54 protein-coding genes, 1 tRNA gene and 1 pseudogene (2 of these 56 only partly in view) are annotated in these 55,806 nt (G+C 64.3%); 36 read left to right on the forward strand and 20 right to left on the reverse strand.

What is annotated here, in order from left to right; all coding sequences use genetic code 11:
* The 10 genes from queG to AC1RUK_RS28090 all read left to right on the forward strand — a co-directional run.
* A protein-coding gene (queG, locus tag AC1RUK_RS28045; RefSeq protein WP_481838043.1) for a tRNA epoxyqueuosine(34) reductase QueG crosses the window boundary here: on the forward strand, positions 1-628 show its 3' portion. 533 nt of this gene lie to the left of the window's left edge; only the last 628 of its 1,161 coding nucleotides appear in the window; the start codon falls outside the window, past its left edge; it ends in the stop codon at positions 626-628.
* Positions 625-1,527: an SDR family oxidoreductase gene (locus tag AC1RUK_RS28050; RefSeq protein WP_481838042.1), complete on the forward strand. Its 903-nt coding sequence runs from the start codon at positions 625-627 to the stop codon at positions 1,525-1,527. Before queG ends, AC1RUK_RS28050 begins: the two co-directional genes overlap by 4 nt.
* A 64-nt stretch (positions 1,528-1,591) precedes the next feature.
* Positions 1,592-2,683, forward strand: coding sequence for a penicillin-insensitive murein endopeptidase (mepA, locus tag AC1RUK_RS28055; protein ID WP_481838041.1), 1,092 nt, complete (start codon positions 1,592-1,594; stop codon positions 2,681-2,683).
* A gap of 85 nt (positions 2,684-2,768) precedes the next feature.
* Positions 2,769-3,788 (forward strand): glucokinase, encoded by a 1,020-nt coding sequence (locus AC1RUK_RS28060; RefSeq protein WP_481838040.1) that lies wholly within the window; start codon positions 2,769-2,771, stop codon positions 3,786-3,788.
* Positions 3,789-3,958: 170 nt separating this feature from the next.
* Positions 3,959-5,770, forward strand: coding sequence for an ABC transporter ATP-binding protein (locus tag AC1RUK_RS28065; RefSeq protein ID WP_481838039.1), 1,812 nt, complete (start codon positions 3,959-3,961; stop codon positions 5,768-5,770).
* On the forward strand, positions 5,767-6,579 hold the full coding sequence (gene dapB / locus AC1RUK_RS28070; protein ID WP_481838038.1) for a 4-hydroxy-tetrahydrodipicolinate reductase: 813 nt from the start codon (positions 5,767-5,769) through the stop codon (positions 6,577-6,579). The genes AC1RUK_RS28065 and dapB overlap by 4 nt, the downstream gene beginning before the upstream one ends.
* A 48-nt stretch (positions 6,580-6,627) precedes the next feature.
* Positions 6,628-7,248 (forward strand): 2,3-bisphosphoglycerate-dependent phosphoglycerate mutase, encoded by a 621-nt coding sequence (locus AC1RUK_RS28075; protein ID WP_481838037.1) that lies wholly within the window; start codon positions 6,628-6,630, stop codon positions 7,246-7,248.
* 75 nt (positions 7,249-7,323) lie between these two features.
* Positions 7,324-7,408, forward strand: a tRNA-Leu gene (locus tag AC1RUK_RS28080).
* A 153-nt stretch (positions 7,409-7,561) separates the two neighbouring features.
* The gene (locus AC1RUK_RS28085; protein ID WP_481838036.1) at positions 7,562-9,241 is read left to right on the forward strand and encodes an FAD-dependent oxidoreductase; all 1,680 of its coding nucleotides are present in this window, start codon (positions 7,562-7,564) and stop codon (positions 9,239-9,241) included.
* On the forward strand, positions 9,241-9,549 hold the full coding sequence (locus AC1RUK_RS28090) for a UBP-type zinc finger domain-containing protein (protein WP_481838035.1): 309 nt from the start codon (positions 9,241-9,243) through the stop codon (positions 9,547-9,549). The genes AC1RUK_RS28085 and AC1RUK_RS28090 overlap by 1 nt, the downstream gene beginning before the upstream one ends.
* A 51-nt stretch (positions 9,550-9,600) precedes the next feature.
* On the opposite strand, the gene AC1RUK_RS28095 is transcribed toward AC1RUK_RS28090, so the two are convergent.
* The 7 genes from AC1RUK_RS28095 to AC1RUK_RS28125 all read right to left on the reverse strand — a co-directional run bounded on the left by AC1RUK_RS28095 (position 9,601) and on the right by AC1RUK_RS28125 (position 16,813).
* Positions 9,601-9,780, reverse strand: coding sequence for a hypothetical protein (locus AC1RUK_RS28095; RefSeq protein ID WP_481838034.1), 180 nt, complete (start codon positions 9,778-9,780; stop codon positions 9,601-9,603).
* 108 nt (positions 9,781-9,888) lie between these two features.
* The gene (locus tag AC1RUK_RS28100) at positions 9,889-10,695 is read right to left on the reverse strand and encodes a maleate cis-trans isomerase family protein (RefSeq protein ID WP_481838033.1); all 807 of its coding nucleotides are present in this window, start codon (positions 10,693-10,695) and stop codon (positions 9,889-9,891) included.
* A gap of 54 nt (positions 10,696-10,749) precedes the next feature.
* Positions 10,750-11,991 carry a D-amino acid dehydrogenase gene (locus AC1RUK_RS28105; RefSeq protein WP_481838032.1) on the reverse strand — a complete coding sequence of 414 codons (1,242 nt, stop codon included), beginning with the start codon at positions 11,989-11,991 and terminating at the stop codon, positions 10,750-10,752.
* Positions 11,992-12,081: 90 nt separating this feature from the next.
* Entirely contained in the window at positions 12,082-13,263 is a 1,182-nt protein-coding gene (locus tag AC1RUK_RS28110) for a cystathionine gamma-synthase (RefSeq protein WP_481838031.1), read from the reverse strand.
* Complete coding sequence (locus tag AC1RUK_RS28115; protein WP_481838030.1) at positions 13,260-14,699, reverse strand: pyridoxal-phosphate dependent enzyme; 1,440 nt, start codon at positions 14,697-14,699, stop codon at positions 13,260-13,262. The genes AC1RUK_RS28110 and AC1RUK_RS28115 overlap by 4 nt, the downstream gene beginning before the upstream one ends.
* Positions 14,700-14,967: 268 nt before the next feature.
* Positions 14,968-16,311 (reverse strand): FAD/NAD(P)-binding protein, encoded by a 1,344-nt coding sequence (locus AC1RUK_RS28120; RefSeq protein ID WP_481838029.1) that lies wholly within the window; start codon positions 16,309-16,311, stop codon positions 14,968-14,970.
* Between the two features lie 25 nt (positions 16,312-16,336).
* Positions 16,337-16,813, reverse strand: coding sequence for an RrF2 family transcriptional regulator (locus AC1RUK_RS28125; protein ID WP_481838028.1), 477 nt, complete (start codon positions 16,811-16,813; stop codon positions 16,337-16,339).
* Positions 16,814-17,495: 682 nt separating this feature from the next.
* Here AC1RUK_RS28125 and tauA point away from each other — a divergent pair.
* The 5 genes from tauA to AC1RUK_RS28150 all read left to right on the forward strand — a co-directional run bounded on the left by tauA (position 17,496) and on the right by AC1RUK_RS28150 (position 21,405).
* The gene (tauA, locus tag AC1RUK_RS28130; RefSeq protein ID WP_481838027.1) at positions 17,496-18,509 is read left to right on the forward strand and encodes a taurine ABC transporter substrate-binding protein; all 1,014 of its coding nucleotides are present in this window, start codon (positions 17,496-17,498) and stop codon (positions 18,507-18,509) included.
* Between the two features lie 83 nt (positions 18,510-18,592).
* A complete protein-coding gene (locus AC1RUK_RS28135; RefSeq protein ID WP_481838026.1) occupies positions 18,593-19,366 on the forward strand; it encodes a taurine ABC transporter ATP-binding protein in 774 nt (257 codons plus the stop codon).
* A complete protein-coding gene (locus AC1RUK_RS28140) occupies positions 19,363-20,223 on the forward strand; it encodes an ABC transporter permease subunit (RefSeq protein ID WP_481838025.1) in 861 nt (286 codons plus the stop codon). Before AC1RUK_RS28135 ends, AC1RUK_RS28140 begins: the two co-directional genes overlap by 4 nt.
* A gap of 15 nt (positions 20,224-20,238) precedes the next feature.
* Positions 20,239-20,424 carry a hypothetical protein gene (locus AC1RUK_RS28145; RefSeq protein WP_481838024.1) on the forward strand — a complete coding sequence of 62 codons (186 nt, stop codon included), beginning with the start codon at positions 20,239-20,241 and terminating at the stop codon, positions 20,422-20,424.
* A 51-nt stretch (positions 20,425-20,475) separates the two neighbouring features.
* Complete coding sequence (locus AC1RUK_RS28150; RefSeq protein ID WP_481838023.1) at positions 20,476-21,405, forward strand: TauD/TfdA dioxygenase family protein; 930 nt, start codon at positions 20,476-20,478, stop codon at positions 21,403-21,405.
* A gap of 185 nt (positions 21,406-21,590) precedes the next feature.
* On the opposite strand, the gene AC1RUK_RS28155 is transcribed toward AC1RUK_RS28150, so the two are convergent.
* Positions 21,591-21,776: a hypothetical protein gene (locus tag AC1RUK_RS28155; RefSeq protein WP_481838022.1), complete on the reverse strand. Its 186-nt coding sequence runs from the start codon at positions 21,774-21,776 to the stop codon at positions 21,591-21,593.
* Between the two features lie 307 nt (positions 21,777-22,083).
* Between AC1RUK_RS28155 and AC1RUK_RS28160 the strand changes: the two genes are divergently transcribed.
* The 4 genes and pseudogenes from AC1RUK_RS28160 (at position 22,084) to AC1RUK_RS28175 (ending at position 25,417) form a co-directional block, all read left to right on the forward strand.
* Positions 22,084-22,443 (forward strand): septal ring lytic transglycosylase RlpA family protein, encoded by a 360-nt coding sequence (locus tag AC1RUK_RS28160; protein ID WP_481838021.1) that lies wholly within the window; start codon positions 22,084-22,086, stop codon positions 22,441-22,443.
* 278 nt (positions 22,444-22,721) lie between these two features.
* The gene (locus AC1RUK_RS28165; protein ID WP_481838020.1) at positions 22,722-23,999 is read left to right on the forward strand and encodes a polyhydroxyalkanoate depolymerase; all 1,278 of its coding nucleotides are present in this window, start codon (positions 22,722-22,724) and stop codon (positions 23,997-23,999) included.
* 191 nt (positions 24,000-24,190) lie between these two features.
* Positions 24,191-24,807, forward strand: a pseudogene (locus AC1RUK_RS28170) (transglutaminase-like cysteine peptidase).
* A 370-nt stretch (positions 24,808-25,177) separates the two neighbouring features.
* A complete protein-coding gene (locus AC1RUK_RS28175) occupies positions 25,178-25,417 on the forward strand; it encodes a hypothetical protein (RefSeq protein ID WP_481838018.1) in 240 nt (79 codons plus the stop codon).
* A gap of 108 nt (positions 25,418-25,525) precedes the next feature.
* Here the strand turns inward: AC1RUK_RS28175 and AC1RUK_RS28180 are convergent, their stop codons facing one another.
* From AC1RUK_RS28180 to AC1RUK_RS28195, 4 genes are read right to left on the reverse strand one after another with little or no spacing between them, the layout of a single operon-like run.
* Entirely contained in the window at positions 25,526-25,894 is a 369-nt protein-coding gene (locus AC1RUK_RS28180; RefSeq protein ID WP_481838017.1) for a helix-turn-helix domain-containing protein, read from the reverse strand.
* 10 nt (positions 25,895-25,904) lie between these two features.
* Entirely contained in the window at positions 25,905-26,426 is a 522-nt protein-coding gene (locus tag AC1RUK_RS28185) for a Smr/MutS family protein (RefSeq protein ID WP_481838016.1), read from the reverse strand.
* Positions 26,423-27,529: a murein transglycosylase A gene (mltA, locus tag AC1RUK_RS28190; RefSeq protein ID WP_481838015.1), complete on the reverse strand. Its 1,107-nt coding sequence runs from the start codon at positions 27,527-27,529 to the stop codon at positions 26,423-26,425. The genes AC1RUK_RS28185 and mltA overlap by 4 nt, the downstream gene beginning before the upstream one ends.
* Positions 27,530-27,554: 25 nt before the next feature.
* Positions 27,555-28,259: a Tim44/TimA family putative adaptor protein gene (locus AC1RUK_RS28195; protein WP_481838014.1), complete on the reverse strand. Its 705-nt coding sequence runs from the start codon at positions 28,257-28,259 to the stop codon at positions 27,555-27,557.
* Between the two features lie 199 nt (positions 28,260-28,458).
* On the opposite strand from AC1RUK_RS28195, the gene AC1RUK_RS28200 reads away from it, so the two are divergent.
* Both AC1RUK_RS28200 and secB read left to right on the forward strand, forming a co-directional pair.
* The gene (locus AC1RUK_RS28200) at positions 28,459-28,959 is read left to right on the forward strand and encodes an FxsA family protein (protein ID WP_481839372.1); all 501 of its coding nucleotides are present in this window, start codon (positions 28,459-28,461) and stop codon (positions 28,957-28,959) included.
* 128 nt (positions 28,960-29,087) lie between these two features.
* The gene (gene secB / locus AC1RUK_RS28205) at positions 29,088-29,588 is read left to right on the forward strand and encodes a protein-export chaperone SecB (RefSeq protein ID WP_436169985.1); all 501 of its coding nucleotides are present in this window, start codon (positions 29,088-29,090) and stop codon (positions 29,586-29,588) included.
* A 96-nt stretch (positions 29,589-29,684) separates the two neighbouring features.
* Here the strand turns inward: secB and dnaQ are convergent, their stop codons facing one another.
* The 5 genes from dnaQ to AC1RUK_RS28230 form a co-directional block, all read right to left on the reverse strand.
* Positions 29,685-30,389, reverse strand: a complete 705-nt coding sequence (gene dnaQ, locus AC1RUK_RS28210) for a DNA polymerase III subunit epsilon (protein ID WP_481838013.1) — start codon at positions 30,387-30,389, stop codon at positions 29,685-29,687.
* Between the two features lie 178 nt (positions 30,390-30,567).
* Positions 30,568-31,173: a dephospho-CoA kinase gene (gene coaE / locus AC1RUK_RS28215; RefSeq protein ID WP_481839371.1), complete on the reverse strand. Its 606-nt coding sequence runs from the start codon at positions 31,171-31,173 to the stop codon at positions 30,568-30,570.
* Positions 31,173-32,015 (reverse strand): shikimate dehydrogenase, encoded by an 843-nt coding sequence (locus AC1RUK_RS28220; protein WP_481838012.1) that lies wholly within the window; start codon positions 32,013-32,015, stop codon positions 31,173-31,175. Before AC1RUK_RS28220 ends, coaE begins: the two co-directional genes overlap by 1 nt.
* Positions 32,008-32,607 (reverse strand): Maf-like protein, encoded by a 600-nt coding sequence (locus AC1RUK_RS28225; protein WP_481838011.1) that lies wholly within the window; start codon positions 32,605-32,607, stop codon positions 32,008-32,010. Before AC1RUK_RS28225 ends, AC1RUK_RS28220 begins: the two co-directional genes overlap by 8 nt.
* Positions 32,608-32,890: 283 nt before the next feature.
* Complete coding sequence (locus AC1RUK_RS28230; RefSeq protein WP_481838010.1) at positions 32,891-33,712, reverse strand: pyruvate, water dikinase regulatory protein; 822 nt, start codon at positions 33,710-33,712, stop codon at positions 32,891-32,893.
* 404 nt (positions 33,713-34,116) lie between these two features.
* Between AC1RUK_RS28230 and hemE the strand changes: the two genes are divergently transcribed.
* The 4 genes from hemE (at position 34,117) to yddG (ending at position 38,212) form a co-directional block, all read left to right on the forward strand.
* A complete protein-coding gene (hemE, locus tag AC1RUK_RS28235; protein ID WP_481838009.1) occupies positions 34,117-35,148 on the forward strand; it encodes a uroporphyrinogen decarboxylase in 1,032 nt (343 codons plus the stop codon).
* Complete coding sequence (hemJ, locus tag AC1RUK_RS28240; protein ID WP_481838008.1) at positions 35,148-35,678, forward strand: protoporphyrinogen oxidase HemJ; 531 nt, start codon at positions 35,148-35,150, stop codon at positions 35,676-35,678. Before hemE ends, hemJ begins: the two co-directional genes overlap by 1 nt.
* A gap of 163 nt (positions 35,679-35,841) precedes the next feature.
* A complete protein-coding gene (gene rho, locus AC1RUK_RS28245) occupies positions 35,842-37,107 on the forward strand; it encodes a transcription termination factor Rho (protein WP_436169978.1) in 1,266 nt (421 codons plus the stop codon).
* 172 nt (positions 37,108-37,279) lie between these two features.
* Positions 37,280-38,212: an aromatic amino acid exporter YddG gene (yddG, locus tag AC1RUK_RS28250; RefSeq protein WP_481838007.1), complete on the forward strand. Its 933-nt coding sequence runs from the start codon at positions 37,280-37,282 to the stop codon at positions 38,210-38,212.
* Here yddG and AC1RUK_RS28255 read toward each other — a convergent pair.
* The gene (locus AC1RUK_RS28255; RefSeq protein ID WP_481838006.1) at positions 38,209-40,233 is read right to left on the reverse strand and encodes a thioredoxin domain-containing protein; all 2,025 of its coding nucleotides are present in this window, start codon (positions 40,231-40,233) and stop codon (positions 38,209-38,211) included. The two genes, yddG and AC1RUK_RS28255, sit on opposite strands and share 4 nt — an antisense overlap.
* A gap of 71 nt (positions 40,234-40,304) precedes the next feature.
* Between AC1RUK_RS28255 and mnmE the strand changes: the two genes are divergently transcribed.
* The 5 genes from mnmE to AC1RUK_RS28280 all read left to right on the forward strand — a co-directional run bounded on the left by mnmE (position 40,305) and on the right by AC1RUK_RS28280 (position 46,059).
* Positions 40,305-41,630, forward strand: a complete 1,326-nt coding sequence (gene mnmE, locus AC1RUK_RS28260; RefSeq protein WP_481838005.1) for a tRNA uridine-5-carboxymethylaminomethyl(34) synthesis GTPase MnmE — start codon at positions 40,305-40,307, stop codon at positions 41,628-41,630.
* Positions 41,631-41,794: 164 nt separating this feature from the next.
* The gene (mnmG, locus tag AC1RUK_RS28265; RefSeq protein WP_481838004.1) at positions 41,795-43,669 is read left to right on the forward strand and encodes a tRNA uridine-5-carboxymethylaminomethyl(34) synthesis enzyme MnmG; all 1,875 of its coding nucleotides are present in this window, start codon (positions 41,795-41,797) and stop codon (positions 43,667-43,669) included.
* The gene (rsmG, locus tag AC1RUK_RS28270; protein ID WP_481838003.1) at positions 43,666-44,319 is read left to right on the forward strand and encodes a 16S rRNA (guanine(527)-N(7))-methyltransferase RsmG; all 654 of its coding nucleotides are present in this window, start codon (positions 43,666-43,668) and stop codon (positions 44,317-44,319) included. Before mnmG ends, rsmG begins: the two co-directional genes overlap by 4 nt.
* A gap of 4 nt (positions 44,320-44,323) precedes the next feature.
* Positions 44,324-45,121, forward strand: a complete 798-nt coding sequence (locus tag AC1RUK_RS28275) for a ParA family protein (protein ID WP_481840147.1) — start codon at positions 44,324-44,326, stop codon at positions 45,119-45,121.
* Between the two features lie 50 nt (positions 45,122-45,171).
* Entirely contained in the window at positions 45,172-46,059 is an 888-nt protein-coding gene (locus AC1RUK_RS28280; RefSeq protein WP_436169972.1) for a ParB/RepB/Spo0J family partition protein, read from the forward strand.
* A gap of 200 nt (positions 46,060-46,259) precedes the next feature.
* Here the strand turns inward: AC1RUK_RS28280 and holA are convergent, their stop codons facing one another.
* A complete protein-coding gene (holA, locus tag AC1RUK_RS28285) occupies positions 46,260-47,303 on the reverse strand; it encodes a DNA polymerase III subunit delta (protein WP_481838002.1) in 1,044 nt (347 codons plus the stop codon).
* Between the two features lie 498 nt (positions 47,304-47,801).
* Here holA and AC1RUK_RS28290 point away from each other — a divergent pair, with 498 nt between their 5' ends.
* The 5 genes from AC1RUK_RS28290 to AC1RUK_RS28310 all read left to right on the forward strand — a co-directional run bounded on the left by AC1RUK_RS28290 (position 47,802) and on the right by AC1RUK_RS28310 (position 54,188).
* Positions 47,802-49,034: a 3-methyl-2-oxobutanoate dehydrogenase (2-methylpropanoyl-transferring) subunit alpha gene (locus AC1RUK_RS28290; protein WP_481838001.1), complete on the forward strand. Its 1,233-nt coding sequence runs from the start codon at positions 47,802-47,804 to the stop codon at positions 49,032-49,034.
* 2 nt (positions 49,035-49,036) lie between these two features.
* On the forward strand, positions 49,037-50,050 hold the full coding sequence (locus AC1RUK_RS28295) for an alpha-ketoacid dehydrogenase subunit beta (protein WP_481838000.1): 1,014 nt from the start codon (positions 49,037-49,039) through the stop codon (positions 50,048-50,050).
* Between the two features lie 13 nt (positions 50,051-50,063).
* Positions 50,064-51,392 carry a dihydrolipoamide acetyltransferase family protein gene (locus AC1RUK_RS28300; RefSeq protein ID WP_481837999.1) on the forward strand — a complete coding sequence of 443 codons (1,329 nt, stop codon included), beginning with the start codon at positions 50,064-50,066 and terminating at the stop codon, positions 51,390-51,392.
* A gap of 342 nt (positions 51,393-51,734) precedes the next feature.
* The gene (gene lpdA / locus AC1RUK_RS28305; protein ID WP_481837998.1) at positions 51,735-53,132 is read left to right on the forward strand and encodes a dihydrolipoyl dehydrogenase; all 1,398 of its coding nucleotides are present in this window, start codon (positions 51,735-51,737) and stop codon (positions 53,130-53,132) included.
* 183 nt (positions 53,133-53,315) lie between these two features.
* Positions 53,316-54,188, forward strand: a complete 873-nt coding sequence (locus tag AC1RUK_RS28310; protein ID WP_481837997.1) for a glycosyltransferase — start codon at positions 53,316-53,318, stop codon at positions 54,186-54,188.
* 51 nt (positions 54,189-54,239) lie between these two features.
* On the opposite strand, the gene AC1RUK_RS28315 is transcribed toward AC1RUK_RS28310, so the two are convergent.
* Entirely contained in the window at positions 54,240-55,343 is a 1,104-nt protein-coding gene (locus AC1RUK_RS28315; RefSeq protein ID WP_481837996.1) for a saccharopine dehydrogenase family protein, read from the reverse strand.
* Between the two features lie 126 nt (positions 55,344-55,469).
* Between AC1RUK_RS28315 and AC1RUK_RS28320 the strand changes: the two genes are divergently transcribed.
* Positions 55,470-55,806, forward strand: partial view of an Lrp/AsnC family transcriptional regulator gene (locus tag AC1RUK_RS28320; protein WP_481837995.1) — the 5' portion only. 92 nt of this gene lie beyond the right edge of the window; only the first 337 of its 429 coding nucleotides appear in the window; its start codon is at positions 55,470-55,472; its stop codon lies off the right edge, out of view.

Raw genomic sequence — 55,806 nt, forward strand, 5'->3', positions numbered from 1 at the left:
CACGACGGCCGCGCTTGCGCCCGACAAGGCGGAGGACGACCATTGCGGTTCCTGCCGCGCCTGCCTCGACGCCTGCCCGACCGATGCCTTCCCGGCGCCCTACCGGCTCGATGCGCGGCGCTGCATTTCTTATCTCACCATCGAGAACAAGGGGCCGATCCCGCACGAGTTCCGCGAAAAGATCGGCAACCGCATCTATGGCTGCGACGATTGTCTCGCCGCCTGTCCGTGGAACAAGTTCGCGCAAGCAGCGTCAGAGGCGAAGCTTGTCGCCCGCGCGGATCTGCGCGAGCCGCCGCTTGCGGAGCTCTTGCTGCTCGACGACGCTGCTTTTCGCTCGTTCTTTACCGGTTCGCCCATAAAACGCATCGGCCGCGACCGCTTTGTCCGCAACGTGCTGATCGCCGCCGGCAATTCCGGCGATCCTTCGCTGGCCGGTTCGGTGCGCGAATTGCTCGGCGATGCCTCGCCGCTGGTGCGCGGCGCGGCAGTGTGGGCGCTGTCGCGGCTTGTGCCCGAGACCGAGTTCGCCGAACGTGCCGCAGCCGCGGCACAAACCGAACGCGACGAGGCTGTGCGCCGCGAATGGCTTCTGGCGCAGTCAAATCCAATCGAGATGCATGCATGACCGAAAAGCATATCCTCATCTTCGGCGCCGGCTACTCCGGCAAGGCTTTTGCGCGGGCCAACAGCGATGCGGCGCTGATTTTCGGCACCACTCGCTCGCCGGAGAAGTTTGAAGCACTCCGGCAGGCCGGCGTCACGCCGTTGCGCTTCGACGGCGCGCTGACCCCAGAGATCGGCGAGGCCTTGAGGACAACCACCCACCTCATCGTCTCGGTGGCGCCGGAAGAGGTCGGCGATCCCGTGCTGAATGCCGCGCGCCAGGCAATCATGACCATGCCGGCGCTCGAATGGATCGGCTATCTCTCCACCGTCGGCGTCTATGGCGACCATGGCGGCGGCTGGGTGGACGAGACCGCCGAATGCCGGCCCGTGTCCAAACGTTCGGTGATGCGGGTGGCCGCCGAAAAGGATTGGCTGAAACTGGGCGAGGAGACCGGACGGCTGGTGGCGATCCTGCGGCTCTCCGGAATCTACGGTCCGGGCCGCAACGCGCTGGTCAACCTGGACGACGGCACCGCGCGGCGGCTGGTCAAGCCGGGCCAGGTGTTCAATCGCATCCATTGCGACGATATTGCCGGCGCGCTCTGGCATCTCATCGACCACAATCTGGGTGGCATCTTCAACGTCACCGACGACCTGCCGGCGCCGCCGCAGGACGTCGTCGCCTATGCCGCCTCGCTGATGGGTATCGAACCGCCGCCGGAAATTCCGTTTGAGACCGCCCAACTTTCGCCCATGGCGCGCTCCTTCTATGGCGAGAACAAGCGTGTCGCCAACACGGCGATCAAGGCGGCGGGCTACAGCTTCCGCTTTCCCGACTACCGGGTGGCGTTCGACCACATGTGGGCCGATGGCAACTGGCGCGAGGGCGAAGCGCGCAGCCCGATGAAGCGCTCGTGATCGAAGCGCCGGTCATGGTATGATTCGCCATGGTTCGCGGCCTGTTGCGGAGGGGATCGGTTTCATGACGATTTCGATGCGATCATTGCCCGGCAGAAGGCCGTTCCTGACGGCGATGATGTCCATCCTTGCCCTCATTGGGCTTGTCGCGGGCGCGCTGACGGCCGAGCCGCGGGCAAAAGACCTGTTCGGCGCCAAGAAGCTGCCGGCGGTGGCGGCGGCGCAGTCCTTCGGCTTCTATTCCAAGGGCTGCTTTGCCGGCGGCGTCGCCATCCCCATGGACGGGCCGACCTGGGAAGTGATGCGGCCGTCGCGCAACCGGCGCTGGGGCCATCCGGCGATGATCGCGCTGGTCGAGAAATTGTCGCGTGACGCTCACGCCGACGGCTGGCCGGGGCTGTTGATCGGCGACATCTCGCAACCGCGCGGCGGCCCGATGCTGACCGGTCATGCCTCGCACCAGATCGGCCTCGACGCCGACATCTGGCTGACGCCGATGCCCAGTCGCCCGCTTTCGACCCGCCAGCGCGAAGAGATGAGCGCCACCTTGATGGTCGATGAGAAGACCCATCTGGTGAAGGACGCGCTGTGGAAGCCGATGCATACGCGGCTCCTCAGGCGCGCCGCCAGCTACCCGGAGGTCGAGCGCATCCTGGTCAATCCCGGCATCAAGAAGAAGCTCTGCGACACCGTCACCGGTGACCGCTCCTGGCTGCGCAAGATCCGGCCGTTCTGGGGCCACGACTACCACTTCCACATGCGTATCGGCTGCCAGCCGGGTTCGCCCAATTGCAAGGGGCAGGAAACGACCCCGGCTGACGACGGCTGCGGCAAGCCGCTGGCCTGGTGGTTCACCGAGGAGCCGTGGCGGCCCAACAAGAACCCGGATGCGCCAAAGGCGCGCGACATCATGACGATGGCGAACCTGCCCAGGCAATGCCAAACCGTGCTCGACGCGCCGGCTCCGGCCTCGGCGGAAGCCGCCACCTATCACGGCGGCAGCGTGCCGATCGCTGTCGCCGCCGAGCCTGCGGAAGCGCTGCCGACGGCAACGACAGTGCCAAGCGACGCGGCGGCGCTGCCCGCCTCGGCAAGCGCGTTCGCGCCGACACCCGAGATCGGCATCCCACTGCCGCGACCGCGGCCGGGAAACTAACGCGGAAGCGGCTTTCCCTTTCCGAAGTCATGCGCTAGTCACGAGAAACAGCGGCAGACTGTCGGAATAGGGACGACCAAGAGCCATGCAAGGTGACGACGAGACAGCGCTGCGGTTTCCGGTCCTGATCGGTGACATCGGCGGCACCAATGCGCGCTTTTCGATCGTGCTCGACGCGAATTCGGAAGCGACCGAGCCGCAGATCGTCCAGACGGCCAATTTCAACACGATCGACGAGGCGATCCAGGCGGCGGTGCTCGACCGCTCCTCGATCCGGCCCAATTCGGCGGTGCTGGCGGTGGCCGGTCCGGTCGACGGCGACGAGATCGAACTGACCAACTGCCCTTGGGTGGTCAAGCCAAGGAAAATGTTCGCCAATCTTGGCCTCAGCGACATCGTCGTGCTCAACGATTTCGAGGCGCAGGCGCTGGCCGTGGTCGCGCTCGGCGAAGAGCATATGGAAAAGATCGGCGGCGGCACGCCGGAACCGAATGCCTGCCGCGTCGTGCTCGGTCCCGGCACCGGGCTTGGCGTCGCCGGGCTGATCCATGCCCTCAGCCACTGGATTCCGGTGCCCGGCGAAGGCGGCCACATGGACATCGGACCGCGCTCGCCGCGCGATTTCCAGGTTTTCCCGCATATCGAAAGGCTGGAAGGCCGCATCTCCGGCGAACAGATCCTGTGCGGGCGCGGCCTGGTCAATCTCTATCGCGCCGTGGCCAAGGCCGACGGTAAGCCGGCGCCCTTCACAACGCCGGCGGAAATCACCGCCGCGGCATTGGCGAAAACGGATCCGGTGGCCGAAGAGGCGCTGTCGATGTTCGTCACTTGCCTCGGTCGCACCGCCGGGGATCTGGCGCTGGTGTTCATGAGCCGCGGCGGCGTTTTCCTGACCGGCGGCATCGCGCAAAAGATCGTGCCGGCACTGAAAGCCGGCAATTTCCGCGCTGCCTTCGAGGACAAGGCGCCGCACAGCGAGCTGATGCGCGCCATGCCGGTCTATGTCATTACGCACCCGCTGGCGGCGCTTCTCGGGCTGGCCGCCTACGCCCGAAACCCGTCGCTGTTCGGCGTCCAGACGGCTGGACGGCGCTGGCGCGCATAAGGATCGCGCCGCCCCGTGACGAAGTTTCGCCATAGGCAAGCCGCAGACAGGGCGCTAAGAGGGGTGCCGAATTCCAGCCCTTGCGGCATGACCAGACGACGGACTCACGGAACGCCAGCGACTTGAACCAATCAACCCAACACCATGCGAGAGCCCGGCCGGGCGAGGTCGTGGCGGTCATTCGCCGCATTCTCGAAGAGAACGGCCGCGACTATCGGTGGTCGTACGTCCTCACGATACTCTGCCTGCTGACCGTGTCGGCGACGACGGCCCTCTCCGCCTGGATCATGAGCCCGGTCGTCAATCAGATCTTCTATGAACGGCGCGGCGATCTGATCCCATGGATCTGCGCCGCACTGCTGGCGGCTTTCATCCTGCGCGGGCTTGCCGGCTACGGCCAGGCGGTGACGATGGCCAGGATCGGCAACAATCTGGTGGCGCGCTACCAGCAGCGCATCTTCAACCATCTGATGAAGCTCGGCGTCAGCTTCTTCAACGACACCCGTTCCGGTCGGCTGGCGGCGCAGGTCAACGAGAACGTCAACGGCATTCGCGATCTGCTGTCGATGACGATAACCTCGACCGCGCGCGACGCCGTCTCGCTGGTCGCTCTGGTCGGCGTCATGATCTACCAGGACCCGGTGCTTTCGCTCAGCTCCCTGCTGATCGGACCGCCGCTGATCTACACCGTGACCTATCTGATGCGACGGGTTCGGCGCATCACCCGTGAATCGGTGCAGATCAATTCGCGGCTGATCGGCGCCATGCAGGAAGCCACGCAAGGCATCGCCATCGTCAAGGCCTTCACCATGGAGGACGAGCTGTCGCGTCGCATCAGCAAGCTCGCCGACGATGCGCAACAGCGGTCAAACAAGATCGCCCGCGTCTCCGAACGGCTCACGCCGATCTCCGAACTGCTGGCAGGTTTGGCCTTCGCCAGCGTCATCGCCTATTCCGGCTACCGGGCGACCGTTCTCGGCCAGCCGCCGGGCGCGGTGTTTTCCTTCATCACGGCGCTGACGCTCGCCTATGATCCGGCGCGGCGGCTGGCGCGCATGCAGGTCGGCATGGAACGCGCTCTGGTCAATGCGCGCATGATTTATGAGCTTCTCGACATCCAGCCGCAGCAGGGCGATACGTCGGGCGCGGTCGAAGCCAGGATCACCACCGGCGAGGTGCACTTCAACAACGTCTCGTTCGGCTATGTGCCGGAAACGCCGGTGCTGCAGGAGCTGAGCTTCATCGCCCAGGCCGGCAAGATGACGGCCATCGTCGGCGCCTCGGGTGCCGGCAAATCGACGCTGGTGGCGCTGCTGCAGCGCTTCTACGATGTCGGCCAAGGCAGCATCACGATCGACGGCCAGGACATCTCAAAGGTGACCAAGAAATCGCTGCGCGGCTCGATCGCCTATGTCTCGCAGGCGCCCTATCTGTTCGAGGGCACCATCCGCGATAACATCCGCTATGGGCGGCCCTCCGCCAGCGATCCCGAGATCGAGCAGGCGGCAATGCAGGCCGCGGCCGACGAATTCATCCGCCAGCAGCCGCAGGGCTATGACACCCCCGTCGGCGAAAACGGCGTGACGCTGTCCGGCGGCCAGCGCCAGCGCGTGTCGATCGCCCGCGCCATCGTGCGGAATGCGCCGATCCTGCTGCTCGACGAGGCGACCTCAGCGCTCGACAACGAGGCGGAAGCGCGCGTCCAGGAAGCGCTGACCCATGTCATGGAAGGGCGCACCACCATCGTCATTGCGCACCGGCTGTCGACGGTCGTCAATGCCGACCACATCATTGTGCTGGAAGAGGGCAGGCTGGTCGAGGAAGGCACGCATGCCGCGCTGATGGCCGACCCGCACAGCGTCTATGCCCGCTTCCACAGGGTGCAGGGCAAGAAGGGGCTGGGGCTTGTCGACGACGCCAAGCCAATCCAAACTCCGCTGCCGCGCAGCCGCGCGAAAAAGGCGGTCGGGAGGACAGCATGAGCGATATGGGCCTGGTGGTGGTGGGCGCGGCCGGCCGCATGGGCCAGACGCTGATCCGCGCCATCCATACGATGCCGGGCGCGCGCGTCGCCGGCGCGGTCGAGCGGTCGGGTTCGCCCTATCTCGGCAAGGATGCCGGAGAGCTCGCCGGCATCGGCATCATCAACGTGCCGATCGTCGACGATCCGCTGCCGGCCTTCGCCAAGGCCGACGGCGTGCTCGACTTCACCGCGCCGGCCGCGACGGTCGAATTCGCCGGCTACGCGGCGCAGGCACGCATTGCCCATGTCATCGGCACCACCGGCTGCTCGGCCGACGACAATGCCGCGATCGCGGCGGCGGCGCGCCATGCGACGATCGTCAAATCCGGCAATATGAGCCTCGGCGTCAACCTGCTGGCGGTGCTGGTGGAACAGGCGGCGAAGGCGCTCGACGCCGACGATTTCGACATCGAGATCCTGGAAATGCACCATCGGCACAAGGTCGACGCGCCGTCGGGAACGGCGTTGCTACTCGGCGAAGCGGCGGCGCAAGGTCGCGGCATTCCGCTCGCCGGCAACGATGTTCGCGTGCGCGACGGCCATACCGGCGTGCGCAAGACGGGCTCGATCGGCTTCGCGACGCTGCGCGGCGGCTCGGTGGTCGGCGATCATTCGGTGGTGCTGGCCGGCACCGGCGAGCGCATCACGCTTGCGCACCATGCCGAGGACCGGGCGATCTTTGCCCGCGGCGCGGTCAAGGCCGCACTTTGGGCGCGCGGCAAGAAGCCCGGACTGTATTCGATGCGGGACGTGCTCGGGCTCGCCTGAGGCGTTTCAATCCTCTCAAACTCGCCTCTTAAACTCGAAGGAGCAAACATGTCGGGAACTCTCGTGCTCGTGCGCCATGGCCAGAGCGAATGGAACCTGAAGAACCTGTTCACCGGCTGGCGCGACGTCGACCTGACCGAGCAGGGCCACAAGGAGGCCAAGGAAGCAGGTGCGAAGCTTGAGGCGCGCGGCCTGAAATTCGACATCGCCTTCACCTCGGCGCTGATCAGGGCGCAGAAGACCTGCCAGCACATTCTCGACGCGGTTGGCCAGAGCGAGCTGAAGACGATCCGCGACCAGGCGCTGAACGAGCGCGACTATGGCGACCTCTCCGGCCTCAACAAGGACGATGCGCGCAAGAAGTGGGGCGAGGAGCAGGTGCATATCTGGCGCCGTTCCTACGACGTCTCGCCGCCCGGAGGCGAAAGCCTGAAGGACACCGGGGCGCGGGTCTGGCCTTACTATTTGCACGATCTGCAACCGCATGTGCTGCGCGGCGAAACCGTGCTGGTCGCGGCACACGGCAATTCGCTGCGCGCGCTGATCATGGCGCTGGACGGCAAGAGCGGCGAGGAGATCGTCAAGCTGGAACTCGGCACCGGCGTGCCGGTGATCTACAAGCTCAACGCCGATTCCACCGTGGCGTCGAAGGAAGTGCTGGAAGGCTGAGCCGGCAACAGGTTGGGCCGCTTGAAAAAAGCGCGTTGACACTCATCGCTTGCCCGCTTACATGAGCCCGCACCAGCCCAGATGGCGGAATTGGTAGACGCGCACGGTTCAGGTCCGTGTTCCGCAAGGAGTGGAGGTTCGAGTCCTCTTCTGGGCACCAAATTCCCGTTTCGAGCCATTCGATATGGTTCTGAGACCCAAAGAAAAAAGCCCGGTTCGTCCGGGCTTTTTTGTTGGCGCCAAACCTGCCCTCCTGGTCAGGCATCGAACAAACCGCTTCAAACCCGACGACCTCGGCGGTACGGTCGAAGCCATGGCTCAAACCGCCCAGCCGATCACTATCACCCGTCGTGACCAGATGTTCCCCGTCCTGGCCGAGGCGGACATCGAGCGCATGCGCCGGTTCGGCGAGGCCAGCGTCTATGCCGCCGGCGAACACATCGTGACGGCCGGCGAGGTGGCGCCCGGCCTGATCGTCGTCCTGTCGGGGACGGTTGATATCACCCAGGATGCCGGGCTCGGCCGGCGCGAGACGATCGTCACCCACGGCCCGGGCAACTTCATCGGCGAATTGGTGCAGCTTTCGAGCCGCCCGTCGCTGGTCAATGCCGAGGCCACCCAGCCGGTCGAGGCCTTCGTGATCCCCTCGCAGCGGCTGCGCGACCTGATGGTGCAGGAGGCCAATCTCGGGGAGCGCATCATGCGGGCGCTGATCCTGCGCCGTGTCGGGTTGCTGGAAAGCGGCATCAGCGGGCCGATCGTCATCGGCCCGCTCGACAATGGCGACGTGCTGCGGCTGCAGGGTTTTCTGGCCCGCAGCGGCCAGCCGCACCGCGCGCTTGATTCCAGCACCGACCCTTGCGCCAAGACGCTGATCGAGCGTTTTCATGTCGACCCGCACCACCTGCCGATCGTGCTCTGTCCGAACGGCAAGCTGCTGCACAATCCCGGCGAAAACGAACTCGCCCGCTGCATCGGCCTGCTGCGGCCGATCGACACCACCAGAGTATACGACGTGGCCATTGTCGGCGCGGGACCGGCGGGGCTGGCGGCCGCGGTCTATGCGGCGTCCGAAGGCCTGTCGACGATCGTGCTCGACTGCCGCGCCTTCGGCGGACAAGCGGGCGCCTCCGCGCGCATCGAGAACTATCTCGGCTTCCCGACCGGCATTACCGGAATGGCGCTGATGGCGCGCGCCTACAACCAGGCGCAGAAGTTCGGCGTCGAAATGGTCATCCCCGACGAAGCCAGGCTGCTCAGCGCAGCTGCCGGCGGCTACACCCTCGATGTCGGCGATGGCGAGACGGTGCGGGCGCGCACGGTGGTGATCGCCAGCGGCGCACGCTACCGCCGCCTCGATGTCGCGAACCTGGCGCAATTCGAGGGAACGTCGGTGCATTACTGGGCTTCGCCGATCGAAGCGCGGCTGTGCAGCGGCCAGGAGGTGGCGCTGGTCGGGGCCGGCAATTCGGCCGGTCAAGCGGCAGTCTACCTGGCCAGCCAAGTGTGCAAGGTCGCGCTGCTGGCGCGCCGCGGCGGTCTCGATGCGACCATGTCGCGCTACCTGGTCGAGCGCATCAAGGCGCAGCCGAACATCGAGGTGCTGACCGAGACGGAGATCGAGGCGCTGGAAGGCCATGAGGGCAGTCTTGATCAGGTACGCTGGCGCAACCGGGCCACCGGCGAAGAAACGACGCGCCCCATCCGCCATCTCTTCCTGTTCATCGGCGCCGACCCGAACACGGACTGGCTGGCGCAATGCGATGTGGCGCTGGACGCCAGGGGCTTCGTGCGCACCGGACCGGACCTTGCACCGGCGCATGGCCTGATGGAGACGAGCCGCAGCGGGGTGTTCGCCATCGGCGACGTGCGCTCCGGCTCGGTCAAGCGGGTGGCCGCCGCCGTCGGCGAAGGCGCCCAGGTGGTGGCGGCATTGCACGCCTATCTCGCGCGCGGCGACACTGTGACGCCTCAAGCGGCCAGGAGACAGTGATGGCGGACGAATGCAGACATGCGAGCGACATCCAGGACGTGACGCCGAGCGCGCTCGGCTGCGAGGAATGCCTGAAGAGCGGCTCGTGGTGGGTGCATCTGCGGCTCTGCCGGACCTGCGGCCATGTCGGTTGCTGCGACGACTCGCCCAATCGCCACGCCACCAAGCATTTTCACGCCACCAGCCATCCGGTCATCGAAGGCTACGACCCGCCGGAAGGCTGGGCCTGGTGCTATGTCGACGAGGTTTTTCTCGATCTCGGCGATCGCGTCACACCGCAGAACGGCCCGATCCCAAGATTCTATTGAGTTTGCACCGCCCGGGGGCCGACAGGCGCCCAGCGCCGGCCGTTGCGCCGTTTATCGCACGGAGCCGGTGACGGTACGGTCGATGGCATCGGGAACGGATTTGCGTTCGTTTCCGGCAAGTGCCGCTAAGATCAGCAGGCTGGCGACGACCGGCACGAACAGGATGGCGACACGGGCCTGCACATAGAAAATGGCGCGCCATTCGCTGCGCTTGTCGCGGCTGTCGCTCATCGTACTCACTCTGTCATGCCCCCCCGAGGCGGGACATAGAGGCGAACGGTTAAGCAACCCCTTCCGATTTCGTTAACGCGCGGATTTCGACCCCCGCCAAGCCTTCGCTCAGCTGGCCGGCAACCCGAACAGCCTGCCGCCTGCGGGCACGACGTCGTCAATCCCCGCAAGCCGCAAACAATGCCAGGCCATGGCATGGTTGCTGGAGGTGACGGGGATGCCGATACGCTGCTCGAGGCCGGCCACCGCTTCGGCGACGCGCAGGCTGGTGCAGGAGATGAAGATCGCCTCCACCCCCGGTGCTGCCGCCATTTTTTCCGCCGCGGCCTCGATCGAGGCGAGCGAGATACGGGCGGCCTCGCGGTCGTCCTGCCGGTCGAAGGTGGCGACGGCCGCAATGTCGAGGCCACGGCCGGTGAAATAGGCGACGAGGCCTTCGTTGATGCGGGGTGAATAGGGCGTCAGCAGGCCGATGCCCTTGACGCCAAGCGCCTTGAAGGCGGCAAGTGCGCCGGTGACCGGCGTGGTGCAGGCGACACCGGGCCGCGCCTTCCGGATCTCGGCGAACACCGCCTCCTCGCCGAGCGTCATCGTCGCCGAGGTGCAGCCGAAGCCAACGACGTCGAGCGGAATGCTGGGCAGGATGAGGTCGACGCATGGCGCGATCCTCGGGCCGATGGCGCGCAGCGTGTCCGGGGTGATGTCGTGGTCGTTGAAGACGCGGGCCTCGTAGAAGGCGACGCCGGGAATGCGCACCAGGGCGCGGAATTCATGTTCCAGCGTCTGGTCGGTAGCCAGGATGGCCAGGCCGATCGCGGCGCGTGAGGCGAGGCCGCCGTCGAGCTCCGACGGCAGTACGCCGAGATCGATGGGTCCGGAAGAGGGAAGGCGGGCGGCGGCAAGGTTGGCGGACATGGCGTACCCTTTCATCGTCTCTTCTGATCCCAGGGACGGGCTGGGATCATGCTCTCAGTTCAAAAGTCCGTCCATGGAAATGGCCGGCGTGCGACCGGCGACCAGATCGGCGGTGATGCGGGCCGAACCGTGCGACATGGTCCAGCCGATATGGCCGTGGCCGGTGTTGAGGTAGAGGTTGCGCAAGCGCTGCCGCCCGAAGGCAGGCAGATTGTTCGGCGTCATCGGCCTCAGACCCGCCCACATTTCGGCGCGGTCGTAGTCGGCGCCTTCGGGATAGAGTTCTTCGGTCACGCCCTTCATGAAGGCGAAATCGGCGGGCTTGTGGCTGGTGTCGTAGCCGGCGAACTCCGCCGTGGCAGTGACGCGGATGCGGTCGCCAAAGCGCGAGATGGCGACCAGATTGTGCTCGTCGACGGAAGCAATCGTCGGCGGCTGCGGCCGGTTGCCGACGGGAATGGTCAGCGAATAGCCCTTGATCGGATAAATCGGCAGGCTGATGCCGATCGTCCTGGCAAGCACCGGACTGTAGGAGCCGAGCGCCAGCACATAGGCGTCACCCTTGAACGGCCCCTTGTCGGTCAGCACCTGGGCGACGCCGTCGCCCGATGTCTCGATGCCGGTGATGGTCGTGCCGGTATGGATAGCGCCGCCGCGCTCGACGACCTTGGCCGCAAGCGCCCTGGTGAACTTCGCCGGATCGCCGGTCTCGTCGGTCGGACAATAGATGCCGCCGGCGATCTTCTCCTTCGCGGAGGCCAGTGACGGATCGAGTGCGACGACGCCGTCGCGGTCGAGCACTTTTATCACCTGCCCATCGGACTCGAGCAGCTTCATATGCTCGACGCCCTTGTCGAGCGCCTGCTGGCTGCGATGGAAATAGAGGATCCCGCGATCGTTGCGGTCGTAGTCGATGGCCTCGTCGGCGATGACCTCGTGCAGGACGGACTGCGAATAGGCGGCGAGCCGGTGCTTGAGCAGCGTGTTGCGCCGCGCCTTCTCGGCCGTGCATTCCAACAGGAATAGCCACGACCAGCTGTAGAGCCTGGGATCGGCCGAGATCTTGAAGCGCAGCGCCTGATCCTTCAGCACCAGCGATTTCAGCAGGATCATCGGCGCCCTGGGCGACGACCAGACGAAGGAATGTCCCGGCGCGATCATGCCGGCATTGCCCCAGCTGGTCTCGGTGGCGACTTGTGCCTGACGCTCGAGGAGCGCGACCTCGTGCCCGTCCTTCTGCAGCTGATAGGCAGTGGTGACGCCAACGACGCCGCCACCCAGCACGATCACGCGCATGACGCCTCCGGAGATCGCAAAGTCGGCACACTCTAGAGTGGAATCCGAAATTGCAAAGTCCGGACTTGTGGTCCACGGGCCAGGAGTCGCTTAGGCCCGCAGCGCCTGATCCAGGTCCGCAATCAGATCATCCCCGTCCTCGATGCCGGCCGAGAGCCGGACCAGTGAATCGGAAATGCCGATGGCGCCGCGTTTTTCGGCGGGGATCGAGCCGTGAGTCATCAGCGCCGGGTGCTCGATCAGGCTTTCGACGCCGCCGAGGCTTTCGGCCAGCGTGAACAGTTGCGTGCGCTCGAGGAAGCGTTTGGTGCCAGCCAGGTCACGGTCGAGCTCGACCGAGATCATGCCGCCGAAAGCGTGCATCTGGCGTTTCGCGATCTCATGCTGCGGATGGCTGGCGAGGCCGGGATAGATGACGCGGCGCACGTCGGCGCGGCCTTCCAGCCATTGCGCGATCTTCAAACCATTCGAGGAATGGCGCTCCATCCGCAGCGCCAGCGTCTTGATGCCGCGCAGCGCCAGAAAGCTGTCGAACGGGCTGGAAATGGCGCCGATGGCGTTTTGGAGGAATTTCAGCCGGTCGGCCAGGTCCTTGTTGTCGCCGACGATCGCCACGCCGCCGACCATGTCGGAATGGCCGTTGAGGTACTTCGTCGTCGAGTGGACGACGATGTCGATGCCGAGCTCCAGCGGCCGCTGCAGATAGGGGCTGCAGAAAGTGTTGTCGGCGACGGAGAGCAGGCCCTTGCGCTTGGCCAGGGCGGCGACGCCTTCGAGATCGACGACGCGCAGCAGCGGGTTGGTCGGCGTCTCGACCCAGAGCAGCTTTGTCTCCGGGCGGATCGCGGCCTCGACCGCGGCGAGGTCGGTGAAGTCGGCGAAGCTGACCTGGAGGCCCGCCGAGCGCTTGCGCACCCGCTCCAGCAGGCGGAAGGTGCCACCATAGATGTCGTCGGTGGCGACGATATGGGCGCCGGAATCGAGCAGCTCCAGCACGGTCGAGATCGAGGCCAGGCCGGAGGCGAAGGCGAAGGCGGCGGTGCCGCTTTCGAGATCGGCCACCGCGCGCTCGAAGGCGAAGCGGGTCGGGTTCTGGCTGCGGGCGTACTCAAAACCCTTGTGCACGCCGGGCGACTGCTGGCCGTAGGTGGAGGTGGCGTAGATCGGCACCATCACCGCGCCGGTCAGCGGGTCGTGGCTCTGGCCGCCATGGATGGTGCGCGTCGAAAAGGCCAGACGGTTCTTGCCCGATAGCGGAGGGTTTGTGGTCATCGTGCGCGCCTCAAATGGTTGATCAGGTCGATGCGGGTTATCAGGCCGACGAACTCGGCGCCATCGAAGATGATGGCGACTTCGTTGCGGTCGAAGACAGGCAACAGCGCATCGAGCGTCTGGCTGGCCTGCAGTGTGTGCAGGCTGGAGGTCATGGCGGTGCGGACCGGGGCGTTGAAACGCTCCCAGCGGCCGTCATAGGGGCCGTCGACCTTGGCCAGGATATCGCTTTCATCGACGATGCCGACGAGCTTGCCGTCGTCGAGCACCGGCAGCTGCGAGACATCGGAGCGGCGCATGCGGCCATAGGCGTTGAGCAGGCTTTCGTCCGGGCCGACATAGACCGTATCGCCGGTGCGGTGCGAGCGCATCACCAGGTCGCGCAGATCGCCATGCTGTTCGTGCTCGGCAAGGCCCTGCTCGGCCAGCCAGAAATCGTCGAACACCTTCGACAGATATTTGTTGCCGCTGTCGCAGACGAAGGTGACGACGCGCTTGGCAGACGTCTGCTCGCGGCAATAGCGAAGGGCCGCCGACAGCAGCGTACCGGACGATGAGCCGGCCAAAATGCCTTCCCGGGACAGAAGATCGCGCACCGCCAGCATGCTTTGCTTGTCGGGGATGGAGTAGGCTTTTTTGACCAGCGACAGGTCGGCATTGGGCGGCACAAAATCCTCGCCGATGCCTTCCACGGTCCAGCTGCCGGCCTCTTCCATCTTGCCGGTCTTGATCAGCGGCGCCAGCACCGAGCCGACCGGATCGGCCAGCACCATCTCGGTCTTCGGCGACACTTTCGCGAAATAGCGGCCAAGCCCGGTCAGCGTGCCGCCGGAGCCGACGCCGACGACCACGGCGTCGATGTCGCCTTCGAGTTGGGCGAAGATTTCGGGGCCGGTGGTGGTCTCATGCGCCATCGGGTTGGCCGGGTTGGCGAACTGGTTGGCGTAGAAGGCACCGGGCACTTCCGATGCGATCTTCTCGGCCATGTCCTGGTAATATTCCGGATGGCCCTTGCCGACATCGGAGCGTGTCATGCGCACCTCGGCGCCGAGCGCGCGCAGATGCTGGATTTTTTCGCGCGACATCTTGTCGGGCACGACCAGGATGATGCGGTAGCCCTTGGGAATGCCGACCTGGGCGAGGCCGAGGCCGGTATTCCCCGCAGTCGCCTCGACGATGGTGCCGCCGCGCTTGAGCTTGCCCTGTTTCTCGGCGGCGGCGATCATCGACAGCGCGATGCGATCCTTGATCGAGCCGCCGGGGTTCTGGCTTTCGAGCTTGATGAACAGCCGGCACTTGCCGGTATCGAATTTGGTCAGTTCGACGATGGGCGTCTGCCCGATCAGGTCGAGCACCGATGCATAGGGCGGACGCAGGCGGGACATTGCGCCGTCCGAAGGGGTACTGCCGGGTGCCGCGGTTCTATGCGCGCTCATATCAGAGGCTCCATGGGTCAACCTAGCGTCTTTTCCAGCCGATCGCCGTTGGAAAGAAGATAGACCGTGCCAATCCGACGGCCAGACGGGGAATGAAATTCCACTACCTTCGGCCCGCATGGTGCCAGGCTGTGCTGAGATTCAGGTCAGGCCGAGTCGAGAGCAGTGGTTTCCGAGAACCGGAGCGGAGCGTACTTAAAGTACGTGAGCACCGGAAGCGCAGGAAGCCGCCATTTGCAGGCCGGCATCACCTGAATATCAGTACAGCCTACCCTAGCAGCTGCTTGCTCAACCTTGCGCACTGAACGCGGATATCCGGGATGGCGTCGATCTCGAAGAAAGTGCCCCTGGTCAGCGGCCCGACGGCGAGGATCTTGGCCGATACACTCCCGTCACTGCCGATGATCTCGCAATTGGCCGACACGTCGAGGCCGAGCCGCAGCGGGTCCGGCCGCGCCAGCCCGCGCCCGACCAGCGAGCGCACGACGCTGTTCGAGGTGGTCGAGATGTCCCTGGCGATGCCGGTGCAATCATAGAGGCGGGCGACTTCGAGCGTTTCGAGCGCCTGCGTGTGGCGGGACTGGATCTGCACTGTGAAGGCGTCGTCCGCCTCGATGCCGACGACGCGCCCGGCGACGGGACGGATGCGGCCGGATTGCACCGCCTCGGTGACGCGGGCATGGACCTGGGGCGCCAGGCGATGCCTGTGGATGTCCCACCAGGCCTTGGTGTGCTCGACGAAGCGGCGCTTGGCCGAAGACGGCCAGTTCTGCCAGATCTTCTGATTGAAGGGCCGCAGACCATCGACGACGTCGCGCCAGTCGATGCCGGCCCTTTGGTTTTCGCGGATCAGGTCGCGGAACCAGCTGACGAAATAGGAAAGCTGGGTGCCGAGCGGGATATCGGCGACGTCGAGCTTGATCGGATTGCCCTTGCGGTGCGGCGACGGCAGCAGGCCGCGCCGGGACACGGCGACGATCTCGCCCTTATGGCCGCGTTGCTCGAGCGAGAGAAAAGCATCGACCATGCTGAGACCGGTGCCCAATACCAGCACACGGCTTTCGGGGTCGAGCGCGGTGTCGGCTTCCGTCCCCATCCTGATCGCGTGACCCTGGCCGGCGCCGGGCTGCTCGTCATGGCCGGTGGCGAGCACGGCGAGATGCGCAACCACGCTGGTGCCGTTGGCCAAAGCCACCTCGACGCCGGAAGCGGCGGGCGAGATCTGCAGGCTCTCCTCGCGGATCAGGCGCAGGCGGCCGGTCTCGCGTTCGCGGGCCTCGAGCTCGTCGAGCAACTCCTTCAGATAGCGGGCATAGAGGCTGCGCGGCGCATAGACCGGCGCCTGCTCCTGACTTGCCAGGCCGCGCTCCAGCAGCCAGCGCCAGAAATTGCCGGGATCGTCGGCATAGGCGCTCATGCCGGCGGCGCTGACATTGAGCACATGTGCCGACAGCAGCGTCGAATAGGCCATGCCCTGGCCGAAATGCGGACGCTTCTCGATCAGCGTGACGCGCAAGTCGGGATTGGGCGATTTCAGCAGATGCGCGGCAAGCACGACGCCACTGGCGCCGCCGCCGACGATGATGATCGAGTTTGCGCGCCCGACGGTCATGCGCGCACCGCCCGCCTTGGCGTGTTCAGGCCTGGATCTTCGCTGCAGCCGGAAGGTCGTCGATGCCCCTCGCGACCGTAAGGTCGTCGAGGCCGATATCGCGCATCTCGGCGAGGCTGCGCTGATCCAGCACCTCGGCAATCGCCTGCCGGACCTCCAGCATCAGATGTCGGACTTGGCATGTCGCCTCGTTGCAGTCTTCGCAGCGCTGGTATTGGGTACGGCTGGCGCAAGGGATCGGCGCCAGCGGCCCGTCGAGCACGCGCACGACATGGCCGACCTTGATCTCGTCGGCCGGGCGCGCCAGGCGATAACCACCTTCCTTGCCCTTGCGGCTCTGGACGAAGCCGGCATTGCGCAATTCGCCGAGGATGGCGTCGAGGAATTTCTTCGGGATGTTGTTGCCTGCGGCGATATCGCCGACGAAGGCGAGTTGCCCAACCGGCAATTGCGCGAGATGGACGAGCGCCTTGAGGCCGTACTTGCCCTTTTTGGTGAGCATGAGCCGAACGTTTCTCTGACCTGCGATGGCATGGCGCCATCGGTTGCGAAACGCTTGGCGTGCCTCCCCGCCGCGTCCAAGCTGTCATGACACATAAATTCTAGTGACATGATATACAAGCCGATTGCTGTTGATTTTGCTCGGTTTTCAGGCCGCTTTAGCGATTTTAGGCCGGGCTTGTGACGCTGAGGACACAGAAACCCGCCTTGCACGTGCAGGAGCCTGTGGCCCGGACCGGGATGCGGTGGGTATGGTCGCTCATCGTGCTCAACTCCCTAATGTCGATAAGAATACTATAGTTACTCCCGAAGACAGGGAATGGGGTTTCAATTCGGCGTGAGTTTGAAGCATGGATTTGTCGAACGAGGTTTCTCCTGGAAATCTCGGTTCTTGGCAGGCGGCGGCCGCATTCGCTTCGCCATCCCAGGGCGGAGCAGGAGCGAGGCGACATCGCGGAGACCCTGGGATGACGAAACTCGCAGGCTTCAGCCACCCTTGACGGTCCAGTGCCACCTACCGCGGCCGCGCCCATCACAGTCGCCCTTTGCGCGGCGCCAGCCTGTCGCCAGTGGCTTTTTTCCACACAACCCGCCTCGCTTGGAAGGATTTAACTCTACAAGAACGATAGAATTAGCGGACTATGAAAAGGCAACCCGATTTCCGCTTTTTCATGGAGCTCATCATGTCGATCATTTCACGACGCATCATCCTGCTCTCGTCGGCGGCACTTGCCGGCGCCGCCTTCCTCGGCCCGGCCTCTGCTGACGATCTCAAAATCACCATCGGCTACCAGACCGTGGTCGAACCCTCGAAAGTGCCGCAGGCCGACGGCGCCTATGAAAAGACGACCAAGGCCGCGATCGACTGGCGCAAATTCGATTCCGGCGCCGATGTCATCGCAGCGGTCGCCTCCGGCTCGGTCGATATCGGCTATGTCGGATCGAGCCCGCTGGCAGCCGCGGCCAGCCGCGAGCTGCCGATCCAGACCATCTTCGTCGTCGGCCTGATCGGCCAGTCCGAAGCGCTGGTCGCCCGCAACGGCGCCGGCATCGAGAAGATCGCCGACCTTGCCGGCAAGAAGGTGGCGGTGCCGTTCGTCTCGACGACGCATTACAGCCTGCTTGCCGCGCTGAAGCATGAAGGCGTCGATCCGAAGTCGGTCGAGATCCTCAATCTCAGGCCACCGGAGATCGCTGCCGCCTTCGCGCGCGGCGACATCGACGCGGCCTATGTCTGGGATCCGGCGCTCGGCCAGATCAAGACTTCGGGCAAGGTGGTGCTGGATTCCTCGCAGGTTGCCGCCTGGGGCGCGCCGACCTTCGATGCCTGGATCGTGCGCACCGACTTTGCCGAAAAACACCCGGAAGCGGTGCGCGATTTCGTCAAGGTGACGGGTGCCGCCTATGCCGAATTCCTGGCCAAGCCCGACGCCTGGTCGGTGTCGTCGCCGCAGGCGGCCAAGATCGCCAAGATCACCGGCGCCAAGCTGGAAGAAGTGCCTCAGCTGCTCAAGGGCTATGTCTTCCCGACGCTCGAGGAGCAGGCCTCCGACAAATTCCTCGGCGGCGGCACGGTCAAGGCGATCGAGGCGGCTTCGGCCTTCCTCAAGGAGCAGGGCAAGATCGACGCCGTGCTGCCCGACTACTCGAAATACGTGTCGTCGAAATATGTCAGCGAGGCGCTGGCCTCGAACTGACGCGCGACGCGTGCTGCCTGCCCGGACCGCTGACGAGGAGCGGCTTCGGGCAGGTGTATTTACAGAACCTATTGCGAGGGACCATGCCTCAACTCGTGCTTGATAGGGTCTCGGTGCACTACGAAGGCCAGGCAGCGCCAGCCGTCGAGCGTGTCTCGATCAACGTCGCCAAGGGCGATTTCGTCGTGCTGGTCGGCCGCTCCGGCTGCGGCAAGACCTCGCTGCTCAACGTCGCAGCCGGGCTGGTCGAGCCGGTGCGCGGCAGCGCCAGCATCGGCGGCCGGCCGATCACGGCACCAGGCCCGGACCGTGCCGTAGTGTTCCAGAACGATGCGCTGTTCCCGTGGCTGACCGCGCGCGAGAATGTCGCCTTTGCCCTCAGGCTGCGCGGCGTGCCGTCAGGCGAGCGGGCACGCCGCGCCGACGAGATGCTCAGAATGGTCAAGCTCGATGGCGCCGGCGACAAGCGCATCTGGGAGCTTTCCGGCGGCATGCGCCAGCGCGTCGGCCTAGCCCGCGCGCTCGCCGCCGAACCTGAGTTCCTTTTGCTCGACGAGCCGCTCGGCGCGCTCGATGCCCTGACGCGCGAGCGCATGCAGACGACGCTGCTCGATCTGTGGGCGGCAAGCCGTGTCGGCGTGCTGATGGTCACGCACGGCATCGACGAAGCGCTGGTGCTGGCCACCCGCATCGTCGTGCTGGCGCCCGGACCGGGGCGGGTGGTGCGGATTTTCGAGACCGGCTTCAGCCGGCGCTACGCATCCGGTGAAGCCATTCGCAGCATCAAGGCCGACCCGGCCTTCGCGGCGGCGCGCGGTGAACTGACCGATGCGATCTTCGAAGGAGAGGCGGCGTGACAATTTCCTCCTACACGGAACGGGCCCTCGCCAAGAGCGACGAGACCGACACCCTGTCGGTGCCGTGGTCGCGGCCGCGCTCGAAACGGCACGGGATTTCGGCACGCGCGGTCAGCGCCGTCACCATCCTGGCGGTGCTGGCGGCATGGGCGCTGTCGGCCCGCCTGCAGCTGGCGTCGCCGGTCTTTCTGCCTTCGCCTGTCGCGGTCTGGACCAAGTTCGTCGTCGTCGCCCGTGACGGCTTCGTCGACGCAACGCTCGCGCAACACGTCATTGCCAGCCTCGGCCGGGTGTTCGCGGCGCTCGTCGTGGCTATCGTCGTCGGCGTTCCGGTCGGGCTGGCCATCGGCATCAGCACCATCGGGCGCGGCATTTTCGATCCGCTGCTGGAATTTTTGCGGCCGGTCCCGCCGCTCGCCTATCTGCCGCTGGTCGTCATCTGGTTCGGCATCGGCGAACCGTCGAAGATCCTGGTGATCACCATTGCCATGCTGGCGCCGGTGGCACTGTCGACGGCATCAGGCGTGCGCGGCGTCTCGCAGGAGCGCGTCAACGCCGCGCGCGCGCTCGGCGCCAGCCGCTTCCAGCTTGTCCGGCATGTGATCCTGCCCAGCGCGCTGCCGTCGATCCTGACTGGCTTGCGCATCGCGCTCGGCGCCGGCTGGTCGACGCTGGTCGCCGCCGAACTGGTGGCGGCGACGCGCGGGCTCGGCTTCATGATCCAGTCGGCCGCCCAGTTCCTCGTCACCGACGTCGTGGTGATGGGCATACTGGCGATCGCGACAATCGCCTTCGTGCTGGAATTCATCATCCGCCGGATCGAGCGCCAGCTCGTTCCGTGGGCGGGACGGGAATGATCGGAGAGAATGACGATGACCCATTCCACAGCCATGCTGTTCGCCCATTTCGGCAATTGGCTGCTCGCCTGGACCAGGGAGAGCCGGCCGCTTGAACATCAGCCGAGATCGCCGGCACCGGTGCAGCTCGATGCCGAGCGCGACCGCCTGCCGCCGCGCGACGAAGGCTTTTACTGGGCCTGGCAATATTGGTCCCAGTGATCAACCTCAGTTGACCTGCCTTTTCCCCCCAAAAGAAACGAGGAGATACCTGTGAGCAACCCGGCCCCTACCGACCAGATCATTCCCGCGACCGATGCTATTCCGCTGACCGCCCGCGTGGGAGCGGAAATCAGAGGCATTCGCCTTGTTGGAAACCTGTCAGATGCCACCATAGCGTCGATCAATCAGCTTCTTTTGAAGCACAAAGTCATCTTCTTCCGTTCTCAAGAGCATCTCGACGATTCCGAGCATGAACTGTTCGCGCGGCGCCTGGGGGATCTTGTGCCTCATCCCACGCAAGGGCCGCTGGCAGGCACCGCTTCCATCCTCAATCTGGATTCGAGCCGGGGCGGAGGCCGCGCGGACCAATGGCACACCGACGTTACGTTCGTGGACGCCTATCCGAAGTTCTCCGTCCTTCGCGGCGTCGTCATTCCTCCGGCCGGAGGCGATACCATTTGGTCCAACACACATGCCGCATATGAAAGCCTGCCGACACCGCTCAAATTATTAGCAGACAATCTCTGGGCCATTCACAGCAATGCCTACGACTACGCTGCCGTTCGTCCTCGCGCCACGGTCGAGGAAAAGAAACATTTCGAGGAGGTCTTCACCTCGACCATCTACGAAACCGAGCACCCTGTTGTGCGCGTGCATCCGGAAACCGGGGAACGTTCGCTGCTGCTGGGCAACTTCGTCCAGCGCTTTGTCGGTCTATCAAAGAGCGACTCCTCGAAACTCTACGAGTTGTTCCAAACCTATGTGACCACCCCCGAGAATACCGTGCGGTGGCGGTGGCATGCTGGCGACGTCGCAATCTGGGACAATCGAGCCACCCAGCATTATGCGGTGAATGACTATGGAAGCCAGCACCGGATCGTGCGCCGCGCCACCGTCGACGGCGATGTGCCGATCAGCGTCGACGGACGCCGTAGCGTCACTCACGTCAAGGCGGCCAAGCCGGCGGCAAAGGCAGCCTGAAGCCATCGGGCGCCGTCTGTCCAACCGGACATGCGGCGCCGGCCTTGCCAACGGTCATGGTCGTCAGCGGCGGCAATGGTCGCGCTTCGGTGGCGGGCCGCATCGAGCTTGGCGATCTCAAGGGCAAGGATCGCCAGTTCTATCAGCACCACCGAGCCAGTGGGCGAACTCGCAGGCCGGCCCAGTCAGATGCGCGAGCGGTTTGCCCAAACCAGACCGAGCAGGCCGACCAGCATGGTGATGAGACCGATGTAGAGCCATTGCGACTGGCCGCTCATGAAGCTTCCCGGCACAAGGCCGATGCCTTGCAGCGACCACAGCAGGCCGATGGCGAGCACGATCAGCGCCAGCAAATTCCTCATCAACCGCATCGGTGGAATTCCCTTTCCAAGTCGATCGTCAACAGCGTCACTGCGGCAATGAAAGAGCCAAAGGAAGCGATCCGATCGCGTCCATCTCTACTTGCTTATTAACGCTCGATCTTGCCAGAGCTGACTGGGAACCGGCGTGATGTTCATCACAGATAAGCTGCCCGATGCGGGAAGACTCATGACAAACTGTTTCCCGCCGACTCCAAACGTGTGCTTCCGCCACGGAACCGCCAGATCATTGCCGCATTTCGTGCCTTAATCGTTCCTTAACGGCTGGGGTCTGTCTAAACGGAGCCATTCCCCCAACATGTTGAAAACCAAGCAAACCGCGCTTGTCGCGGTAACGGTAGCGGCTGGCCTGATGGTCGGCGCCTCCACCTCCTCCGCGGCCGCCCAGTGCGGCCGTGCCTCCTGGTACGCGCTGCACTCCCGCACAGCCTCCGGCGAGCGCATGAACCCCTCGGCGATGACCGCCGCGCACCGCACCTTGCCCTTCGGCACAAAGCTGAAGGTGACCAACAAGAACAATGGCCGCAGCGTCGTCGTGCGCATCAACGATCGCGGTCCGTTCATCAGGGGCCGTGTGCTCGACCTGTCGAAGGGCGCCGCCAGCCAGCTCGGCTTCATCGGCTCGGGTCATACCGCCGTCTGCATGGCGCGCGTCTGACGCCACTATCTCCTGGACCATGATCTTTTCCGAAGACTTGGGGATCATGGTCTGCTGTCGGGCGACACGCGCCGGACACATTTCCTACACACTTCGCGACGCACCGTGAGCCGGCTCGGCCATTCAAGGCGGATTTTCAACACCTTGGACGAAAGAAGCATTGGTCACGGCAAGTGACGTATTGCATCGCAGCAATTAGTTGTTAACCTCGCCGCGAGAGATTCAAGGCTCGGCGCTGCTCGTCGTCCCTTCGGTCGGATGCAGCAGCGGGGTTCTTGATGTTCTACCAGCTCTACGAAATGAACCATGCGGCAGTGCAGCCCGCCCGGTTCTATGCCGATGCGGTGCGGATGTTCTACACCAATCCGCTCAATCCGATCTCGCACACGTCCTTTGGCCGCTCGGTCGCGGCGACCGCCGAATTGTTCGAGCGCACCACGCGCCGTTACGGCAAGCCAAAGTTCGAGCTGGCCAAGACCGTCGTCGACTGGAAAAGCGTCGACGTCACCGAAAAGACCGTCTGGTCGAAGCCGTTCTGCAATCTGGTCCGTTTCGAACGCGCGGTCCCCGCCGGACGCAAGCCCGATCCGAAGCTTTTGATCGTGGCGCCGATGTCGGGCCATTACGCGACCCTGCTGCGCGGCACGGTCGAAGCGATGCTGCCGCACGCCGACGTGCACATCACCGACTGGGTCGACGCCCGCATGGTGCCGGAGGCCGATGGCAGCTTCGACCTCGACGACTATATCGACTACATCATCGACATGTTCCATGCGCTCGGCCCAGACACCCATGTCATGGCGGTCTGCCAGCCCTCGGTGCCGGTGCTGGCGGCGGTGGCGCTGATGGAAAAGCGCGGCGACCCCTTCGTGCCCTCGACCATGACGCTGATGGGCGGCCCGATCGACACCCGCCGCAATCCGACAGCGGTCAATTTGCTGGCCGAAGAGAAGGGCATCGGCTGGTTCCGCGACAACGTCATCATGCGGGCGCCCTGGCCGGTTCCGGGTTTTGGCCGCGAGGTCTATCCTGGCTTCCTGCAGCTGTCGGGCTTCATGAGCATGAACCTCGACCGCCACATCATCGCCCACAAGGACTTCTTCATGCATCTGGTGAAGCATGACGGCGACAATGCCGAGAAGCACCGCGATTTCTACGACGAGTACCTGGCGGTGATGGACCTGACGGCGGAATTCTATCTGCAGACCGTCGACACCGTGTTCGTGCGCCACGCCCTGCCCAAGGGCGAAATGATGCATCGCGGCGAGTTGGTCGACACCTCGGCGATCCGCAATGTCGCGCTGTTCACGGTCGAGGGCGAGAATGACGACATCTCCGGCCTCGGCCAGACCCAGGCCGCGCACGATCTGTGCGTCAACATCCCGGCCGACCGGCACGCCCACTACATGCAGCCGGCGGTCGGCCATTACGGCGTCTTCAACGGCTCGCGCTTCCGCTCCGAGATCGTGCCGCGCATCGTCGACTTCATCACCAGCTATGGCCGCCAGAGCCGCGTTGCCGCAAAGCCGAGGCTGGTGCGCTCCGCCAAGAGCTGACTCTACTAGAAGGTGAGAAGCGCAACCGAGCGTCGAAACGGCGGCGCCGGCGTGCCCGGATCGTCCTGTTGCACAATCGCCGCTGTCAGGATGGTGAAAGTAACCATGCCATCAATCGGACCACAGTCATAATTGACACGGACTGTAAATCGCTCTTAACGTTTCGTTAACAACAAGGGCGAACGGGGACAATGATTTCCTCACCGATGGCACGGACGCTGCGTTTGTGCGCAGTCGCAGGGCTGGCGATTTCGGGATGCTGGGTGGGACCGGCGTCGGCCGCGGGAGCGATGGCGACCGGCGGGATGACGTCGCAACCGATCGGACATTACGATTTCTGCAAGTCCAATCCCGGCGAATGCTCGATCCGGCCGCGCAGCCTGGCGCCGGCCAGGATGACCAATGCGCTCTGGCGCAAGCTGACCAGCGTCACCGCCAAGGTGAATGCCGCCGTCAAGCCTCTGAGCGACTACGACATCTACGGCAAGGATGAAGTCTGGGCCTATCCGGACAGCGGCTTGGGCGACTGCGAGGATTATGTCCTGGAGAAGCGCCGCGACCTCTATCGCATGGGTATATCGCTCGCCGATCTCCTGATGACCGTCGTCCGCAAGCGGACGGCGAGGGCCATGCGGTGCTGACAGTGCGTACCGACAAGGGCGACTACGTCCTCGACAATCTGACCGACAAGGTCCGCTCGTGGGATGAGACCGGCTACCGCTTCCTCAAGCGTCAGGCGATCGACAACACCGGCCGCTGGGTTTCGATCCGCGATGGCCAGCAGGTTTTGGTCGGCGCGGTCCAGTAAGCGCAGGCGCGACGCGTTCGAAGCACGCCGCGTCAAGCGCCTTATGTAGCGCACCCCATAGCTATCGTAGGTCGGCGCCACCCCTCATTGCCCTGCCGGGCATTTCTCCCCGTATAGTGACGGGGAGAAAGACGCCGTCATCGATGTTTTCGCCAATCGTCGACGCTGCAGAATGGGCGCCAACGCGGCGGCCATCACCTTCTCCCCGTCACTATACGGGGAGAAGGTGCCGGCAGGCGGATGAGGGGCAGCGCTGCCCTCGATGGGATGGCCGCGCACCGCATCGCCTCTGATCAGATTTCGCAGTCTCCGTGAACCATTTCCTCCCGGCCGGCGACACACTGCCGTAACCCAACCGTGGAGATTTCAAATGACTGCTTTTCTGCGTAATGCCTTTCTCGCCGCCGTCGCGATGTCGGCCCTGGCCGGGCCAGCTGTGGCCGATCAGACCGTCACCAGCTGCGCCAACACCTCGACCAACGATCTGTGGAGCGGCCGGTGTTGCGGTGCCGGCGACTCGAACTGCCTGGGCGGTGGAAAAAATGGCCACGACCATGACCGTGGCGATAATGGCCGTGGAGACAAGGGCGGCCAGGCCGGCAAGAAATGATCTCACGACAGTTGTCCGCCGGCTGTCCGCCGGCGGGCATCTGTTCAGGCGAAGCGAACGCCAGCGCCAGCGCGGGCGAACTCGCGTCCCCTTTGCGTAAATTGCGTACTACACCCGCCGACCAAGTGCTGCGCGGATCGATGCAGTGATGCGGTGAAGCTCGGCTTCGTCCAGCTTCTCGATGTTTTCGGCCAGAAGATTGGCAAGCTCGGTGGCGGCGGGCGAAAGGCCCGACGTGTCGATCCTGACGCGCGGATGCGAGGCTTCGGCGAGGCGGGCAAGCTCCTCGGCATCGTCCCAGATGACGTTGAAATAGCCGATGATCTTCTGGATCAGCGTCCAGGTCGGCGCGCCGCGCCGGCCGTGCTCCAGCGCCGACAGATAGGCGGCGCTGACACCGATGGCCTCGGCCATCGCCTTCTGGCTGAGGCCGCGCTCGTTTCGCAGCGCGCGCAGCTTTTCACCGAATGGGGTCATGGGCCCGGCTTCATGAACGTACCCGCCTAATGCGGACATAGAGTGCGCCCGAGCCGCCATGGTTGCGGGCGGCGTGGTCGTGGCTGGAAACCAGCGGCCGGAAGGCGGGCGTCGACAGCCAGGCCGGCACCGAGCGTCGCAGCACGCCGTCGCCGCCCGACGAGGAGCCCTTGCCGGTGATGACCAGCACATAACGGATACCGCCGGCATGCGCCCGATGCAGGAACGAGAACAGCAGCGAATAGGCCTCGTCCTGGGTCAGGCCGTGCAGGTCGACGCGGCCTTCGATCGGCAGCCGGCCCTTCTTCAACCTGTCCAGCGTCGGTTCGTCGAGCGCATGCGAAACATGCTGTGTCTTCGGTTTCGCGGCGACGACCGGACTGCCGACAGCGGGCACCGGCGTCGGCTTTGGGTCGACAACGATGTCCGGAATGACAACGGCGGCCTTGCCCTTCAGCGGCTTGGCCGTGCGCGCCACCAGGTTCCACAGGACACGGTCGTCCTCGCTCAGCCTGTCGATGCGGCGGGTCATGGCGCCGTCGCCGAAACGAGCGGACGCGGGAGCAGCGCGTAGAAATCGGCGGCATTGCGCACGACGCCGGCGATCTCGCCGGCGGCATCGCCCGAGCCGGCGAACAGGTCGCCGCGGGCCGGACCGGTGATGGCCGAGCCGGTGTCCTGCGCGATCATCAGCCGCCGGAACGGCTTTGCGTCGAAGGCGGTCAGCGACGGCGCGTCGATATGGAAGGGCGTGCCGAATGTGTGGAGCAGCCGGTCGACGGCAATCGAGCGACCCGCCGTGAGCGGCACCTTGGCGGCGGCGATCGGGCCGAGGCTGGCATCGTCGACCGCCGCTTCGCGGAAGAAGATGTAGGAGCGGTTCTGCCAGAGGATCTCGTCGACGCGATCGGGATGCGCCTTGAACCAGGCGCGGATCGACTGCATCGTCACCTTTTCCAGCGCAATTTCACCGCTTTCGCTCAGGATCTTGCCGGGCCCGGTGAAGCGCTGGCCGGATTTGGCGGCATAGGTGACGCGGCAGAGCCGGCCGTCGGTCATCTTCAGCCGCGCCGCGCCCTGGACATGAACGAAGAAGGCGTCGACCTTGTCGGCGAGCCAGGCAATTGCCGGGCCCTTGCCATCAAGCGCGCCGCGCTCGATCGCGCCGCGATCGAAATATTCGACCGGACCGTTCGGCGTATCGCGGGCGAAAGCGAGATAGGGGTCCATGCCCGCCGGCCGGTTGGCGTCGTCGAGATCGACGAGATCGGCGGGGCGCGACAGAAGAGGCACCGAAAACCGTTCGGTCCGTAGCGGCGAGGCCTCGACCTCCGGCTCGTAGAAACCGGTGACGAGGCTGGCGCCGCCATTTTCAGCGCCGATGCGGGCAGGGACGAAGTGACGTTCGAAGAAGCTTCGGGATTCGGATCGATTCGGCGGCGAAACGGCGCGCGCCTCGTCATAGGCCGCGGCGAAGGCGGCGAAATCGACACCGAGCGCGCCGGTGCGATAGGGCTTTGTCAGGACATGGAAGGCCGAACGGCGAAAGGCGGCAAAGGCAGCCAGATGGTCGTCATCGGCCCAGCCGGGGAGCCGGTCAAAGGATGTTTCGCTGAAAGCCGGAGATAGCGACACGACAGGTCCGCCGCTGGTTCCGGGTTCAGTCTTCTTCTTCGGTGGCGACGAGCTTCCAGTTCGGATCGCGCGAGCGCGTGTCGCGGGCAAAGGTCCAGACGTCCTTGACCTCGGCGACGGTTTCGGGATCGCCGTCGATGACGGTGCCGGCCTTGTCGCGGGTTGCCGAGATCAGCTCGCTGACGATGCGCAGCGTGATATGCGCCTCGCCGCCCTTCATCTCGGCGGCAACGATATCGGCCTTGTCGATGCCGACGAAGGAGGACTGGATCTTCTCCGACTTCGCCTCGCGGTCGCCGATCGCGGCGACGAAGCCGTCATAGACCTCGCGCGACAACAGGTTCTTCAGCGTTTTGCGATCGCCGTCGGCATAGGCCATGACGATCATCTCATAGGCCATCTTGGCGCCGTCGACGAAGGTCTTCGGATCGAAGGTCTGATCATTGTCCTTGATGGTCCGCAGGCCCTTGTTGAGGTCGCTGTCGGGTTTGGCGAAGGCGTCGATCGCGACATAGGTGTCGGCAGCCGGTTCTCCGGGCATGCGCTTGCGCGGCAGCGAGACCACATTCTCGGACTTCTGCGCGGCATCCTCGCGGGTCCTGGTCGCTGCATAGGGGTCGAAGGGCGGGCGTTCGCTTCCGGTGCGCCGACCCAGCACGTTGCGCAGCTGGAAAAAGATCACAACCGCCGCAATCAGAAAGAAAATCGTGCCGAAGTCGAAGAAACCCATATCTTCCGCCAATTCAATCCCAGCCCAGACCGAACCCCGGCCAGCCGAGAGGCCACAGTCGCATAGCGTTCAACATTCAAAGCATATAGAACGCTAGGCGCAATCATTCAAATCAAAGGCAGGCATACCTATCTAACAGCTCCGGTGCCAGCGGCGATTGCGCGCTGGCCGGCAAAACATGGAAATGATCGGCCAAGACTTGCGTATTTCGTTGCTTCCCCTGTTCCTGCTCGCGCTTCCCCTGCTGGAAATTGCCGGTTTTGTCATTGTCGGCAGCCAGATCGGCGCGCTGGCGACGGTCGGCCTGGTGCTGGCTTCGACCATTGCCGGCAGCCTGCTGCTACGCCACCAGGGTTTCGGCGTCATGACACGCGTGCGCGCCGAAATGGATGCCGGGCGCGATCCGAGCCGCCAGCTCGCGCATGGCGCCATGATCGTGCTGGCGGCGATCCTTTTGATCATTCCCGGTTTCATCACCGACGTCTTCGCCATCCTGTTGCTGCTGCCGCCGGTGCGCGACCTGGCCTGGCGGATGCTGAAAGGCCGGATCGTGCTGGCGACCAGCTTCAGCGGCAGCGGTTTCCGGACGAGGCCACGCGACAAGGTCATCGATCTCGACGACGGCGATTATACGCGCGCCGACGACTACAACCGAGGCCCGGACCACAATTCCCCCTGGCGCCGGCTTAAGGACGATTAGAGCTGGCACGATCCAGATCCGGGGACGAGCCGAAGGCGGCAAACCTTGTCTTGTCATGCCGACCATGGTAGCGAACCCCCGGTTTCAATCCGGTCAGCACTGCTGCCCAGGCAAAAGGACAAAGGCTCATGGCCAGCAAAGATGACGCGCCGGTCGGCGCCGCCAATGGCAACAACAATGCAGCGCAGCCGGCACTCAACGTGCTCGCCCAATATGTGAAGGACCTGTCCTTCGAAAGCCCCGGCGCGCCGAATTCGCTGCGCGGCCGCGACAAGGCGCCCGGCATCGCCATCAATGTCAACGTCAACGCCAATCCGCTCTCGGACAAGCAGTTCGACGTCAATTTGACGTTGAACGCCAAGGCGTCGTTCGACCAGGAAGTGCTGTTCAACGTCGAGCTGGTCTATGGCGGCGTGTTCGCCATCAGCGGCTTCCCGCAGGAGCACATGCTGCCGATCCTGTTCATCGAATGCCCGCGGCTTTTGTTCCCCTTCGCCAGGCAGATCATCGCCGAGGCGACCCGCAACGGCGGCTTCCCGCCGCTGATGCTCGACCCGATCGATTTCGCGCAGATGTTCCAGCAGAAGCTGGCCGAGGACCAGGCGGCGTCCAAGGTGAAGGTTAGCTGAGAGCAGCGTCTCGGTAGCGTTGAAAAGCCCGGCTTCGCGCCGGGCTTTTTTGTTGGAGACGTCGAAGGGACAGAGGGGGCGCGACGGATCGCTACTTCAGTTCCCGGCCACCCTCAACCACAACGCCTTCTCCCCGAGCGTGGCGACCAACCCGGCATGGGCCGTGCGGTCGGCCTCGGTCAGGCGCGGCGGCAGGGCGATTGGTCTCGCGGCGATGCTGATGTCGATGTCGGCTACATCGCCCGAGCCGTTCACCTGCACCGCCACCGTGTCGAGGATGAGCGCTGCCTGCTTGCCGCCGATGAGCTCGATATAGACCTCGGCCAGCAATTCCGAATCGAGCAGGGCGCCGTGCTTGGTGCGGTGGCCGTTGTCGATGCCGTAGCGGCGGCAGAGCGCATCCAGCGAGTTTGGCCCCATCGGATGCTTGCGGCGCGCCAGCGCCAGCGTATCAACGACGCGGCCGGGATCAATGGCGGGATGGTCGAGCCGGCCGAATTCGAGATTGAGGAAGCCGATATCGAAATTGGCGTTGTGGGCGACGAGCTTGGCGCCGTCGGTGAAGGCCAACCACTCGTCGGCGATTTCGGAAAAAGTCGGCTTGCCGACGAGGTCGGCGGCGCTGATGCCGTGAACGGCCTGCGCTTCGTGATGGATCGGCCTGCCTTGCGGGTTGATGAATTTATGGAAGGTGCGCCCGGTCGGAAAGCGGTTGACCAGCTCGACGCCGCCAAGCTCGATGACGCGGTCCTCGCGCGAGTCGAGGCCCGTGGTTTCCGTATCGAAGATGATCTCGCGCATCGAATCAGTCCGCTCTAAAGGAGCAGAATCATACACCGGAACAAAATGGCAATGGGCAATGCTGAAGGCCTACGCATGATCCCCGAAAATCGGAACCGATTTTCGGAAAGGATCATGCGCAAAATCAAAGTTCTACAGCGTCCTTTGCGCGTCCGAATGGACGCGCGGCGCTGTAGTGTCAGGAGCCGTCCCTGCCGGGCTTATCCCCTGTCAGTTCGGCGATGATGGCCCCGACCGCAGCGCGCGCGGCTTCGAAACCCTCACCGGTGTCGATGATGAAATCGGCCTGCTTGCGCTTTTCGGCGTCGGGAACCTGCTTGGCCAGGATCGCCGCAAGCTTTTCTTCGTTCATGCCGGGCCGCGCCAGCACGCGGGCGCGCTGGATTTCTGGCGGCGCGGTGACGACCACGACCTTGTCGACGCGGTTTCGCCCGCCAGTCTCGAACAAGAGCGGGATATCGAGCACGGCAAGCGGTGCGCCGGCGGCGCGGTGCCTGGCCAGGAAGGCATCGGCGTCGGCGCGCACCAGCGGATGGACGATCGCTTCCAGCGTCTTCAGCGCTGCGGCGTCACCGAGCACGCGTCCGGCGAGCTTCGTGCGGTCGACAACGCCGGCATCGGTTGTGCCGGGAAAGGCCGCCTCGACCAGCGGAGCGGCCCTGCCGGCATAGAGGCGATGCACCGTCTCGTCGGAATCATGCACCGGCACGCCGGCCTCGGCGAACATTTTTGCTGTCGTCGACTTGCCCATGCCGATCGATCCGGTGAGGCCAAGCACGATCATCATTTTGCACCGATATCGGCGACGATCATCTGCCGGAGCTCGGCGGTGACGTCCGGCCTGATGCCGAACCAGTGCTCGAAACCGGGCACGGCCTGGTGCAGCAGCATGCCGAGCCCGTCGACCGTCCTGAGATTTCTCGCGCGCGCCGCGGCAAGCAGCGGCGTCTCCAGCGGCACGTAAACAATGTCGGTGACGATGGCGTGGTCGGGCAATCCGGCCGGATCGGCGGCGAGAGCCTCGTTGCCATGCATGCCGAGTGCTGTTGTGTTGATGAGCAGGCCGGCATCGGCCAGCAATTCGCCGGTCGCCTGTTCGCCATGGGCGGAGACCCCGGCGCCGAAGCGGCGAGCCAACTCCTGCGCCCTCGCAAGCGTGCGGTTGACGACGCGGATGTCGCTCACGCCGCGCTCGACCAGTGCATGGATGACGGCACGCGAAGCGCCGCCGGCGCCGAGCACCACGGCCGGACCATTTTCTGCCCAGCCCGGCGCGCGCTGGTCGAGATTGGCGGCGAAGCCATGGCCGTCGGTATTGCCGCCCCACAATGCGCCGTCCTCGAACCATAGCGTGTTGACGGCGCCGATCACTTCGGCCGCCTCGTCGCGGCGCGCCACCAGCGCGAAGGCGGTTTCCTTGTGCGGAATGGTGACATTGCCGCCGCTATAGCCGTTGTCGCGCAGCGTGCTCAGAAAGGCGGCGAAATCCTCCGGCGCGACGTCGATCGCCCGGTAGCTGCCGTCAATGCCGTATTTTTTCAGCCAGTGACCGTGGATCTTCGGCGACCGCGAATGCGCGATCGGATGTCCGGTGACAAAAGCCTTTTTTGCTGCTGCCTCAGCCATCGATGGCTCCGAGCTCGCGCAATTTCGCCAGAACCGGCAGCAGCGGCAGGCCGACAATCGTAAAATAGTCGCCCTCGATCTTTTCGAAGAGCTGGATGCCTTCGCCCTCGATCTGATAGGCGCCGACGCTGGAGAGCGCCTTGGCGCCGACACGCGCCAGATGGCGGCCGATGAAGGCCGGGTCGAGCTTGCGCATGGTCAGGCTGGCGACACCGACATGGCGCCACAGCACCTCACCGTTGCGGCAGAGCACGGCGGCACTGTTGAGCTGATGCGTCTTGCCCGACAGCGCCAGCAGATGGCGGCGCGCGCCTTCCATGTCGGCGGGCTTGTGGAACACCTCGTCGCCGAGCGACAGCGTCTGGTCGCAGCCGATCACCAGCGCGCCGGGCTTGCGTTCGCTGACCTCGGTCGCCTTGGCTTCGGCCAGCACCAGGGCGACATCCTCGGGAGAAACGCCGCTGTCTTTTAATGGTGCCTCGAGCGCGCGCTCGTCGACATCGGCCGGAACCGCCTCGATCTCGAGCCCGGCATGGACCAGCATCGCCTTGCGGAACGGGCTGCCCGAAGCGAGGATGATTTTCTCGGTCATTTTGCACTCGGGCGCAGACAAAGGCGCGGTTGGAGTATGAGCGTTAATCTGTAACGTTGGCGCCGCCCCTCATTGTCCTGCCGGACATTTCTCCCCGTATAGAGACGGGGAGAAAGGGCAGCTTCGGCGCAGGAACTCCTTCCGGCCACGGTGGTGATTGGCGAAACCATCGATGACAGCGCCCCTCTCCCCGTCACTATACGGGGAGAGGATGCCGGCAGGCAGGTGAGGGGCGGCGCCGAATTTCCGCCAGGAAGACTCGGAAAACGCACTCTTCGCCCATCTATCTATTCTTACCCCGCAGGGCAACGATCGCCGCGGCGGTCTCCTCGATCGAGCGGCGGCTGACGTCGATCATCGGCCAGCCATGCCTGGTGCAGATCTGGCGGGCATAGGCGAGTTCCTCGGTGATGGCGGCGCGATCGACATAGTCGGTCGCCTCATAAGAACTGCTGTTGCCGAGGATGCGGTTCTGGCGGACATGCGAAATGCGTTCGGCGGTGGCGATCAGACCGACGATCAAAGGCGTCTTGGCGTTGACCAGGCTCTCCGGCACCGGCACGCCGAGCACGATCGGGATGTTGGCGGTCTTGATGCCCCTGTTGGCGAGATAGATGCTGGTCGGCGTCTTCGAGGTGCGCGAGATGCCGATCAGCACGATATCGGCGTCGTCCATATTGGCCGGCAGCTGGCCGTCATCATGCTCCATTGTGAAGTTGAGCGCGTCGATGCGGCGGAAATATTCGGCATCGAGCACGTGCTGCGCGCCGACGCGGCGGCCGGCCGGCGTGCCGAGATAGGACTGGAAGACGCTGAGCACCGGCTCCAGCACCGAGACGCAAGGCAGGCCCATGGCCGCGCAGCGTTCGTCGATGCCGCGCGCCAGCTTCTGGTCGACGACGGTGTAGAGGATGATGCCCGGCTCCTCCTCGATGTCTTCGAACACCTTGGCCACCTGCTTTTCGGTGCGGATCAGCGGATAGATATGCTCGATGGCGCGCGCGTCCTTGTATTGCGCGGAAGCCGCACGACCGGCGGCCAGCAGCGTCTCGCCGGTGGCATCCGAAATCAGGTGGAGGTGAAAGAAGCTCTGGGGTTTGTTCACAGGGGTTGGTTCCAGGCTGTGGGCGGATGTGGATAAACGGGGGCTGAGAAAACGACCGGCGAAGAGGGACTGTATCAGATGGCAGTTTGTCCACAATTCGATGTGCTGTAGGCTTCGTCGGGCGGCTGGGGACAAGTCTGGGGACTGGCGTTTTCACCCTTCCTCCATCCACAGAGCCATTTTCCTCGCGCTGACGTCAAGCCATTGACTCCAGTCATGGATTCCAAGTCTTCCACAAAGTCCTGCAATCCCGCTGGAGAAGCACGCGACAATATGCTGACTGGCCTTTTGGGCGGTCAGGCTGGACAGGTGCCAACCACCACAACCAACAGACTCTTAGAATCAGAAGATTCTTAGAAATAAGATATTTGATTTAGAAAGAGGCCTGGAGAGGCGAACGCTGCATGCGGCACAAGCGGATCATGCTGGACGTATTGAAGGGCAAGGCGGTGTCTCCGCCACCGCTCTGGATGATGCGTCAGGCCGGGCGCTATCTGCCGGAATACAGGGAGACGCGGAAGCGGGCTGGATCCTTCCTCGATCTTTGCTACAATCCCGACCTCGCCGTCGAGGTTACGCTGCAGCCGATCGAGCGCTTCGGCTTCGATGCCTCGATCCTGTTCTCCGACATTCTCGTGGTGCCCAATGCGCTTGGGCGTGACGTGCGCTTCGAAGAGGGTCGCGGGCCTCTGCTGACGCCGATCACGGCTGCGGAGATTTTGGCTCTGGAGAGCGAAACGTTTCACGTGAATCTCGAACCGGTCTACGAAACGGTTCGCCGGCTGCGGGCGAAACTGCCCGACGAGACGACGCTGATCGGCTTCTGTGGCGCGCCATGGACGGTGGCGACCTATATGATCGCCGGCCATGGAACACCCGATCAGGCGCCGGCGCGGCTGTTTGGCTATCGCGAGCCGGAGGCCTTTGCCCGGCTGCTGAAAGTGCTGGCTGATCATTCGGCCGCCTACCTCATCCGCCAGATCGAGGCCGGCGCCGATGTCGTGCAGATTTTCGACTCGTGGTCGGGCGTGCTCGACGACGTCTCTTTCGAGGCTTTTTGCGTCGAACCGGTTGCGCGGATCGTCAGGCAGCTGAAGGCGATCCATCCCGAGGTGCCGATCATCGGCTTTCCAAAGGGCGCTGGAGAGCGCTATCGCGATTACCGCCAGAAGACAGGGATAACCGGCCTCGGCCTCGACTGGACCGTACCGCTCGGCATGGCGAAAGAGCTGCAAGCTGGTGGTGCGGTGCAAGGCAATCTCGATCCGTTGCGGCTGGTGGCCGGCGGTAAGGCGCTGGCCGACGGCGTTGATTCTATCCTGAAGGCGCTGGGCGATGGTCCGCTGATCTTCAATCTCGGCCATGGCATCACGCCGGAGACGCCGGTGGCACATGTCGAGGCAATGGTGAAACTGGTGCGGAGCGCGACACGCTGATGGCCGACATGAGCAACCGCACCGGCCAGGCGATGAAGCGCATGGCCATCGGTATCGCCGCCTTGGTCGTGCTGACCGCGCTGCTCTTTTTCGCGGCGCCAGACGGCTTCTACCCCTGGGCCAAGGCGATCCATGTGATTGCCGTCATCTCCTGGATGGCCGGCATGCTCTATCTGCCGCGGCTGTTCGTCTACCACGTCGATGCCGAGAAGGGTTCTGGCCAGTCCGAGACCTTCAAGGTGATGGAGCGCCGGCTGCTCAGGGCGATCATCAATCCGGCGATGATCGCCACCTGGGTATTCGGCCTCTGGCTTGCCTGGAAAGGTTTTGGATTCCAGGGCGGCTGGCTGCACGCCAAGATCGCCGCGGTGCTCTTGCTGTCGGCGCTGCATGGCTATCTCGCCGGCGCGGTGCGCAAATTCGCCGAGGACAAGAACGAAAAACCGGCAAGGCACTGGCGGATCGTCAACGAGATCCCCACATTGCTGATGATCGTCATCGTCGTCCTGGTCGTCGTGAAGCCATTTTGATATCGCGCCGACCCGCAAAAGGCGGCTTGCTCTTTCAACGGACCGACGATACAAGACGGGTCTTCCTTCCCGTCATGCGCCGCCCCTTTTTCGCTTTCGGCCGCGCCCGGCATTTGTCGCATCCCGCCGATATTTTTCCCAAAGCCTACCCAGAGTCCATCTAATGCAAGAAATGAAACTCACCGAGTTCAAGAACAAGAAGCCGCCAGAGCTGATCGCTTATGCCGAATCGCTCGAGGTCGAGAACGCCAGCGTCATGCGCAAGCAGGAGCTGATGTTCGCGATCCTGAAGAAGCTGGCCGCACAGGATATCGAGATCATCGGCGATGGCGTGGTCGAAGTGCTGCAGGACGGTTTCGGCTTCCTGCGCTCCGCCAATGCCAACTATTTGCCAGGCCCCGACGACATCTACATTTCACCGTCGCAGATTCGGCGCTTTTCACTCAAGACCGGTGACACCGTCGAAGGGCCGATCCGTAGCCCGAAAGAAGGCGAGCGCTATTTCGCGCTGCTCAAGGTCAACACCATCAATTTCGACGATCCGGAAAAGATCCGTCACAAGATCCACTTCGACAATCTGACGCCGCTCTATCCGACCAAGCGGCTGAAGATGGAGATCGAGAATCCGACCAGCAAGGACATCTCGCCGCGCGTCATCGACCTGGTCGCGCCGATCGGCAAGGGACAGCGCGCGTTGATCAACGCGCAGCCGCGTACCGGCAAGACGGTTCTCATGCAGAACATCGCCCATTCGATCACCGCCAACCATCCTGAATGCTATCTGATCGTGCTGCTGATCGACGAGCGGCCGGAAGAAGTGACCGACATGCAGCGCTCGGTGAAGGGCGAGGTGATCTCATCGACCTTCGACGAACCGGCGGTGCGCCACGTGCAGGTCGCCGAGATGGTCATCGAGAAGGCCAAGCGGCTGGTCGAGCACGGCCGCGACGTCGTCATCCTGCTCGATTCCATCACCCGCCTCGGCCGCGCCTACAACACTGTGGTGCCGTCGTCCGGCAAGGTTCTGACCGGCGGTGTCGACGCCAATGCGCTGCAGCGGCCGAAGCGCTTCTTTGGCGCGGCCCGCAACATCGAGGAAGGCGGCTCGCTAACCATCATCGCGACGGCGCTGATCGATACCGGCAGCCGCATGGACGAGGTCATCTTCGAAGAGTTCAAGGGCACCGGCAACTGCGAAATCCAGCTCGACCGGAAGGTGGCCGACAAGCGCATCTATCCGGCCATGGACATCCTCAAGTCCGGTACCCGCAAGGAAGACCTGCTGATCCCGCGCGCCGACTTGCAGAAGATCTTCGTGCTGCGCCGCATCCTGGCGCCGATGGGAACCACCGACGCGATCGAATTCCTCATCGACAAGCTGAAGCAGACCAAGACCAACGCGGATTTCTTCGATTCGATGAATACGTGAGGTCCGGCCGGAGTTTTCCGGCCTCTGCATTGAAGCCCCATTCCGGGAAACCGGATGGGGCTTTTTATTGCGCAGGATCAGGTCGCATTCCCGATACCGAGCGGCCGTATGCGGCGGCGGGCAACTCCATCTCTATGCCACTACTCGCGTCTTGAACGTGGGAAGCAGCGACGTGAAGAAGACAATCCCAACCCTGGTCGGCTTTTCGGCCATCCTGACCTGGTCCTTTCTGGCGCTGCTTTCGACTGCAGCGGGTCCTATCCCGCCCTTTCAGCTTGCAGCAATGACATTCCTGCTCGGAGCGCTCGTCGGCGCAACCAGCTGGATCTTGCGCCCGGCAGCGATCCAGTCGCTGCGGCAGCCATGGCCGGTCTGGGCGACAGGCGCTGCGGGACTGTGCATCTACCACTGCGCCTATTTCTTCGCGATCCAGTCGGCGCCGCCCGTCGAGGTCAGCCTGATCGCCTATCTGTGGCCGCTGCTCATCGTTGTCTTCGCCGCCTTCCTGCCGGGAGAGAGATTGAAAGCCCACCATGTGGTGGGTGTCGTCCTTGGCCTGGTGGGCGCCATCGTCGTCATTACCAAGGGCGGCCAGGTCGGGTTGGCCAATGGCGTGATGCCTGGCCATGTCATCGCCTTGTTCTGCGCCTTCGTCTGGTCGGGCTATTCGGTGCTGTCGCGTCGCTTCGGCCAGGTGCCTACCGATGTGGTGGCGGGCTACTGCTTCATCACGGCGACCGTTGCTTTCGCGCTGCATCTGGCGCTTGAAACCACAGTCTGGCCTCAGAAGCTGACGCAGTGGACCGCAATCGGCGTGCTGGGCGCGATACCGCTCGGCGCCGGCTTCTATGCTTGGGACTATGGCTGCAAGCACGGAGACATCATGATCCTCGGCGCCTTGTCCTACGCCGCGCCGCTGTTTTCGGTGATCGTGCTTCTGCTTGCAGGCTTCGGCGTGTTCCACTGGTCCGTCGCGCTCGCCTGCGTTCTGATCACAATCGGAGCGGTGATCGCTGCCAAGGATTTGTTGTTCAGACAGCGGCTGGCTGGGTCGTCGACCGGGGCAGCAGCGTTGCCCTCGGCTGTTGAAGGCGAGGCGTCCTAATCCTGTTGGCGACGCAGGACACGTTCGAGCTCGTCAGGATCGATTATCACAGGCAGGCAGACCTGCCCGGTGCAAAGCCAGGCGCCGAGCTTGTCGGTTGGCGGCAGGATACCGCCGGGCAATGTCGGTCGATTCGCCTCGGTGCCGACCTGCACGACGATATCGACCCGGCGCGGGTCGGGACTTCGATTCGCAACCGGAACGAGGCCTGGACTCGCCTCATCGTCGATAAGCACCAGCTTCACCGGTTCGAGCGCCAGGGCGCAGGCGTTGACGATGCCGGCCTGGCCATAAGCCTGTTGTGCCGCCCGGCCCATCGTGTGTTCTGCTGTCGCCCAGGCTTTTTCCCAAAGGTCGAGGTCGGCGGTGACCGATGATAGGCGCACCAGGGCTTCGATGATCTGGCTGGAGGCCGATGGGATTGCCTCGTCGACATCGCCTCGGATGCGGATCGGCACGTCGCCGCTGTCCGAAGCGGTCAGGTAATAGCCGGTGCTTTCACTGTCCTGGTGCCAGAGGTCGAGCTGGGCGACGAAATGCCTGGCCCGCTCGATATAGCTCGAGTCGCCGGTAGCCTCGAACAGGGAAATCGCCGCATTGGTCATCGCGGCATAGTCGCTGGACAGCGCCGGGAACAGTTTCTTGTCCCCGAGCATGGAATGCGGCAGACGGCCTTCGTGGCTCGCTCCGGCAATGTGGGAGAAGGCCTGCGCCGCTGCCTCGATCCAGTCGCTGCGGGTCAAGGCGCGGCCAGCCTCAGCCAATGCCGCGATCATCAGGCCGTTCCAGTCGGTCAGTGCCTTGCCGTCGCGACCGGGCCTGATGCGCTGCTCCCTGGCGGCGCGCAGCCTTGCTTTCAGCGGGACGAGCTGGTCGCGATCGGCGACGCTTTGGCTTTGCTGAGCCTCTGTCTGGTGGATGATTGGCTTGCCTTCCCAGCCATGCGGGGCCGAAAGTGTGAAGTATTTGAAAAACCGAGCCGAATCGTCCCCGAGCTCGGAATCGATCTCGTCCTTGCTCCAGGTGTAGAAAAGCCCCTCCTCGCCGTCGCTGTCGGCATCGAGGCTGGCGGCGAAGGCGCCGCCTTCGACGCGCATTTCGCGCAGCAGCCAGTCGACCGTGTCTTCGATTCGTAGCCGGAACAAATCGTTTCCGATCGCGGCATAGGCCCAGTTGCACAGGCGAATCAGCTGGGCGTTGTCGTAGAGCATCTTTTCGAAATGCGGCACCAGCCATTCGGCGTCGGTCGAATAACGGCTCAATCCGCCGCCGACATGGTCATGGATGCCGCCGGCGAGCATTTTTTCGAGGCTGAGCAGGACGGCGTCTCGGTGAGAGTTCTGTGCATCGCGCAGCCATGACAGCCAGAGCGTGTGCATGAACGGCGCGTTGGGGAACTTTGGCGCACCGCGCAGGCCGCCCAGATCCCTGTCGATCATGCCGTCGATGCGGCCGGCGAGATCGCTGAGTGTGTCGCGGTCGAGCACGGCCTTGCCGTGGGTGCCGGCCAACCTTGCCTCGACATGGCTGGTCAGGCCGTCGGCGCTTTGAGCGAGGCTCTCCCGCTTTTCCCGCCAGGCCTTGTCGACCGCCTCCATCACCTGGATGAACCCCGGACGGCCATAGCGCGCCTCGCGTGGAAAATAGGTGCCGCCCCAGAACGGCTTGCCGTCCGGGGTCAGGAACATGGTCAAGGGCCAGCCGCCCTGCTCGCCCATCGCATGCAGCGCCGCCATATAGATCTGGTCGATGTCGGGCCGCTCTTCGCGATCGACCTTGATATTGACGAACAGCCGGTTCATGACGGCGGCTACAGTGTCGTTCTCGAAGCTTTCATGCGCCATGACATGGCACCAGTGGCAGGCGGCGTAGCCGATCGACAACAGGATCGGCCGCTCATGTGCCTTGGCTTCGGCGAGTGCGGCAGGTGACCAGGCCCGCCAATGCACCGGATTGCCGCTGTGCTGCTGCAGATAGGGGCTGGCCTCTTCGGCCAGCAGGTTTTTGGCGGGCAAGGTCAACGGGTAAGCTCGGTTGCTGGGAAGCCGGGGCGGTTCATCGGAAAGCTAGGGCGGTTCAGTAGAGCGGGCAAATGATTTCAGCTCAATCCATTGTAGCGCTTTCCAGCGGGCGCCTGCCCGCCGGCATCGCCGTTATCCGTATTTCCGGCCCAAAGACTCGATTCGTGGTCGAAACGATTGCCGGCGGTATGGTTAAGGGCCGTGTCGCGACCTTGCGCAGAATCCGGGCGACGGACGGATCGCTGATCGACAATGGCCTGGTCCTGTTTTTCCCCGGCCCCGGAAGCTTCACCGGCGAGGATGTAGCGGAGTTCCATGTTCATGGCGGTCGCGCCGTGGCGATGAAAATGCTGGAGACGATCGCCGGCTTCGATGGCGTCCGGCATGCCGAGCCCGGCGAGTTCACGCGCCGCGCCTTTCTCAACGGCAAGCTCGATCTGGTCGAGACCGAAGCGCTGGCCGATCTCGTCAATGCCGAGACCGAGGCGCAGCGGCGCTTTGCCGTGCAGAACGCCGAGGGTGCGCAAAGCGCACTCTACTCAAGCTGGCGCCGGCGCCTCATCCACGCGCGTGCCATGATCGAGGCCGAGATCGACTTTGCCGACGAAGACGATGTGTCCGGCTCCGTTTCGGATGCGGTCTGGTCGGATGTGCGGGCGATGATCGGCGAGATCGGTCATCACATCGACGGCTTCCACGCCGCAGAGATCATCCGCGATGGGTTCGAGGTTGTCATCCTCGGCGCGCCGAATGCCGGGAAATCCAGCCTGTTCAACGCGCTGGCGCGGCGCGATGCGGCGATCGTCACGGACGAACCCGGCACCACGCGCGATCTGCTCGAAGTGGTGCTGGACCTCAAGGAGATGCGGGTCAGGATCACGGACACGGCCGGACTGCGTGATGCGCCCGGCAAGGTGGAGGCGATCGGCATCGAGAAGGCTCGGGCAAAAGCGCGCGGCGCGGATCTGCTGCTGTTGCTTGAGGACTTGATCGATCCCGTCGAAGCTGGTGCGGTGCCTTCAGACGCGCCGATGCTGAAGATCGGAACCAAGGCCGATCTGGCCGACCGCCAGCAGCTGGCAGTTTGGCCGAAAGATTACGCCGCGGTGATCTCGACCAAGGACGGCACCGGGTTGGCGGATTTGCTGGATGAGATCGGTCGCCGCGCTGCCGCGGAGATCGGCAAGGCCGGCGATATCCTGCCGTCGCGACTGCGGCATGTGGAGCTGCTCGACGAGACGAAGGTGTTCCTGACTTCCGCGCTGTCGGGGCACAGACAGGAGTTGCGGGCCGAAGAGCTGCGCCTGGCTGCGGATCGGCTCGGCCGGATCGTCGGCGCCGTTGATGTCGAAGACCTGCTCGACGTCATCTTCTCGCAGTTCTGTATCGGCAAATGACTCACGTGAAACATTGCGGCACGGTTGGTGGGCGCTGATTCACGTGAAACACGGGACATCGGCACCGTGATATTGTTTCACGTGAAACGAGTCCGACTTGCGTCCTTGACAGCGGAGGCTCTCGGGGACATGTCTCCGGCAACTTCAGAATCTGGAATGGCAAAATGAACGATCACTATGATGTGGTTGTGGTGGGCGGCGGCCATGCCGGTTGCGAGGCTGCGAGCGCTGCGGCGCGCGCCGGCGCCCGGACGGCGCTGGTGACGCTGCGCTTCGACACGATCGGCGTCATGTCCTGCAACCCGGCGATCGGCGGCCTCGGCAAGGGCCACCTGGTGCGCGAGATCGATGCCATGGACGGCTTGATGGGCCGCATTGCCGATGCGGCGGGCATCCAGTTTCGCCTGCTCAACCGCCGCAAGGGGCCCGCCGTGCGCGGTCCGCGCACCCAGGCCGACCGCAAGCTTTACCGGCTGGCCATGCAGGCCGCTATCCGCGAACAGGCCAATCTCGAGGTGATCGAAGGCGAGGTTCTGGATTTCGAGATCGACAATGAAAGCGTATCGGCTGTCTTGCTGGCCGATGGACGCAGGCTGGCCTGCGGCGCGGTGGTGCTGACCACCGGCACTTTCCTGCGCGGACTGATCCATATCGGCGAGAAGAAGATCGTTGCCGGCCGCATGAACGAGCAGGCGAGCATTGGCCTGTCGGCGACGATGAGCCGTGCAGGCTTCCAGCTTGGACGGCTGAAGACCGGAACGCCGCCGCGCCTGGATGGGCGAACCATTGACTGGGCGTCGCTCGAAAGCCAGGCCGCGGATGAAGACCCGGTGCCGTTCTCGCTGATGACGGACGCCATCCAGAATCCGCAGATCCATTGCGGTATCACGCGCACCACGCCTGCGACGCATGAGTTGATTCGCCTCAATCTTGGCCGGTCCGCGATGTATTCAGGCTCTATTGAAGGCGTGGGGCCGCGCTATTGTCCCTCGATCGAGGACAAGATCGTCAAGTTCGGCGATCGTGAAGGGCATCAGATCTTCCTTGAGCCGGAGGGTCTCGACGACGACACCGTCTATCCGAACGGCATCTCGACCTCGCTGCCGGAAGACGTACAGCTCGATATCCTGAAAACAATTCCCGGGCTGGAACGGGCGACGATGCTGCAACCCGGCTATGCGATCGAATACGACCATGTCGATCCGCGCGAATTGCAGCCGACGCTGGAAACCAAGCGCATCGGTGGCCTGTTCCTCGCCGGGCAGATCAATGGCACGACCGGCTATGAGGAAGCCGGCGCGCAGGGGTTGCTCGCCGGCCTTAATGCGGCGCGTAAAGCATCCGCCAGTGACCCGGTCGTGCTAAGCCGCACCGAATCCTATATCGGCGTGATGGTCGACGATCTGACCAGCCGCGGCATAGCCGAGCCCTATCGCATGTTCACCTCGCGGGCCGAGTTCCGCCTGTCGCTCAGGGCCGACAATGCCGATGAGCGGCTGACGCCGCTGGCTGAGAGGCTGGGGATTGCGTCGCATGAGCGGATCCATCGCTTTAACGACATCATGCAGGACCTTAAGAAGGCCCGCGAGCTGGCGACAGGCGTTAGCTTCACGCCGAACGAAGCGGCACGCCATGGGCTCGAGATCAACAGGGACGGCGTGCGCCGTTCGGCCTATGAAATGCTGGCCTATCCCGGCGTCGACGTCGCCTGGCTCTCTCGAATCGAACCCCGGTTCGGTGAGATCGACGCCAAGACGGCCGAGCGTCTTGAAACGGAGGCGAAATATGCGGTCTATCTCGACCGACAGCAAGCGGATGTCGCGCAGATCAGGCATGAGGAGAGCCGGCTGATCCCGTCCTCTGTCGATTTCGCCAATGTGCCTGGGCTCTCCAATGAGCTGAAGCAGAAGATGCTGACACGCCAGCCGCGCTCCATTGCTGACGCCCAGCGGATGGAAGGGATGACGCCAGCGGCGCTGGCGATCATCGTCGCCCATGTCCGCAATGCCGAGGCCGCGGCGCAAAGGGATGTCGCGTGAGCGCTGCCTCATGGACAAGCCTGCAAGAGGCTGCGGGTCCGGTTTCACGTGAAACATTTGAGCGCCTGGTGGCGTTCGAACAGCTCTTCCTGAAATGGAACCGCAGCATCAATCTCGCCGCACCGTCGACGCTGGACGATGTCTGGGGCCGCCACATCCTCGACAGCGCGCAGCTTGGCCGAATCGCACCCCACGCGAAGCGTTGGGTCGATCTCGGTTCGGGCGGCGGTTTTCCCGGCCTGGTGCTGGCGTTTCTGCTTGCTGAACGTGAGGGCGCTTCGATCGACCTGGTCGAAAGCAATCGCAAGAAAGCGTCGTTCCTGCAGGCGGTGATCGGCCAGTTCGGTTTGCCGGCGCGGGTCATCGCGCGGCGCATCGATGACAGCTATCCACTTGTTTCTGCACGTGAAATCGTGACCGCGCGAGCGCTGGCCTCATTGCCGGCCCTGCTCGATCTGGCGGCGCCCTGGCTGACCAACGGGGCTCGCGCGCTGTTCCACAAAGGCCGGGATTACCGGGCCGAAGTGGAAGAAAGCACTCACCGATGGGCGTTCGATCTGGTAGAACATCCGAGCATGACCGACCCGCATGGGGTCGTCCTCGAACTGTCAAATCTGCGCCCGGCGACCCGCAATGAATTACTGGCATAGACCCATGAAAACTGGACCCCGTATCATCACCGTCGCCAACCAGAAGGGCGGTGTCGGCAAGACCACCACCGCCATCAATCTGGCCACGGCGCTGGCGGCAATCGGCGAACAGGTGCTGATCGTCGACCTCGATCCGCAAGGCAATGCCAGCACGGGTCTCGGCATCGACCGCAAGGATCGCACCGTCTCGTCCTACGACGTGCTGACCGGCGAGCTCGACCTGGAAGCGGCGGCGGTGCCGACGGCGGTGCCGGGGCTCTCGATCGTTCCGTCGACGCTCGACCTGCTCGGCATCGAGATGGAGATCGCCTCGGCGCCGGACCGGGTGCTGCGCCTGCGCAATGCGTTGCGCGCCGCGGCCGAGCGCTCGGCGCCTTTCGGCTATGTGCTGATCGACTGCCCGCCGTCGCTCAACCTCTTGACGCTGAACTCGATGGCCGCGGCCAACTCGGTGCTGGTGCCGTTGCAGTGCGAATTCTTCGCCCTCGAAGGCTTGAGCCAACTGCTCGAGACGGTCGAGCAGGTGCGCCGCTCGATCAATCCGGACCTCACCATCCAGGGCATCGTGCTGACCATGTATGACGGCCGCAACAACCTCGCCAACCAGGTGGTGCAGGATGTGCGGCAGCATATGGGCGACAAGGTCTATGAGACCATCATTCCGCGCAACGTCCGCGTTTCCGAGGCGCCGTCCTATGGCAAGCCGGCGATCCTCTACGACCTCAAATGCTCCGGCAGCCAGGCCTATCTGCAGCTTGCCTCCGAAGTGATCCGCCGCGAGCGCAAATTGCGCGCCGCCTGACGCCGATCCATTTTGACGCCGATTCGATACCGTAACGATCTGGACAGATTATGACTGAAGACCTTTCGAGAAAAAGACTGGGCCGTGGACTGGCGGCGCTGATCGGCGAAATCGATCGTCCGGCGATCGCGGAAAAGCAGAGCCCGGCGGCCGACGGCAAGGTGCCGATCGAATTCGTCAGCCCGAACCCGAAGAATCCGCGCCGCCATTTTGGCGAGGCCGAGCTCACCGACCTTGCCCAGTCGATCCGCGAGCACGGCGTGGTGCAGCCGGTGGTGGCGCGACCATCGCCGACTCAAGCCGGCCGTTACGAGATCATCGCCGGCGAGCGGCGCTGGCGGGCGGCGCAGCGCGCCGGCCTGACCGAGATCCCGATCATCGTGCGCGACGTCAACGACCGCATGGCGCTCGAGCTGGCGATCATCGAAAACGTCCAGCGTGCCGACCTCAACCCCGTCGAGGAGGCGCAGGGCTATCAGCAGTTGATCGACGAGCACGGCTACACGCAGGCCGATCTCGGCCAGGTGATCGGCAAGAGCCGCAGCCATGTCGCCAACACGCTGCGCCTGTTGAAGCTGCCCGACGTGATCCGCGACATGCTGGTCGATGGCGCCCTGTCGGCGGGCCATGCCCGCACGCTGGTGACGGCCGAGGATCCGGCGGGGCTCGCCAAGCGCATCGTCGACGAAGGGCTTTCGGTGCGCCAGGCCGAAGCGCTGGCGCAGATGCCGGCCGGGCCCACGCCGGCCAAGACCAAGGCCGCACCGAGCGCGCCTGAGAAGGATCCAGACACGCTGGCGCTGGAAAAGCTGATGACCGACACGATCGGCATGATCGTCTCAATCGAGCACAAGGAGCGCGGCGGCGTGCTCCGGGTGAATTATCGGACACTGGATCAGCTTGATGAATTATGCCGGCGGTTGAAGCAGGAACGGTAGGCACTTAGCCGGCAAAGTGACGGGGAGAGGGACGCTCTCATCCGCGATTTCGCCAATCGCCAGCGTTGCAGGAAAGACACCAGCGTTGCGGTCGGCCTCTTTCTCCCCGTAAACGGGGAGAAATGCCCGGCAGGGCAATGAGGGGCGGCGCTGAAATGGAATAGCTCGCACGGCCATGCCGAAGCCATCCGTTAAGGCACCTACCGCTGCGCCAGCCGATTGCTCTCCACCGCAATGCCAAGCAGCGCCTGCCTTGCCAGCGCCACCGACAGGTCCGGCCGTCTCCGCGTCTGCAGCACGGCCGCCTGCAGTCGGTTCAGAGCACGTCCCAGCGCCTCGACGTTCCAGCGCTCGAGCGCCTTTTCCACCAGCTTGCGCCGCGAGAAAAAAACCGGCGGTCGCGCCGCGGCAACCACTGCGGCGGCGTTGCGGCCGCCGGATTCCATCTGGCCGCGCATGGCTTGGATCGCCTGCAATTGCCGCATCGCCGACGACAGCACCAGAAAGGGCTGGCCGCCGGACTGGCAATGGCGGGTGAAGGCGGTGTCGAAGTCGCCGATCTTGCCCTCAAGCAGAGCATCGACGGCATCGTCGAAGGAGGCGCCGGAGACATCGCCGGATGTCGCCCTGACGTCGTCGAGGCTGATCTCCTTCTGGCCATGGGCATAGAGCACGAGCTTCTCGATCTCGCCGCGCGAGGCAAGCCGGTCGCCGCCGAGATTGCGGCGCAGCGCCTGCCTGGCCTCCATCGCCATCGACATGCCGGCCTTGCGCAATTCGTCGTCGATGACGGTATCGATGTCCCTGGCCTCATCGGCATAGCAGGGCAGGGCCATTGCATTGTCCGCCGCCTCGACGATGGCGCGCAGGCCGACCCCCTTTTTCAGATCGCCGGCTTCGATCAGAATGATGGCGTCGCGCGGCGGCTCATTGGTCAGCGCCTTGACGTCGTCGGCCAGCGCCTTCTGGCCGCTGGCGTTGCGCACCCATAGCAGGCGCCGGTCCGAAAACATCGGCACGGTGCGGGCCTCGTCGAGCAGGCGGCCTTCGTCGCGGTCGACTTCGGAGCCATCCAGCCGGACCACCGAGAACGGATCGTCGAGCGGCAGGCCGGTCTTGACGGCAAAGGCTTTCGCACGCTCGGCGACGAGGCCCCGGTCGGGGCCGTAGAGCAGGACGATCGAGATGCGTTGCTCCGGCTTCGCGAGCCAGGAATCGACCTCGTATGCTTTCTTCTGTGCCATGGTTGCTGGTTAGCATGGCGGCGCGGCGGGGTGAACCATGCAGTGGGCATGCTGCCCTAGGGTTGGATTGCTCCACTTCGGGCGTTGGCGCTGCCCCTCACCTGCCTGCCGGCATCCTCTCCCCGTGAACGGGGCGAGGGACGCTCGCGTCGCCGGTTTCGCCAATCACCAGCGCTGCAGGATAAGCGGCAACGACGCGGCCAACCCCCTTCTCCCCGTCACTGTACGGGGAGAAGGTGCCGGCAGGCGGATGAGGGGCGGCGCCGGCACCGGCAGGAAATACCTCCTCTTGCGCAAGACTGGGCACGGCCATTCGCCAAGTTGCGCGCCGCGGCGTAACATCGACAAGAAATTTCGCCGACATATCTGCATTTTGTCGCTCGCGTGCGGCATCGGCCGCCGTTTGACGACAGCCGAGACCAAGGCCCGACGAATTGGCACTGGTCTGGCGGCGAGGATGTGCAAATATCCTGCCGGCAACATTGGAGGACGAAGGTCATGGCCGATGCTGGAATGTTGCGCTTCCATGTTCCCGAACCGGAGGTGCGGCCGGGCGGGACGCCTGACTTCTCCAACGTGCCTATCCCCAAGGCGGGTTCGGCGCCGCGCCCCGAGATCGATGTCGACCCGCGCACGATCCGCGACATGGCGTTTTCGATCATCCGCGTGCTGAACCGCGACGGCGAAGCGGTCGGACCGTGGGCCGGCCTGCTTTCTGACGAGGAATTGCTGGAGGGCCTGCGCCACATGATGACATTGCGCAGCTTCGACGCGCGCATGCAGATGGCGCAGCGCCAGGGCAAGACCTCGTTCTACATGCAGCATCTGGGTGAAGAGGCGGTGAGCTGCGCCTTCCGCAAGGCGCTCGCCGCCGGCGACATGAATTTCCCGACCTATCGACAGGCAGGCCTGCTCATCGCCGACGGCTACCCGATGGTCACGATGATGAACCAGATCTATTCCAACGAAGCCGATCCGCTGAAGGGAAGGCAGCTGCCGATCATGTATTCGTCGAAGGAGCACGGCTTCTTTTCGATCTCCGGCAATCTGGCCACGCAGTATATCCAGGCGGTCGGCTGGGCGATGGCCTCGGCGATATCGAACGATTCGAAAATCGCCGCCGCCTGGATCGGCGACGGCTCCACGGCCGAGTCCGACTTTCATTCGGCGCTGGTGTTCGCCTCGACCTACAAGGCGCCGGTCATTCTCAACGTCGTCAACAACCAGTGGGCGATCTCGACTTTCCAAGGCATCGCGCGCGGCGGCTCCGGCACTTTCGCCGCCCGCGGCCTCGGCTTCGGCATTCCGGCGCTGCGCGTCGACGGCAACGACTATCTCGCCGTGCATGCCGTGGCCAAATGGGCGGCGGAGCGGGCGCGCGCCAATCTCGGGCCGACGCTCATCGAATATGTCACCTACCGCGCCGGCGCGCATTCGAGCTCGGACGATCCCTCGGCCTACCGGCCGAAGGCCGAATCCGACGCCTGGCCGCTCGGCGACCCGGTCATCCGCCTGAAGAACCATCTGATCCACAAGGGCGTTTGGTCGGACGAGCGCCATGCCCAGGCCGAAGCCGAAATCCTCGAGACGGTGATCGCGGCGCAGAAGGAAGCCGAAAGCCACGGCACGCTGCATGCCGGCGGCAAGCCGTCGACGCGTGACATGTTCGAGGGCCTTTACGCCGAGATGCCGCCGCATCTCAGGCGCCAGCGCCAGCAGGCGGGGGTCTGACCATGCCAAGACGGACGATGATCGAGGCCATTCGTGATGCCATGGACGTATCGATGGCGCGCGACGAACGCGTCATCGTGTTCGGCGAGGATGTCGGCTTCTTTGGCGGCGTCTTCCGCTGCACACAGGGCCTGCAGGCCAAGTATGGCAAAAGCCGCTGTTTCGATGCGCCGATCAACGAGTCCGGCATTGTCGGTTCGGCCATCGGCATGGCGGCCTACGGGCTGAAGCCGTGCGTCGAGATCCAGTTTGCCGACTACATGTATCCGGCCTACGACCAGCTGACGCAGGAAGCGGCGCGGCTGCGCTACCGCTCGAACGGCGACTTCACCTGTCCGATCGTGGTCAGGATGCCGACCGGCGGCGGCATCTTTGGCGGCCAGACCCACAGCCAGAGCCCGGAAGCGCTGTTCACGCATGTGTCCGGGCTGAAGACGGTGGTGCCGTCCAACCCGCATGACGCCAAGGGCCTGTTGATCGCGGCGATCGAGGATCCCGATCCGGTGATCTTCCTCGAGCCGAAGCGGCTCTACAACGGCCCGTTCGACGGCCATCACGACCGTCCGGTGACGCCATGGTCCAAGCATGAACTCGGCGAAGTTGCCGACGGCCACTACACGGTCCCGCTCGGCAAGGCAGTCATCCGCCGGCAAGGTGCCGCGGTCACCGTGCTTGCCTACGGCACCATGGTCTATGTCGCGCAGGCCGCCGCCGAGGAAACCGGCATCGATGCCGAGATCATCGATCTGAGGACGCTGCTGCCGCTCGATCTCGACACAATCGTCGCGTCGGTGAAGAAAACCGGGCGCTGCGTGGTCGTTCACGAAGCGACAATGACCTCCGGTTTCGGCGCCGAGCTCTCGGCGCTGGTGCAGGAGAACTGCTTTTATCACCTCGAAGCGCCGGTCGCGCGAGTCGCCGGCTGGGACACGCCCTATCCGCATGCGCAGGAGTGGGACTATTTCCCCGGCCCTGCCCGGGTCGGCCGCGCCTTGCGCGAAACATTGGAAGCCTAGGGGGAGGCCTGAGATGGGCGAACACATCATCAAGCTGCCCGATGTCGGCGAAGGTGTCGCCGAGGCCGAGCTGGTCGAGTGGCATGTGAAGGTCGGCGACCTCGTGCGCGAGGACACGGTGCTCGCGGCCGTCATGACCGACAAGGCGACGGTCGAGATTCCTTCGCCCGTCGATGGCGAGATCCTGTGGCTCGGCGCCGAGATCGGCGACACTGTGGCGATCGGCTCGCCGATCGTGCGGCTGAAAGTGGCCGGCGAGGGCAATGTGAAGCCGGAGAGTGCCCCGGCAGTCGTCAGTGCCGAACCTCCGGCGAAACTTCCCACGCCGAAGCCCGAGGCTGCACCGCCAGCCCAAAAGGCGTCGTCAAAGACCGATGAAGCAAAGGCGAACCCGGCACCAGCTCCGGCCAGCCCGAAAGCAACGGGACGGCCGTCGGTTTCCGGAGCGCCGCGTGCCGAGGGCGAAAAACCGCTGGCGTCGCCCGCCATTCGGCTCAGGGCAAGAGAGGCAGGCATCGATCTGCGCCAGGTCGCCGGCAGCGGCCCGGCCGGCCGCATCCAGCATGAAGACATCGAGGCCTTCCTGGCGCGCGGGCCGCAAGTCGCGAAGGTATCGGGGCTCGTGCGCAACGACACGATAGAGGACATCAAGGTCATCGGGCTCAGGCGCAAGATCGCCGAGAAGATGACGATCGCCAAATCGCGCATCCCGCATATCACCTATGTCGAGGAGATCGACGTCACCGCGCTGGAAGACCTTCGTGCCGCGCTCAACAAGGAGAAGCGCGCGGCCAAGGGCGTGGAGAGGCCGAAGCTGACGCTGCTGCCGTTCCTGATGCGGGCGATGGTCAGGGCGATCGCCGACCAGCCCAACCTCAACGCGCTGTTCGACGACGAGGCCGGCATCATCCACCAGCATGGCGGCGTCCATATCGGTATTGCCGCGCAGACGCCGTCGGGGTTGGTGGTGCCGGTGGTCAAGCATGCCGAGGCGCGCGACATCTGGGAGTGCGCCGCCGAGCTCAACCGCCTGGCCGAGGCGGCCAAGTCGGGCACGGCAACGCGCGACGAGCTGTCCGGCTCGACCATCACCATCACCTCGCTCGGCGCCATGGGCGGCGTGGCGACGACGCCGGTCATCAATCATCCGGAGGTGGCGATCATCGGCGTCAACAAGATGATGGTGCGACCGGTGTGGGACGGCACGCAGTTCATCCCGCGCAAGATGATGAACTTGTCCTCCAGCTTCGACCACCGCGTCATCGACGGCTGGGACGCCGCCGTGTTCGTCCAGCGCATCAAGACGCTGCTGGAAACGCCAGCGCTGATTTTCGTTGATTAGAGGGGATGTAATGCGTTCTCAGCGTGTCTCCCTGTCCGCTTCATTTGGCCGACCCCTGACGAGCGAGCCACGTGTCTCGCCCATCGGGAGAGAAGGCCTGGAACGCCGCGCCGCCCCTCATTGCCCTGCCGGGCATTTCTCCCCGTATGGTGACGGGGAGAAAGACGCTGCCATCGACGGTTTCGCCAATCGCCAGCGTTACGCGGATGGCGCCGGCATCGCGGTCAGCCTCCTTCTCCCCGTCACTATACGGGGAGAAGGTGCCGGCAGGCGGATGAGGGGCAGCGCGAGGCGGGATGGTAGGGCGTCCCCGGCAGTTCTCACCAGAAGGACGCTGTCGACATGAAAGAAATCTCCTGCAAGCTGCTCGTCATCGGCGCCGGTCCGGGCGGCTATGTCTGCGCCATCCGTGCCGGCCAGCTTGGCGTCGATACGGTGATCGTCGAGGCCGGCAAGCCGGGCGGCACCTGCCTCAATGTCGGCTGCATCCCGTCAAAGGCATTGATCCATGCGGCCGAAGAGTTCGAGAAGGTCGCGCATATGGCTGGCGGCAAGAGCCCGCTCGGCATTTCGGTCGCCGCGCCGACGCTCGATCTGAATAGGACGGTCGCCTGGAAGGACGGTATCGTTAGCCGGCTGAACAGCGGCGTTGCCGGCCTGCTCAAGAAAGCCAAGGTCAAGACCGTGCAGGGTTGGGCGACGTTCCGCGACGGCAAAACCGTCGAGGTCGAGACGGAGACAGGGACGCAGGTTATCCGGGCAGAGGCGGTGGTGATCGCCACCGGCTCGGCGCCGGTCGAGCTGCCGTTCCTGCCGTTCGGCGGGCCGGTGATTTCGTCGACGGAAGCGCTGGCGCTGAGCGAGGTGCCGAAGAGGCTGGCCGTGGTCGGTGGCGGCTATATCGGGCTGGAGCTCGGCATCGCCTTCGCCAAGATGGGCGCCGAGGTCACCGTGGTCGAAGCCTTGCCGCGCGTGCTGGCGCAATATGATACCGAGCTGACGCGGCCGGTGGTGAAGCGGCTGGCCGAACTCGGCATCGAGGTGATGCCAGGCGCCAAGGCCAAGGGGCTGTCGACCAAGGGCGATGCGCTGCTGGTCGAAACGGCGGATGGCAAGAATGCCAAACTTGCCGCCGACAAGATCCTGGTCACGGTCGGCCGCAAGCCGGTGACCGAAGGCTGGGGCCTCGAGCAGATCGACCTCGACATGTCAGGCAAATTCATCCGCATCGACGACCAGTGCCGCAGCTCGATGCGCGGCATCTTCGCCATCGGCGACGTCACCGGCGAGCCGATGCTGGCGCACCGGGCGATGGCGCAGGGCGAAATGGTCGCCGAGATCGTCGCCGGCCACAAGCGCAGCTGGGACAAGCGGGCGATCCCGGCGGTCTGCTTCACCGATCCGGAGTTGCTGACAGCCGGCCTGTCGCCGGAAGAGGCCAAGGCGCTTGGCGGCGAAATCAAGATCGGGCTGTTTCCCTTCGCCGCCAACGGCCGCGCCATGACGAAGCTCGGCGAAGATGGATTCGTTCGTGTCGTCGCCCGCGCGGACAATCATCTGGTGCTCGGCATCCAGGCGGTCGGGCAGGGCGTGTCGGAGCTGTCGGCGGCCTTCGGCCTGGCGCTCGAAATGGGCGCGCGGCTGGAGGACATTGCCGGCACCATCCACGCGCATCCGACACAGGGCGAAGGGTTCCAGGAGGCGGCGCTGAAAGCGCTGGGGCACGCGCTGCATATCTAGGCCGCGGAGCGTCGGGGCGACGCCGCGGCTGGCGGTGTTGCCGCGGTTGCCGGGCAAAACCTCACAGCCTAGAGCGGTTCAGCTTTTGATAGAATCGCAGACCCGCTCTAACTCTTTGTTTTTACGCAATTCCGGACGGAAAACCGCTACGCACTTTTCCTGGAATTGCTCTAGTGTCCCGCCATGAGCAGTGCACTGAAGAAGTATGTGGCGATTCGCTACAACACCGCCACGGGTTTCAAGCCGAGCCAATGGGATGGAAAAGGCCGCGCCAATCTCGATCCCGTATGGCTGGTCGAGCGGCTGGCGTTGTTTGACGGATATTGCGCGCCTTCTCTCGAGGCCCAGTCGCTCAAGGACTTTACCGTCCTGATCGCCTTCGATGCCGAAACGCACGAAAACTATGTCAGGACTGTCTGCAATTGCGTGGCCGGTATCGACGTCAGGCCGGTCCTCGTCGAAGCGCATGAGACCTACAATCTTCGCTTCAATGCGTTCGTCCAAGGTGACACGGATGCCGAGTTCGTTTCACTGACGCGGCTCGACAGCGATGATGCGCTGGCGCCGAGCTTCATGGAACGGATCGACTATTATGCGCGCCGGGAGATCGAAAAAGGCGCGGTCAGAGAACAGCCGCTGTATATCGCCTTTCCGGACGGCCAGAATTTCGACACGGTAACCGGCCGCTATACGCACCACGAATATGTCACGTCGGCGTTCGGCACCTTGGTCGAGAAGCGATCAGCCGAAATGAAAGGCGTCTATAGCGACCACCACGCGAAGATGGCGACGCGCTTCAACACCGTCGTGGCGGCATCGAAGGGCGCGCAATGGTGCATCGTCATTCATGAAAACAATGCCGCCAATGTGCTCAGGGGCAAGCCGGTCGCGGAACCGTCCTTCACCGTCGGTCGACCTGGGGTCGAGATCGAAAGGCGGGAGCCCGTGCGAAAGGAGAGGCCGCCGCAGCTGTCTCACACCTCAGCCAAGGCCTCGCGAACCGCGGGAAACTTTATCCGGTTTCTCTTGGGTCGCCCCATGATCCTGCGCAAATAGGAGGTCGCCCGCCCCCCATTCTTTCGCGGGGCTTCAGGAGCGAGAAATACCTCAGCTCGCCAGCCGGCTAACCATTTCGTGCTGCGCATAGGCGCGGCCGAAGCGGTTGGCGAGGAAGGCGTCGAGCGCGATGTCCTCCTGCTTGACGAAGCCTGTCGCCGGCAGGCTGCCGTCGGCCAGCATGTCGAGCACGGCGCAGATGCCGGAGGCCGTGGTGATCTGGATGGCGCTGCGCACCACCTGGCCGACGCGCTGGCTGTAGATCTTGTTGGCATAGGTCTCCTGCAGCAGGCGGCCGTTCTTGAGCCCGCTGACAGTGACGAAGACGATGACCACGTCCTGCAACGTTGCCGGCAGGGCGCTCTCAAAAATGTCCTTCAGCACGTCGCGGCGGTGGCGCAGGCCAAGGTCGTTGAGCAGCGCCTTCATGATCGCGGCGTGGCCGGGATAGCGGATGGTGCGGTAGTTCAGCGTGCGCACCTTGCCCTTCAGCGTCTCGGCCAAAGTGCCCAGCCCGCCCGATGTGTTGAACGCCTCATAGGTGACGCCGTCGAGCGAGAACTCCTCGCGCTCCTCCAGCGGCGGCACCTCGATCAGTTCGCCCTCGACGATGGCCTCGCAAGGCTCGCAATATTCGTTGATGACGCCGTCGGTGCTCCAGGTCAAATTGTAGTTCAGCGCGTTCGACGGATATTGCGGCAGGGCGCCGACGCGCATGCGCACGCTTTCCAGCGTGTCGAAGCGGCTGGCGAGATCGTTGGCGACGATCGAGATGAAGCCCGGCGCCAGGCCGCATTGCGGGATGAAGGCGCTCTTGCCCGAACGCCCCAGTTCCTTGACCCGCCTGGTGCTGACGACATCCTCGGTCAGGTCGAGATAGTGCACGCCGGCGCTGGCCGCCGCCTCGGCGATTCGCGTCGTCAGGTGGAAGGGAGCAGCACTCAGCACCGCGAACGTGCCGGCCAGGGCCGCTTCGAGCGCGCCGGGCGCGGCGATGTCGAGTTCCAGCGTCGCAACCGTGGCCGGCAGTTCGGCCGTAGCAAACTGCGCCGCCGCGCGGTCGACGAGAGTGACGTGATAGTCGCCGGTCGAAGCGAGCATTTCGGCAATGGTTGAGCCGATTTTTCCGGCGCCAACGACAACAATTTTCTTCATGACCGAATTCCCCTCGCGCAAAAGCTCAATGTGCAGACAGGATCGCAGCTTGCCTGTCGAAAGGAAGCGTGGAATTGTTCAGAACGAAACCACTTTTTGGACGATATGCCGAAGGAGATCGTCGAAATGATCAGTGATGCCGAACAGGCCCTGCTTTCCCTGCTGCGTGCCAACGCACGCGCCTCGACCACCGAGCTGGCGCGCCAGCTCGGTGTGTCGCGCACCACCGTGCAGAGCCGGATCGAGCGGCTGGAGCAGCGCGGCATCATCGCCGGCTATGGCGTCAGGCTGTCACCGGACTATGAGCAGGGACTGGTGCGGGCGCATGTGCTGCTCACCGTGACGCCCAAGCTCGCCGACAAGGTGGTGCGCAGCCTGCAGGCTTTGCCGCCGGTCAGGACGCTGCATTCGGTGAGCGGCAATTTCGACATGATCGTCATCGTCGACGCGCCGTCGATCAGGG

This window comes from Mesorhizobium monacense, from assembly GCF_056781675.1.

What these genes read in the sequence shown, in the direction of transcription:
- AC1RUK_RS28225 (WP_481838011.1), bottom strand. Translation starts at nt 32,607, where the DNA reads ATGACCGAGAAAATCATCCTCGCTTCGGGCAGCCCGTTCCGCAAGGCG.
- dnaQ (WP_481838013.1), bottom strand. Translation starts at nt 30,389, where the DNA reads ATGCGCGAGATCATCTTCGATACGGAAACCACGGGCCTCGACTCGCGC.
- AC1RUK_RS28155 (WP_481838022.1), bottom strand. Translation starts at nt 21,776, where the DNA reads ATGCGGTTGATGAGGAATTTGCTGGCGCTGATCGTGCTCGCCATCGGC.
- lpdA (WP_481837998.1), top strand. Translation starts at nt 51,735, where the DNA reads ATGAAAGAAATCTCCTGCAAGCTGCTCGTCATCGGCGCCGGTCCGGGC.
- AC1RUK_RS28060 (WP_481838040.1), top strand. Translation starts at nt 2,769, where the DNA reads ATGCAAGGTGACGACGAGACAGCGCTGCGGTTTCCGGTCCTGATCGGT.
- AC1RUK_RS28135 (WP_481838026.1), top strand. Translation starts at nt 18,593, where the DNA reads ATGCCTCAACTCGTGCTTGATAGGGTCTCGGTGCACTACGAAGGCCAG.
- mnmE (WP_481838005.1), top strand. Translation starts at nt 40,305, where the DNA reads ATGATTTCAGCTCAATCCATTGTAGCGCTTTCCAGCGGGCGCCTGCCC.
- AC1RUK_RS28120 (WP_481838029.1), bottom strand. Translation starts at nt 16,311, where the DNA reads ATGACCGTCGGGCGCGCAAACTCGATCATCATCGTCGGCGGCGGCGCC.
- AC1RUK_RS28085 (WP_481838036.1), top strand. Translation starts at nt 7,562, where the DNA reads ATGGCTCAAACCGCCCAGCCGATCACTATCACCCGTCGTGACCAGATG.
- AC1RUK_RS28185 (WP_481838016.1), bottom strand. Translation starts at nt 26,426, where the DNA reads ATGACCCGCCGCATCGACAGGCTGAGCGAGGACGACCGTGTCCTGTGG.
- coaE (WP_481839371.1), bottom strand. Translation starts at nt 31,173, where the DNA reads ATGATCGTGCTTGGCCTCACCGGATCGATCGGCATGGGCAAGTCGACG.
- AC1RUK_RS28300 (WP_481837999.1), top strand. Translation starts at nt 50,064, where the DNA reads ATGGGCGAACACATCATCAAGCTGCCCGATGTCGGCGAAGGTGTCGCC.
- secB (WP_436169985.1), top strand. Translation starts at nt 29,088, where the DNA reads ATGGCCAGCAAAGATGACGCGCCGGTCGGCGCCGCCAATGGCAACAAC.
- AC1RUK_RS28095 (WP_481838034.1), bottom strand. Translation starts at nt 9,780, where the DNA reads ATGAGCGACAGCCGCGACAAGCGCAGCGAATGGCGCGCCATTTTCTAT.
- AC1RUK_RS28105 (WP_481838032.1), bottom strand. Translation starts at nt 11,991, where the DNA reads ATGCGCGTGATCGTGCTGGGTGGCGGCGTCGTTGGCGTCACCACTGCC.
- AC1RUK_RS28075 (WP_481838037.1), top strand. Translation starts at nt 6,628, where the DNA reads ATGTCGGGAACTCTCGTGCTCGTGCGCCATGGCCAGAGCGAATGGAAC.
- AC1RUK_RS28180 (WP_481838017.1), bottom strand. Translation starts at nt 25,894, where the DNA reads ATGACCCCATTCGGTGAAAAGCTGCGCGCGCTGCGAAACGAGCGCGGC.
- AC1RUK_RS28125 (WP_481838028.1), bottom strand. Translation starts at nt 16,813, where the DNA reads ATGCTCACCAAAAAGGGCAAGTACGGCCTCAAGGCGCTCGTCCATCTC.
- mepA (WP_481838041.1), top strand. Translation starts at nt 1,592, where the DNA reads ATGACGATTTCGATGCGATCATTGCCCGGCAGAAGGCCGTTCCTGACG.
- AC1RUK_RS28115 (WP_481838030.1), bottom strand. Translation starts at nt 14,699, where the DNA reads ATGAGCGCGCATAGAACCGCGGCACCCGGCAGTACCCCTTCGGACGGC.
- AC1RUK_RS28220 (WP_481838012.1), bottom strand. Translation starts at nt 32,015, where the DNA reads ATGGCTGAGGCAGCAGCAAAAAAGGCTTTTGTCACCGGACATCCGATC.
- AC1RUK_RS28310 (WP_481837997.1), top strand. Translation starts at nt 53,316, where the DNA reads ATGAGCAGTGCACTGAAGAAGTATGTGGCGATTCGCTACAACACCGCC.
- rho (WP_436169978.1), top strand. Translation starts at nt 35,842, where the DNA reads ATGCAAGAAATGAAACTCACCGAGTTCAAGAACAAGAAGCCGCCAGAG.
- tauA (WP_481838027.1), top strand. Translation starts at nt 17,496, where the DNA reads ATGTCGATCATTTCACGACGCATCATCCTGCTCTCGTCGGCGGCACTT.
- AC1RUK_RS28315 (WP_481837996.1), bottom strand. Translation starts at nt 55,343, where the DNA reads ATGAAGAAAATTGTTGTCGTTGGCGCCGGAAAAATCGGCTCAACCATT.
- AC1RUK_RS28280 (WP_436169972.1), top strand. Translation starts at nt 45,172, where the DNA reads ATGACTGAAGACCTTTCGAGAAAAAGACTGGGCCGTGGACTGGCGGCG.
- AC1RUK_RS28100 (WP_481838033.1), bottom strand. Translation starts at nt 10,695, where the DNA reads ATGTCCGCCAACCTTGCCGCCGCCCGCCTTCCCTCTTCCGGACCCATC.
- AC1RUK_RS28290 (WP_481838001.1), top strand. Translation starts at nt 47,802, where the DNA reads ATGGCCGATGCTGGAATGTTGCGCTTCCATGTTCCCGAACCGGAGGTG.
- AC1RUK_RS28295 (WP_481838000.1), top strand. Translation starts at nt 49,037, where the DNA reads ATGCCAAGACGGACGATGATCGAGGCCATTCGTGATGCCATGGACGTA.
- AC1RUK_RS28110 (WP_481838031.1), bottom strand. Translation starts at nt 13,263, where the DNA reads ATGACCACAAACCCTCCGCTATCGGGCAAGAACCGTCTGGCCTTTTCG.
- AC1RUK_RS28165 (WP_481838020.1), top strand. Translation starts at nt 22,722, where the DNA reads ATGTTCTACCAGCTCTACGAAATGAACCATGCGGCAGTGCAGCCCGCC.
- AC1RUK_RS28050 (WP_481838042.1), top strand. Translation starts at nt 625, where the DNA reads ATGACCGAAAAGCATATCCTCATCTTCGGCGCCGGCTACTCCGGCAAG.
- AC1RUK_RS28160 (WP_481838021.1), top strand. Translation starts at nt 22,084, where the DNA reads ATGTTGAAAACCAAGCAAACCGCGCTTGTCGCGGTAACGGTAGCGGCT.
- hemJ (WP_481838008.1), top strand. Translation starts at nt 35,148, where the DNA reads ATGGCCGACATGAGCAACCGCACCGGCCAGGCGATGAAGCGCATGGCC.
- hemE (WP_481838009.1), top strand. Translation starts at nt 34,117, where the DNA reads ATGCGGCACAAGCGGATCATGCTGGACGTATTGAAGGGCAAGGCGGTG.
- dapB (WP_481838038.1), top strand. Translation starts at nt 5,767, where the DNA reads ATGAGCGATATGGGCCTGGTGGTGGTGGGCGCGGCCGGCCGCATGGGC.
- AC1RUK_RS28090 (WP_481838035.1), top strand. Translation starts at nt 9,241, where the DNA reads ATGGCGGACGAATGCAGACATGCGAGCGACATCCAGGACGTGACGCCG.
- AC1RUK_RS28275 (WP_481840147.1), top strand. Translation starts at nt 44,324, where the DNA reads ATGAAAACTGGACCCCGTATCATCACCGTCGCCAACCAGAAGGGCGGT.
- AC1RUK_RS28195 (WP_481838014.1), bottom strand. Translation starts at nt 28,259, where the DNA reads ATGGGTTTCTTCGACTTCGGCACGATTTTCTTTCTGATTGCGGCGGTT.
- holA (WP_481838002.1), bottom strand. Translation starts at nt 47,303, where the DNA reads ATGGCACAGAAGAAAGCATACGAGGTCGATTCCTGGCTCGCGAAGCCG.
- AC1RUK_RS28145 (WP_481838024.1), top strand. Translation starts at nt 20,239, where the DNA reads ATGACCCATTCCACAGCCATGCTGTTCGCCCATTTCGGCAATTGGCTG.
- AC1RUK_RS28175 (WP_481838018.1), top strand. Translation starts at nt 25,178, where the DNA reads ATGACTGCTTTTCTGCGTAATGCCTTTCTCGCCGCCGTCGCGATGTCG.
- mnmG (WP_481838004.1), top strand. Translation starts at nt 41,795, where the DNA reads ATGAACGATCACTATGATGTGGTTGTGGTGGGCGGCGGCCATGCCGGT.